This window comes from Pectobacterium brasiliense (genome assembly GCF_013449685.1).
Lineage (GTDB): Bacteria > Pseudomonadota > Gammaproteobacteria > Enterobacterales > Enterobacteriaceae > Pectobacterium > Pectobacterium brasiliense_A.
This window is the reverse complement of sequence record NZ_JACDSF010000041.1, coordinates 1-40,456: the sequence shown is the minus strand read 5'-3', so window position 1 is coordinate 40,456 and position 40,456 is coordinate 1. Positions and strand designations below refer to the sequence as shown.

At 52.9% G+C, this 40,456-nt stretch carries 40 protein-coding genes and 2 pseudogenes; 24 read left to right on the top strand and 18 right to left on the bottom strand.

The window, feature by feature from the left end; genetic code table 11:
- From H0248_RS16085 to H0248_RS16075, 3 genes are all read right to left on the bottom strand, one after another.
- Positions 1–456 (bottom strand): contractile injection system protein, VgrG/Pvc8 family (locus H0248_RS16085; RefSeq protein WP_308415667.1); only part of this gene is annotated, 456 nt, incomplete at its 3' end.
- Positions 457–1,020: 564 nt separating this feature from the next.
- On the bottom strand, positions 1,021–1,587 hold the full coding sequence (locus H0248_RS16080) for a DcrB family lipoprotein (protein WP_180786669.1): 567 nt from the start codon (positions 1,585–1,587) through the stop codon (positions 1,021–1,023).
- 187 nt (positions 1,588–1,774) lie between these two features.
- Positions 1,775–2,452 carry a 7-cyano-7-deazaguanine/7-aminomethyl-7-deazaguanine transporter gene (locus H0248_RS16075; RefSeq protein WP_180786668.1) on the bottom strand — a complete coding sequence of 226 codons (678 nt, stop codon included), beginning with the start codon at positions 2,450–2,452 and terminating at the stop codon, positions 1,775–1,777.
- Positions 2,453–2,685: 233 nt separating this feature from the next.
- Here H0248_RS16075 and tusA point away from each other — a divergent pair, with 233 nt between their 5' ends.
- Positions 2,686–2,931: a sulfurtransferase TusA gene (gene tusA, locus H0248_RS16070; protein WP_014698415.1), complete on the top strand. Its 246-nt coding sequence runs from the start codon at positions 2,686–2,688 to the stop codon at positions 2,929–2,931.
- Positions 2,932–3,038: 107 nt separating this feature from the next.
- Here the strand turns inward: tusA and H0248_RS16065 are convergent, their stop codons facing one another.
- Positions 3,039–5,402 (bottom strand): zinc/cadmium/mercury/lead-transporting ATPase, encoded by a 2,364-nt coding sequence (locus tag H0248_RS16065; RefSeq protein ID WP_180786667.1) that lies wholly within the window; start codon positions 5,400–5,402, stop codon positions 3,039–3,041.
- Between the two features lie 94 nt (positions 5,403–5,496).
- Complete coding sequence (locus H0248_RS16060) at positions 5,497–6,126, bottom strand: lysoplasmalogenase (RefSeq protein WP_180786666.1); 630 nt, start codon at positions 6,124–6,126, stop codon at positions 5,497–5,499.
- Positions 6,127–6,317: 191 nt separating this feature from the next.
- On the opposite strand from H0248_RS16060, the gene H0248_RS16055 reads away from it, so the two are divergent.
- Positions 6,318–6,638, top strand: a complete 321-nt coding sequence (locus tag H0248_RS16055; protein WP_180786665.1) for a DUF1820 family protein — start codon at positions 6,318–6,320, stop codon at positions 6,636–6,638.
- Positions 6,639–6,726: 88 nt separating this feature from the next.
- On the opposite strand, the gene H0248_RS16050 is transcribed toward H0248_RS16055, so the two are convergent.
- Both H0248_RS16050 and rsmD read right to left on the bottom strand, forming a co-directional pair.
- Positions 6,727–7,002 carry a DUF1145 family protein gene (locus H0248_RS16050; RefSeq protein WP_161530308.1) on the bottom strand — a complete coding sequence of 92 codons (276 nt, stop codon included), beginning with the start codon at positions 7,000–7,002 and terminating at the stop codon, positions 6,727–6,729.
- 29 nt (positions 7,003–7,031) lie between these two features.
- Positions 7,032–7,607: a 16S rRNA (guanine(966)-N(2))-methyltransferase gene (gene rsmD / locus H0248_RS16045; protein WP_102118120.1), complete on the bottom strand. Its 576-nt coding sequence runs from the start codon at positions 7,605–7,607 to the stop codon at positions 7,032–7,034.
- A 349-nt stretch (positions 7,608–7,956) separates the two neighbouring features.
- Here rsmD and ftsY point away from each other — a divergent pair, with 349 nt between their 5' ends.
- From ftsY to rpoH, 4 genes are all read left to right on the top strand, one after another.
- Positions 7,957–9,291, top strand: a complete 1,335-nt coding sequence (gene ftsY / locus H0248_RS16040) for a signal recognition particle-docking protein FtsY (protein ID WP_180786664.1) — start codon at positions 7,957–7,959, stop codon at positions 9,289–9,291.
- Between the two features lie 5 nt (positions 9,292–9,296).
- Positions 9,297–9,968 carry a cell division ATP-binding protein FtsE gene (gene ftsE / locus H0248_RS16035; protein WP_180786663.1) on the top strand — a complete coding sequence of 224 codons (672 nt, stop codon included), beginning with the start codon at positions 9,297–9,299 and terminating at the stop codon, positions 9,966–9,968.
- Entirely contained in the window at positions 9,958–10,926 is a 969-nt protein-coding gene (gene ftsX, locus H0248_RS16030; RefSeq protein WP_180786662.1) for a permease-like cell division protein FtsX, read from the top strand. The genes ftsE and ftsX overlap by 11 nt, the downstream gene beginning before the upstream one ends.
- Positions 10,927–11,302: 376 nt before the next feature.
- Complete coding sequence (gene rpoH, locus H0248_RS16025; protein WP_010681389.1) at positions 11,303–12,160, top strand: RNA polymerase sigma factor RpoH; 858 nt, start codon at positions 11,303–11,305, stop codon at positions 12,158–12,160.
- A 64-nt stretch (positions 12,161–12,224) separates the two neighbouring features.
- On the opposite strand, the gene panM is transcribed toward rpoH, so the two are convergent.
- Entirely contained in the window at positions 12,225–12,674 is a 450-nt protein-coding gene (gene panM, locus H0248_RS16020; protein ID WP_180786661.1) for an aspartate 1-decarboxylase autocleavage activator PanM, read from the bottom strand.
- 404 nt (positions 12,675–13,078) lie between these two features.
- Between panM and H0248_RS16015 the strand changes: the two genes are divergently transcribed.
- The 6 genes from H0248_RS16015 to H0248_RS15990 all read left to right on the top strand — a co-directional run bounded on the left by H0248_RS16015 (position 13,079) and on the right by H0248_RS15990 (position 19,240).
- Positions 13,079–14,191 carry a branched-chain amino acid ABC transporter substrate-binding protein gene (locus H0248_RS16015; protein ID WP_180786660.1) on the top strand — a complete coding sequence of 371 codons (1,113 nt, stop codon included), beginning with the start codon at positions 13,079–13,081 and terminating at the stop codon, positions 14,189–14,191.
- Between the two features lie 157 nt (positions 14,192–14,348).
- Entirely contained in the window at positions 14,349–15,275 is a 927-nt protein-coding gene (gene livH, locus H0248_RS16010) for a high-affinity branched-chain amino acid ABC transporter permease LivH (protein ID WP_180786659.1), read from the top strand.
- Positions 15,272–16,546, top strand: a complete 1,275-nt coding sequence (locus H0248_RS16005) for a high-affinity branched-chain amino acid ABC transporter permease LivM (protein ID WP_180786658.1) — start codon at positions 15,272–15,274, stop codon at positions 16,544–16,546. The genes livH and H0248_RS16005 overlap by 4 nt, the downstream gene beginning before the upstream one ends.
- Positions 16,543–17,313 (top strand): high-affinity branched-chain amino acid ABC transporter ATP-binding protein LivG, encoded by a 771-nt coding sequence (gene livG / locus H0248_RS16000; RefSeq protein ID WP_014917046.1) that lies wholly within the window; start codon positions 16,543–16,545, stop codon positions 17,311–17,313. Before H0248_RS16005 ends, livG begins: the two co-directional genes overlap by 4 nt.
- 5 nt (positions 17,314–17,318) lie before the next feature.
- Positions 17,319–18,020 carry a high-affinity branched-chain amino acid ABC transporter ATP-binding protein LivF gene (gene livF, locus H0248_RS15995; RefSeq protein ID WP_010306529.1) on the top strand — a complete coding sequence of 234 codons (702 nt, stop codon included), beginning with the start codon at positions 17,319–17,321 and terminating at the stop codon, positions 18,018–18,020.
- 29 nt (positions 18,021–18,049) lie between these two features.
- Positions 18,050–19,240, top strand: a complete 1,191-nt coding sequence (locus H0248_RS15990; RefSeq protein ID WP_180786657.1) for an aminotransferase-like domain-containing protein — start codon at positions 18,050–18,052, stop codon at positions 19,238–19,240.
- A 103-nt stretch (positions 19,241–19,343) separates the two neighbouring features.
- Here the strand turns inward: H0248_RS15990 and H0248_RS15985 are convergent, their stop codons facing one another.
- The 7 genes from H0248_RS15985 to ltnD form a co-directional block, all read right to left on the bottom strand.
- Positions 19,344–21,014: a methyl-accepting chemotaxis protein gene (locus tag H0248_RS15985; protein WP_180786656.1), complete on the bottom strand. Its 1,671-nt coding sequence runs from the start codon at positions 21,012–21,014 to the stop codon at positions 19,344–19,346.
- A 764-nt stretch (positions 21,015–21,778) separates the two neighbouring features.
- The gene (locus H0248_RS15980; protein WP_180786655.1) at positions 21,779–23,458 is read right to left on the bottom strand and encodes a methyl-accepting chemotaxis protein; all 1,680 of its coding nucleotides are present in this window, start codon (positions 23,456–23,458) and stop codon (positions 21,779–21,781) included.
- 332 nt (positions 23,459–23,790) lie between these two features.
- Complete coding sequence (locus H0248_RS15975; RefSeq protein WP_040032727.1) at positions 23,791–25,149, bottom strand: GntP family transporter; 1,359 nt, start codon at positions 25,147–25,149, stop codon at positions 23,791–23,793.
- 187 nt (positions 25,150–25,336) lie between these two features.
- Positions 25,337–26,125 (bottom strand): 2-oxo-tetronate isomerase, encoded by a 789-nt coding sequence (otnI, locus tag H0248_RS15970; protein WP_180786654.1) that lies wholly within the window; start codon positions 26,123–26,125, stop codon positions 25,337–25,339.
- A gap of 33 nt (positions 26,126–26,158) precedes the next feature.
- Positions 26,159–26,815 carry a 3-oxo-tetronate 4-phosphate decarboxylase gene (gene otnC, locus H0248_RS15965; RefSeq protein ID WP_010681379.1) on the bottom strand — a complete coding sequence of 219 codons (657 nt, stop codon included), beginning with the start codon at positions 26,813–26,815 and terminating at the stop codon, positions 26,159–26,161.
- Entirely contained in the window at positions 26,812–28,086 is a 1,275-nt protein-coding gene (otnK, locus tag H0248_RS15960; protein WP_180786653.1) for a 3-oxo-tetronate kinase, read from the bottom strand. The genes otnC and otnK overlap by 4 nt, the downstream gene beginning before the upstream one ends.
- On the bottom strand, positions 28,083–28,997 hold the full coding sequence (ltnD, locus tag H0248_RS15955) for an L-threonate dehydrogenase (RefSeq protein ID WP_180786652.1): 915 nt from the start codon (positions 28,995–28,997) through the stop codon (positions 28,083–28,085). The genes otnK and ltnD overlap by 4 nt, the downstream gene beginning before the upstream one ends.
- A 338-nt stretch (positions 28,998–29,335) precedes the next feature.
- Between ltnD and ygbI the strand changes: the two genes are divergently transcribed.
- Positions 29,336–30,094 carry a DNA-binding transcriptional repressor YgbI gene (gene ygbI / locus H0248_RS15950; RefSeq protein ID WP_180786651.1) on the top strand — a complete coding sequence of 253 codons (759 nt, stop codon included), beginning with the start codon at positions 29,336–29,338 and terminating at the stop codon, positions 30,092–30,094.
- Between the two features lie 23 nt (positions 30,095–30,117).
- On the opposite strand, the gene H0248_RS15945 is transcribed toward ygbI, so the two are convergent.
- Together H0248_RS15945 and H0248_RS15940 are read right to left on the bottom strand one after the other, a co-directional pair.
- On the bottom strand, positions 30,118–30,417 hold the full coding sequence (locus tag H0248_RS15945; RefSeq protein ID WP_240346061.1) for a helix-turn-helix domain-containing protein: 300 nt from the start codon (positions 30,415–30,417) through the stop codon (positions 30,118–30,120).
- A complete protein-coding gene (locus H0248_RS15940; RefSeq protein WP_180786649.1) occupies positions 30,398–30,823 on the bottom strand; it encodes a type II toxin-antitoxin system RelE/ParE family toxin in 426 nt (141 codons plus the stop codon). Before H0248_RS15940 ends, H0248_RS15945 begins: the two co-directional genes overlap by 20 nt.
- A 210-nt stretch (positions 30,824–31,033) precedes the next feature.
- Here H0248_RS15940 and H0248_RS22220 point away from each other — a divergent pair.
- The 11 genes and pseudogenes from H0248_RS22220 to H0248_RS15880 all read left to right on the top strand — a co-directional run.
- Positions 31,034–31,247 (top strand): annotated as a pseudogene (locus H0248_RS22220) (hypothetical protein); the annotation flags it as partial.
- Positions 31,248–31,307: 60 nt separating this feature from the next.
- On the top strand, positions 31,308–32,003 hold the full coding sequence (locus H0248_RS15930; RefSeq protein WP_180786647.1) for a hypothetical protein: 696 nt from the start codon (positions 31,308–31,310) through the stop codon (positions 32,001–32,003).
- Position 32,004: 1 nt separating this feature from the next.
- Positions 32,005–32,421 (top strand): hypothetical protein, encoded by a 417-nt coding sequence (locus H0248_RS15925; protein WP_180786670.1) that lies wholly within the window; start codon positions 32,005–32,007, stop codon positions 32,419–32,421.
- Between the two features lie 109 nt (positions 32,422–32,530).
- Positions 32,531–32,809 (top strand): type II toxin-antitoxin system TacA family antitoxin, encoded by a 279-nt coding sequence (locus H0248_RS15920; RefSeq protein ID WP_039521400.1) that lies wholly within the window; start codon positions 32,531–32,533, stop codon positions 32,807–32,809.
- 374 nt (positions 32,810–33,183) lie between these two features.
- Positions 33,184–33,465 (top strand): annotated as a pseudogene (locus H0248_RS15910) (GNAT family N-acetyltransferase); the annotation flags it as partial.
- A gap of 131 nt (positions 33,466–33,596) precedes the next feature.
- Entirely contained in the window at positions 33,597–34,931 is a 1,335-nt protein-coding gene (ugpB, locus tag H0248_RS15905; RefSeq protein ID WP_180786646.1) for a sn-glycerol-3-phosphate ABC transporter substrate-binding protein UgpB, read from the top strand.
- 72 nt (positions 34,932–35,003) lie between these two features.
- Positions 35,004–35,891, top strand: coding sequence for a sn-glycerol-3-phosphate ABC transporter permease UgpA (gene ugpA / locus H0248_RS15900; RefSeq protein ID WP_039502377.1), 888 nt, complete (start codon positions 35,004–35,006; stop codon positions 35,889–35,891).
- Between the two features lie 25 nt (positions 35,892–35,916).
- Positions 35,917–36,762: a sn-glycerol-3-phosphate ABC transporter permease UgpE gene (gene ugpE, locus H0248_RS15895; protein ID WP_039474832.1), complete on the top strand. Its 846-nt coding sequence runs from the start codon at positions 35,917–35,919 to the stop codon at positions 36,760–36,762.
- 25 nt (positions 36,763–36,787) lie between these two features.
- Entirely contained in the window at positions 36,788–37,861 is a 1,074-nt protein-coding gene (locus H0248_RS15890; RefSeq protein ID WP_104209594.1) for a sn-glycerol-3-phosphate import ATP-binding protein UgpC, read from the top strand.
- Positions 37,861–38,610 carry a glycerophosphodiester phosphodiesterase gene (gene ugpQ / locus H0248_RS15885; protein WP_180786645.1) on the top strand — a complete coding sequence of 250 codons (750 nt, stop codon included), beginning with the start codon at positions 37,861–37,863 and terminating at the stop codon, positions 38,608–38,610. Before H0248_RS15890 ends, ugpQ begins: the two co-directional genes overlap by 1 nt.
- Positions 38,611–38,803: 193 nt before the next feature.
- Complete coding sequence (locus tag H0248_RS15880) at positions 38,804–39,760, top strand: AEC family transporter (RefSeq protein ID WP_010303205.1); 957 nt, start codon at positions 38,804–38,806, stop codon at positions 39,758–39,760.
- Positions 39,761–40,090: 330 nt separating this feature from the next.
- Here the strand turns inward: H0248_RS15880 and H0248_RS15875 are convergent, their stop codons facing one another.
- Complete coding sequence (locus H0248_RS15875) at positions 40,091–40,387, bottom strand: hypothetical protein (protein ID WP_180786644.1); 297 nt, start codon at positions 40,385–40,387, stop codon at positions 40,091–40,093.
- Positions 40,388–40,456: the final 69 nt, after the last annotated feature.

The window sequence follows — 40,456 nt, the reverse complement described above, 5'->3', positions numbered from 1 at the left end:
TTCCCGATACTGCACGCAGTATTCTCGCACCGCATGCTCGTTACGCAGCGCAAAGGCGTAGTCGGTGATACCGGCTTCTTCCAGCAGCGCCCCGATAATCGCCTCCGGCTTCTGCGCCTGAAAGATGCGGGCGTTGGTGCGTAATTCCAGTCGCCACAGGGCCGGACGGACTTCTATCTGATAGCGCGTGCGCCGAAAACCGGTGTCACCCTGCGTAAAGCCGCTGATAATCCCGCTGACCCGACGTTTCAGTTCGCCTTCATACCAAATCATCAGCTCGCACGGCTGGTCCAGCACCGCGCCGAAATCGACATCCGGCAACGCGCTCGCCAGACTCAGTGACAGGCTGAAAGGCCGGTTCAGCCCTTCATCCAGCCTGAAATCCACCACCGCGAAAGTGCCTGCTTCCAGGGCACCGACCTTTACGGTGAACTGTAATCCTGTACTGTTTGCCACCCGTCCTCTCCTTCTTCCTTCGCCGTTGCCATGGCTACCGCACGCCTCGGGTTTTCCCGGAGCGGCACGTCACTATCCTGATTAAAATAAAAACCTGAGCTATGGTCTGAGTCTGCTCACACCACAGTGCATGTTGATAAAACACGACGCTGGCTAAACACCATGAAAGAGAAAACGCGGCTTTAGAGAAAAGCGCAGGAATTTAAGTTGAACAGCGATTCGGTGTGTTCACCACACGGTAAAAAGCAAACAGAGCGCAGGTTTTAGGCGGTAGGCAGAATACTAAAAACGTCCCCTGTCACATCCTTGGCGCAGGTCCTGTTGATAAATAACAGCGAGGGAAGGATAACAAGCGAAGTGAAAACCAATAGTATGAAGAAAGGACTGAAAACAGGTCAATCAATTGATTAATATTGAAATAATTTCATTTTTAAGTAAAAACATAGAGAGAGAGCGACTCTTTCTCCCACGTTGGTATAGGCAAGGTTCTCAGGTTAAATACTAAGCTGGCAGGAGCATAAATCCCCAGTGAACTGGGGATTTATTAAGAGACTGATGGGGGGATTATTTCAGCTTCAGGGTGTGGATGATGCCTTCTGCTTCGCTCTGTGCCTGCTGTTGATTGCTGGCTGGCAGTGTGATCTGCAAGGTCAGCAGTTGGTTTTCCACTTTGCCCAGCACGATAGAGGAATAAGCCTGCTGCCCGCTGCTGGTGATAATGCTGTCGAGTTGTTGCAGCTTCTTGCCGTCAACGTCGATGGTCTTGTTGGTGACAACCTGAAGGTTGGCGTCACGCGTGCGTTGATGATTTTCCAGCCGCTGCGCCAGCACGGCCAGCTCGTCCGTGGTGTTGTCGCCCAGAATCACGATGACCGCTTTCTGCCCATTGTCATTGGCGTAAACGTGCATGTTGTTCGCCTGCGTTCCCACTTTTCCACTCTGGTCACGCATATCGGCCGGCAGAGTAAACGCAATCTTGCCATCCATTAATTCAATATTCTGACCTGCGCTGGCTTCTGCGGCAGGTTTATCTTGCGCGCCCGCTTTTGCGGCGTCATCCGTTTTGCCATCACAGGCAGCAAGCAGGCCGACAAGCAAGCCGACACCGAGGTATTTTATGATATTCGACATGGGATCCCTTTCTCTCGTTTTTGAAACAGATAATCGTTTTAAACAGGTAATAACAGTATGGCACCCTATTCAGATAGCAAAAACAAGCATTTTGTTGTTGCAAACCGTTGTTAGTACCTGCGTTATTTTTACAAAACGATGAGTGACTTGATGAGAAAAGGCGGCGCAAATGGCCGCCTGACAGGCATTAATGGTGGCTGCTGACGGAGTGATAGTCGGGTGTGTCTTTCTGCTCGCTCAGACGTTTGAGCACCATGTTCAGCATGACACCGTACATCGGCAGGAAGAACGCCAGACTGATCAGCAGCTTGAAGGCATAATCCACCATCGCGATTTCAACCCAGTTTGCCGCCATGAAGGCATCGGTGCTGCGGTAAAACGCAATGAAGAAAAAGGCCAGCGTATCGCTGAAATTACCAAATACGGTCGACACAGTCGGCGCGATCCACCACGCGCGTTTCTGGCGCAGGCGGTTGAAGACGTGAACATCCAGAATCTGGCCGAGAACATAAGCCATGAAGCTGGCACAGGCGATACGTGCCACGACGATATTTATCTGATTGAATGCCTCGAACGACTGCCACGATCCCTGATAAAACAGGCTCGACACCAGATAGGAAATGACCAGAGCAGGCACCATTACGGTCAGAATGATACGACGCGCCAGCGGCGCACCGAAAACCCGTACCGTCAGGTCAGTTGCCAGAAAAATAAACGGGAAGGTAAACGCGCCCCAGGTGGTATGAAAACCGAAAATCAATACCGGGAGCTGAACCAGATAATTACTCGACGTAATGATCAGGACATGGAACAACGATAGCCAGATCAGCGCCGTAAGCCGCTGCTGGGGAGTAAAACGATACATAATGTGACCTTTTTGGTTATTGGGGTTAGGGAACCCAAGAGATAACGTGCAGATTTATGCTGCAACGCGGCGGCATAATACGCAATTGTTTCGCTAATGCAATTATTTCGCTACGGGTATGTGCTTTGCCAGGAAAAAATGGTTGTTTTCTGCGCAAACGTTGTCGTCGCTTGCGTCGGGAAATCCTCAGCGTAAACTAAGGCGGTTTTTTGATTCCTGTACTGAGAACGTTGATGACCGATCCCTTTACCAACCCGGATAAAACCCTTGATGCACAGGGGCTGCGCTGCCCTGAACCTGTAATGATGGTGCGTAAGACGGTACGCCAGATGGAAACCGGGCAAACGCTGCTGATTATTGCCGACGATCCGGCCACCACCCGCGATATTCCCGGTTTTTGCGTGTACATGGAGCATGAGCTTCTGGCGCAGGAGACCGAACAGCTTCCCTATCGGTATCTACTGCGCAAGGGTCACTGATACTCAGTGCGTTATTCTGTACGCTGAAGTTTGTTATTAGGAGAAACACGGGGATGAGGTTCCCGTAGGGAGGCCTCGCCCCGTGGTCGCTCCGTGTATCTCGACCGTCAGTTCTGTTTTCTCAAGAGCCGCAGCGCGTTAGCGGTGACCAGCGCGGTTGCGCCGGAATCCGCCAGCACGGCGAGCCACAACCCGGTAATGCCCAGAATACTGGTGACTAGGAATACGGCTTTCAGCCCCAGTGCGATGGCAATGTTCTGCCGAATATTGCGCTGCGTCGCCCGCGACAGGCTAATCATTGCCGCCAGCCCAGTCAGGCGGCTGTGCGTTAAGGCTGCATCGGCCGTCTCCAGCGCCACATCCGTACCGCTTCCCATTGCAATCCCGATCGTTGCGGCTTTCATCGCCGGTGCGTCGTTGATGCCGTCGCCGACCATCGCCACAGGATGCTGCTGACTCAATTCGCTGACCGCCGTGACCTTATCGGCGGGGAGCAGGCTGGCACGGTAATCAATCCCTAATGTCGCCGCAATCGCCGCCGCTGCGCGGGGATTATCGCCCGTGAGCATGACCCCACGAATCCCCAACTGCTGTAAGGCATCCAGCGCTTCACGCGCATCGTGACGTAGCGTATCGCTCAACGCCAGCACGCCGAGCAGGCTATCGTCCTCTTGCACCACCACGACGGTTTTTCCTTGGTTTTCCAGCGCCTCAACCCGCTGTAACCAGTCGGTATCAAGCAAGTCGGGTGCGACACGAGTCGGCGCGCTGACCTGAATCCGCTTGCCGCCAATCGTACCTTCCACGCCGACACCCGCCAGCGCTTTGCGGTTTTCCGCCATTGGCAGGAACGTGCTGCTGGATCGCGCATGCTGGACGATCGCTTTGGCAAGCGGATGGTGCGAACCGGACTCCACGGCGGCGGTGCGTGTCAGCAGCGCCGTTGCGCTCACGCCCGCGGCGGGCAATACGTCCGTTACCTGCGGCTTGCCTTCCGTCAGCGTACCCGTTTTATCGAACGCGATAGTCTTGATGTTGCCCAGCGACTCCAGCGCCGCGCCACCTTTAATCAGCGCTCCACGGCGCGTTGCGGCGGCTAGCCCGGACGTAATCGCCGCAGGTGTTGAGATCACCAGCGCACACGGACAGCCGATTAACAACAGCGTCAGGCCGCGATAAATCCACTCTTGCCACGGCTGCGCCAGCAGCAACGGCGGCACCAGAATCACCAGCAGCGACAGCAGCATGATGGCTGGCGTGTAATAGCGGCTGAATTTATCGAGGAAGCGTTCTATCGGCGCACGGCGCTCTTCCGCTTCTTCTATCAGTTGCAGAATGCGGTCGATCGCACTGTTGCCCGGCTGTGAAACCACGCGCAACTGCACAACCCGATCGACACACAGGCTGCCAGCAGCAATTTTTTCACCGGGTGTGCGCTCAACGGGTACCGATTCGCCGGTCAGGGCGCTTTCATCAAAGCTGGCGTCGCTGTTCAAAAGCTCCGCATCGGCGGGAAGACGTCCACCGGGCGCGACTTCAATCACATCGCCGGGAACCAGACTGGCGACAGGCACGAGACGCCGTTGCCCGTTGACGATCGCCGTGGCGTCTTCGGGAAGCAGCGCCATCAGTGCCGTTACGCCCCGTCGTGCGCGGTTGGCCGCGTAAGACTCCAGATATTCGCCCAGCATAAACAGCAGCAAAATGACCGTCGCTTCGGTGGTGGCACCAATCAAGAGTGCCCCGATGGAAGCCACGCTCATCAGCGTTTCAATCGCGAAGGGGGTGCCTGTGCGAATGAGTTGTATCGCTTTTTTCAGGATTGGCATCAATCCGACAATTGTGGTCGCGATAAACGCGATCTGCCCGCCACGCTCGCTGAGCAGGGAAAGCCCCCAGCTTGCAGCAGCCAGCAAAGTGAAAAGAAGTAAGAAACCATATTCGTGCACGAAACGACGCACGGTAGATGTATTCGGGGGAACGACGGGGAGTGCGGTGTCCTGCAAGGTAAAGCCCGCTTGCTGGACGGCATGTTGAACCTGAGGACGAATGTCGGTGTAGGCATCAACAACCAGTTTTTCGGTGGCGAACAGCACTTTGGCTTGTTCAATTCCGGTGAGATTTTTTACTGCATTTTCGATTTTACGTGCGCAGCTGGGACAATCCATCCCGCTGATTTTCCAGCTGAAACGCTGGTTGGATCGGGGCCTGTCGCCGTCTCCGCCGTCGGGGTCGTCTGAATCCGCGCTGCCGCCGCTGTCTGACGAGTGCTGCTCTGTGCCGCAGACGCTCTGTACTGCGGCGTCAGAGGTGTGTTTGGTTGAACAACAGCTGTGGTCGGCGTGGTTCGAATGCTGCGCGTGCTCGTTGCAGCAGCTTTTGGTGCTGTGTGCGGTGCTGCGTGGCGCGTGGTGAACGCCGTTATTGCAGCAGGCTGATTTCTCAGCGCTGTGGTGCTGATGAGAGTGCATGTCTTCCTCCTGGGTGATTAGTGATAGCCATTCTCATCAGGAACTTTACACCGCCGCTCAATGCTTAGCCAGATTTTCGTGAGCGGCGTCAACGTCAGAAATAGAGGGAGCGAACGATCAGGAAATGGCCGCCAAAATAGCCCGCAGCCACAATCGCCTGATGGGCACGGAATGGGAAACGGTAATGGTGAATCAGCCAGGCCGCATGGGCGATAAACAGCAGCACGGTGCCCGTCAGCAGGGAGAAATTCGCGTTTGTCCCCAGCGCAAAATACCGCTCGCCAGCAATCCAGACCATTAACGTCGTCATGATGATGAATGCGCAGGCGGGCCAACGCTGTGTTTCTAATCGTCCCCAGATAATGGCGATCAAGATCGCGGCCAGAATGATGAGCGTTAATGCCAGCGGCCAAAAGAACGTGAGTGAAATCTGTCCGGTAAAAAAGCTAATGGTGTACAGCAGATGGGAGAGGAAATAAGCACCAAACGCGTAAAGCAGGCGCTGAGTTGGCAGCAATAGCAGGGTGTCTGCGACCAGCGTTGCCAGCAGCCCCAGTACAATCAGATAGCCCGGCACGCCAAGCAGCGGCGTCTGCCAGGCCAGAGCCAGCAGCAGTAGCATTGTGACCGGTTTGAATAACCAACGTTGCCACGTTGGACCACGGTAGCTGGCGTCTACATACAACCAACCAGAAAAAAGCACAGCAATAAATGACCAAAGCATAGCGTGTCCTTTTTGTGTTTTTGTTTGTGTCAGGATAAAAATAAACCGTTCTTTATTCAGTGTAGGGGATTGTGGGGAAGTTAAACAACACGGGGCGAGACGGATGCGACTTCTGTGAGCTTCATGGTATGTTATCGCCTGTTTTTATTGTAGATGGGCGCCGTGAAGTCTAGAAGGGAGCATTGTGTTGAATGAGTAATGAATCCGCGCTTTATCGTATTCAATTTATAAATAACGGTAAGAATTACCAGCTTTACGTGCGTGAGTTGGTGCAGAGCAGCCTGTTCGGTTTTATTGAAATTGCCGACTTCGTGTTTGATAGCCAGTCTACGGTGCTGGTTGACCCGTCAACCGAGAAACTGAAAACGGAATTCTCCGGCGTTAGCCGCAGCTTCATTCCTCTACAGGCGATCATTCGCATTGATGCCGTGACGGAAAAAGGCAGCGCGCGCATTTCTGATTTAGGCGACAACGTTACCGCGTTCCCTTATCTTCCCAGCAAGAAACCCTGATTTTTCGGCGCGTGTCCTTTGAGCGAAAGGGCACACGCTTTATTCGCGTTGTGCCTCAATTCGGATTGTGCCCCAGCAGAGGGAGCGATTACGGTTTCGGTGGCTTAGGCTGCTTTTTCTGCCACGCCAGCAGTTCAAACACGCCAAAAAGGAAAATGCGAGCCTGAAGCGCGCGGGTCAGCGCGGGGCTGTCTTTCGGCTGGCTGGATTTTAACAGCAGCAGTTGAAAACCATGCATCAGGATCATAAACACCATCGCCACGGTCATAAAAATATTCAACGGCTTGGGGAACGGCTGAATCAGGTTAAGCAACAAAAATCCCCACACGCCCAGCATCAATAGCCTGCCAAGGTTAATCAAAATCATCTCTTACCCTTACGTTGCTGCGAAGATCATTGACGAATGTATAAACGGTAGGCGACCTGACCCGCGATTTTCTCACGGTGCAGTTGCCAATTTTCCGGAATAGTCAGTTGCGCATTTTCCGCCTCGGTTTCCACGTAAATCCACGCGTCGGGTGCCAGCCAACCCTGTTGTTCCAGCAGGGCAAGCGTGTTGTTCAGCAGTTCTTTGCGAAACGGTGGATCGAGAAACACGACGTCAAACGGCGTGCCCGGCTTCGCCAGCCAGCTCAGGGCATCCGTATTGATCACCTCGGCGTTTTCCGCCCGAAGCAGTGCCAGATTTTGCGTTAACTGCTGCGCGACTGCACGCTCCATCTCCAATAATGTGGCGTGTGCGGCATAACGGGATAAGGCTTCCAGCCCGAGCGCGCCGCTGCCGGCAAAGCAGTCCAGACAGCGTGCCTGTTGAATGACGGGAGCCAGCCAGTTAAACAGTGTTTCCCGCACGCGATCGGTGGTGGGACGTAAACCGGGGCTATCAGGAACCGGAAGTTTTCTGCCGCGCCATTGACCACCGATGATTCGGATTTGTCCGGCGGCTGACGATGCATTTTTTTTAGCCATAGCTCACAGGGTTATTGTTGTGCCGCATCATCGTGGTGTGGATACGGGCAGGAAATTTCTGGCGCTATTCTAGCGGCGGTTACGTGTAGAGGGAATGTTAAGATGGGTGTTAAAGCGCTTAACCCAACATTTTGTGCTATCTACGGGCTTTCGATAACGCGCAGCGTTTGACACACTTCGTTACGGACATTGCCTTTCGTTACGAAGATTGTCGGCCGCGCCGAGAATTGTCCGGCATTGCCCCCGTTGGCTGCGTGTTGCTGTTGGCTGGAAAGTGTTAAACTTATTGTTTAAATATGGTTTTCATTGATTGATTCGCTGCGGTGAGCAGCGTGGAGCGCGATCGCACATGTCAAAAGAAAAGAAGCGCGGTTTTTTTTCCTGGCTGGGATTAGGGAAACAGGAAGAAAAGCAACAGGAACAGCCGCAAGAGCAGCCTGTTTTTCAAGAGAAGCCGACTGTTCAAGAGAAGCTGACTGTTCAAGAGAAGATTGTTGAAGAACAGCCGTCAGCGGCTGACGAACCGACCGTCGCTGTCCCTGAACCAGCCGTATCGGCCCCCATTATCTCTGAAACAGACGATCATGACGTTCTCGATCGGGATGTCGTCGATCCGATCGTACAGACCGAGATCGCCGACAGCGCGACGGTGGCTAATGCTGAACCGGACGTTGCGCAGCAGGAAGAACAAGAATACGAAGAGCCAGAACCTGCACAGCCAGATGATGTGCCTGCTGTGGCGCAAGAGCAGGAACGTCCGACGAAAGAAGGTTTCTTTGCTCGCCTGAAACGCAGTCTGGTAAAAACGCGCCAGAACCTCGGTTCAGGATTTATCGGATTGTTTCGCGGTAAGAAAATCGACGACGATCTGTTTGATGAACTGGAAGAACAACTGCTGGTTGCGGATGTCGGGGTCGAGACGACCCGTAAGATCATCGGCAGCCTGACGGAGCACGCCAGCCGCCGCCAACTGAAAGATGCTGATACGCTTTTTGTGAAGCTGAAAGAAGAAATGGCGGAGATTCTTGCTAAGGTGGATGCCCCGCTGAATATCGAAGGCAAAACGCCGTATGTCATTCTGATGGTTGGCGTTAATGGCGTGGGTAAAACCACCACCATCGGGAAAATGGCACGTCAGTTCCAGGCGCAGGGCAAATCCGTGATGCTGGCAGCGGGGGATACCTTCCGTGCGGCGGCGGTCGAGCAGCTTCAGGTCTGGGGACAGCGCAATAACGTGGCGGTGGTCGCACAGCATACGGGTGCAGATTCGGCCTCGGTGATTTTCGATGCGATTCAGGCAGCGAAAGCGCGCGGCGTTGATGTCCTGATCGCGGACACCGCGGGTCGCTTGCAGAACAAAGCGCACCTGATGGAAGAGCTGAAAAAGATTGTGCGCGTGATGAAGAAGCTGGATGAAGACGCACCGCATGAAGTGATGCTGACGCTGGATGCGAGCACCGGGCAGAACGCAGTGAGTCAGGCCAAGCTGTTTAATGAAGCGGTTGGGCTGACGGGTATTACCTTAACTAAGCTGGACGGTACCGCGAAAGGCGGGGTGATTTTCGCCATTGCCGACCAGTTCGCTATTCCTATCCGCTATATTGGGGTAGGTGAAGGTATTGAAGATTTACGGCCATTCAAGGCCGACGATTTTATTGAGGCACTTTTTGCCCGAGAGGATTAAAACGGATGATTCGTTTTGAACAGGTCAGTAAAGCTTACCTCGGTGGGCGTCAGGCATTACAAGGGGTGGATTTCCATCTGCGCCCCGCGGAAATGGCGTTCCTGACCGGTCATTCCGGCGCAGGGAAAAGTACTCTGCTGAAACTGATTTGTGGCATTGAACGTCCCAGCGCGGGTCAGATTTTTTTTGGCGGCCACAATATCAGTCGCCTGAAAAAACGCGAAGTTCCGTTCCTGCGGCGCCAGATCGGCATGATCTTTCAGGATCACCATCTGTTGATGGAACACACGGTCTATGACAACGTCGCGATGCCGCTCATCATCGCGGGTGCCAGCAGTGAGGATATCCGTCGTCGGGTATCCGCCGCGCTGGACAAGGTTGGTCTGCTGGATAAAGCGAAAAACTATCCTATCCAGCTGTCCGGTGGTGAGCAGCAGCGCGTTGGCATTGCGCGCGCGGTGGTGAACAAACCCGCCGTATTGCTGGCGGATGAACCGACCGGCAACCTGGACGAAGCGCTGTCAGAAGGCATTTTGCGCCTGTTTGAAGAATTCAATCGCGTTGGTGTTACCGTTCTGATGGCGACGCATGACACTGGGCTGATCGCCCGCCGTAATTACCGTGTGCTGACGCTGTCGGATGGCCGCATGGTGGGGGGAAACCACAATGGCGAATAACGTCCGTAACGCGAAAAAGCCTGTCGCAAAAGCGAAAGCGCTGCGCGGCGGCTGGCAGGAACAGTGGCGCTATGCCTGGATGAATACGCTGGCTGATATGTTGCGCCAGCCGTTGGCGACTTTCCTGACCGTGATGGTCATCGCCATCTCATTGGCGTTGCCCAGCATCTGCTATCTGGTATGGAAAAACGTCAGTCAGGCGGCCACACAGTGGTATCCCTCGCCGCAACTGACGGTGTATCTGGATAAATCGCTGGATGACAACGCGGCGCAGGCGGTGATCACGCAGCTTCAATCTGAAGAGGGCGTTGATAAAGTCAATTACCTGTCGCGCAATGAAGCGATGGGCGAATTCCGCAACTGGTCCGGTTTCGGCGGCGCGCTCGATATGTTGGAAGAGAATCCGCTGCCAGCCGTAGCGATTATCACGCCGAAAATGAGTTTTCAGGATTCCACCACGTTGACGACGCTGCGTGACCGCGTGGCGGCGACGCAGGGCGTGGATGAAGTACGGATGGATGACAGCTGGTTTGCGCGGCTGGTGGCATTGACCAATCTGGTTGGGCAAATTTCCGTGACAATTGGCGTCCTGATGGTGGTTGCCGTCTTTTTGGTGATCGGCAACAGCGTGCGCCTGAGTATTTTCAGCCGCCGCGAAACCATCAACGTGATGAAGCTGATTGGCGCGACGGACGGCTTTATTCTGCGTCCGTTCCTGAATGGCGGGGCAGCAATGGGCGTAGGCGGCGCGGTGCTGTCGCTGATTTTATCGCAAGCGCTGGTTTGGAAGCTGGGTGCCGTGGTGGCGCAGGTGGCTTCCGTATTCGGTACGACGTTTGCCGTCAAAGGATTAAGCTGGGATGAATCCCTGCTGCTGCTGTTAATCGCTGGCATGATTGGCTGGTTGGCCGCCTGGCTGGCAACGGTGCAACATTTACGCCGTTTTACACCACAGTAAGCGTTTTCTGGTATAATCATCCCCTGTAATTCAGACCGTATTGCAGGGGAAATCTCCTCAGCGACATCTCTTCTTTGTTCTTCCCGCTGTGTTTTCCCCTTGGTCTCTCATGTGTGAGTGACGCGTTTTTCTCCTGCTTGATCTCTGGCATGAGGTGAATAAAATGAGAGGAACTTGCGAGCGAAATCACAGTCTGAAGAGACAGATTTTAGGATTTGATTAATCGGGTTTTAGGGTTTTTCATAAAACTTTTAGGGTTTTTCATAAAATAAGCGTTAAGGCGCCGTGTTTTGCCATCTTCGCGCAAAACGATGCGGTGAAGCAGTGCTAAGATAGTCAACTGCAATATGACGAGTAGAGCAACTGAGAGGGTTGAATGACCAAAGATATGCAAACTTTCACCTTAGTTCCCCAGGGCAGTCTGGAAGGGTATATTCGTGCCGCCAATGCCTATCCGATGCTGACGGCGGAGGAAGAGCGGGCGCTGGCTGAACGGCTGCATTATCAGGGCGATCTGGAGGCTGCTAAGCACCTGATTCTGTCACACCTGCGTTTTGTTATTCATGTTGCCCGTAACTATTCCGGCTACGGCCTGCCGCAGGCGGACCTGATTCAGGAAGGAAACATTGGCCTGATGAAAGCGGTACGTCGCTTTAACCCTGAAGTTGGCGTGCGTCTGGTTTCTTTCGCCGTGCATTGGATCAAAGCCGAAATTCATGAATACGTGCTGCGTAACTGGCGTATCGTGAAAGTCGCGACCACTAAAGCACAGCGTAAGCTGTTCTTTAACCTGCGTAAGTCTAAAACGCGTCTCGGCTGGTTTAATCAGGATGAAGTCGAGCTGGTTGCGCGTGAACTTGGCGTGACGAGCAAAGACGTGCGCGAGATGGAATCCCGCATGGCGGCGCAGGACATGACATTCGATCCGACGCCGGAAGAAGATTCACACGACGGCAAGGCGATGTCGCCGATGCTTTACCTACAGGATAAATCGTCTGACTTTGCCGATGGCATTGAAGAAGATAACTGGGAAACGCATGCGGCCGATAAGCTCACCTACGCGCTGGAAGGGCTGGACGAACGCAGCCAGCACATTATTCGCGCCCGCTGGTTGGATGATGACAACAAATCCACCTTGCAGGAGCTCGCCGATCAATACGGTGTTTCCGCAGAGCGTGTGCGTCAGTTAGAAAAGAATGCGATGAAAAAACTGCGAGCGGCGATAGAAGCCTAATCGCTCTCATCGTTTCTTTCTGTAGCGACCGGGTAATGCCCGGTCGTTTTGTTTTTGTCTGGGGTCAGTCCGGTTTATCTGGGTTGAGTTCGTTAAGAATTAGCGGCGTTTCTTTTCTACGAATGAAGCGCCAGCCGCCGGATACGGGTGAAAAGCCGCAAGACAACATAAATCGCGCCAGCACTTCCTCTTTGATCGCCGCATGATTGGCTGTTGCCAGCCACCACTCTTTCACTTCAGGAAGTTGACGACGTACTTCATCAATCAACAGTTTCCCTACGCCCCGCCTCCGCGTGACGTCTCTCACCATCAGATCGCTTAGCTCTGCATAGTCCCCTTCAATTTCGACCAGCACACCACCTAACAGCCGATCGTTAAAACGGGCAGCAAATAATCGCCAATCGAGTGAGAGGTCTTCTTCTAATAAATCAATGTTCTGATGTGGCCAGATTTTTGCCAGATCAATTTTATCTTGAGGGCTGAATTGGGTGAGGCATTCAACGGTTAGTTTCATTTTTATCGGCACTCCATCATATGAGTGAAGAATAATGTAGTTGTTTTGTAGTGGATCAGTTGTGTAATTTGAGCGTTATGGTTAATAGGGCAAATGTTTTTCTCATTCTTTGTTTTTCGAGTAATCCATCAACAATTAATGCACAAAGTAGAATATCTGACTATATATAAATTGAATGCTGGTCTTTGCATCTAGTGTTTTGTGCTGTTTGCTCCGCTTGTTTCTGACAGTCTGAGTTGATTTGCAGCATAAAATTCCTGTTTAATAATATGAAAAATAAAGCCTTATTAGAAAAGATTACTAATAATAACCTAAGCCTTTCTTACTTATAAGAAAATAGCAGGTTATGACAGAAGGCGGTCAGGTTTTCGGCAATATCCATAATGACAGATGGGGTAAAAAGAATGAAATTCAATAAAGGTAAAGTATTGCTGATGGGTTGTATGGCTGCGGCGTTGAGTCACGCGGTCAGCGCTGCCGATATTAAGGTTGCGGTTGTAGGGGCAATGTCTGGCCCAGTTGCGCAGTATGGCGATATGGAGTTCATTGGCGCGCGTCAGGCCATTGAAGATATTAACGCAAAAGGCGGCGTAAACGGTAACAAACTGGTTGGCGTTGAATATGATGACGCGTGCGACCCTAAGCAGGCCGTTGCCGTCGCGAACAAAGTCATCAATGACGGTATCCGCTATGTGATTGGTCATTTGTGTTCCTCCTCCACGCAGCCTGCGTCTGATATTTATGAAGAAGAAGGCGTGATCATGATTACGCCTGCGGCAACCAACGCCGACTTGACTACGCGCGGCTACAAAATGGTGCTGCGCACGACGGGGCTGGATTCCGATCAGGGGCCAACCTCAGCAAAATACATTGTCGAAACCATCAAACCGCAGCGTATTGCCGTGGTTCATGACAAACAGCAGTATGGTGAAGGCTTGGCCCGCTCTGTTCAGGATAGCCTGAAAAAAGCCGGTGCGAATGTTGTGTTGTTTGAAGGTGTGACGGCGGGTGATAAAGATTTCTCTACGCTGGTTGCGCGTCTGAAGAAAGAGAACGTCGATTTCGTCTATTTCGGCGGCTACTACCCGGAAATGGGGCAGATTCTGCGTCAGGCGCGCCAGGCTGGCATGACCACCAAATTCATGGGTCCAGAAGGCGTGGGTAACTCATCGCTGTCCAACATCGCAGGCGATGCGTCTGAAGGCATGCTGGTGACGCTGCCGAAGCGTTACGATCAGGTTCCTGCTAACCAGCCGATTGTCGATGCCCTGAAAGCCAAGAAACTGGATCCAACCGGTCCGTTCGTCTGGACAACCTACGCAGCACTGCAATCGCTGACCACCGCGATGGCACGTACCGGTAGCGATGAACCGGAAAAATTGGTCGCAAGTCTGAAAGCGAACTCCGTGGATACCGTAATGGGGCCATTAAGCTGGGATGCAAAAGGCGACCTGAAAGGGTTTGAATTTGGCGTATTTGAGTGGCACAAAGACGGTACTTCCAGCGCAGTGAAATAATCATCATGCCCGAGGCGGGGAGCGGTTGAAGATACCGCTGTCTGCTTCTTCGGCGTGGAGAGCATTCTCCGCCTGCTGCATGTGTACCACTACTAATCCCTCAATACCGAAGCCCCCGTTGCCGCAAGGCGCGGGGGCAGCATTTAAGGTTTAAGGTATGTCCGAGCAGTTCCTTTACTTTTTTCAGCAGATGTTCAACGGCCTGACGTTGGGCAGCACCTATGCGCTGATCGCCATTGGCTACACCATGGTTTACGGCATTATCGGCATGATTAACTTCGCACACGGCGAAGTGTATATGATCGGTAGCTACGTCTCCTTTATTGTGATTGCGGCTCTGATGATGATGGGCATCGATGCTGGCTGGCTCCTGATTGGTGTCGCCTTCATTGCCGCCGTGGTGGTTTCCAGCGCCTATGGCTGGAGTATCGAACGGGTGGCCTACCGACCGGTTCGAACGTCAAAGCGTCTGATTGCGCTGATTTCTGCCATCGGGATGTCAATTTTCCTGCAAAACTACGTCAGCCTGAATCAGGGCTCGCGTGATGTTGCGCTGCCGAGTCTGGTGACCGGTCAGTGGGTGCTGGGCGAAAGCAATGGCTTTGCCGCGACGATTAGCACCATGCAGTTGACCATCTGGATCGTGACGTTCCTCGCCATGCTGGCGCTGACGCTATTTATTCGCTATTCCCGCATGGGGCGCGCTTGTCGCGCCTGTGCAGAAGACCTGAAAATGGCAAGCCTGCTGGGTATCAGTACCGATCGCGTGATCTCTCTGACCTTCGTCATTGGCGCGCTCATGGCCGCTGTTGCTGGCGTGCTGTTGGGGCAATTCTACGGCGTCATCAACCCCTATATCGGTTTTATGGCCGGGATGAAAGCCTTTACGGCGGCGGTGCTGGGCGGAATTGGTAGTATTCCAGGTGCAATGATCGGTGGGCTGATTTTGGGCGTAGCCGAAGCGCTGACGTCTGCTTACCTGAGCACGGAATACAAAGATGCGGTGTCGTTTGCGCTGCTGATTGTGGTGCTGTTGGTGATGCCAACCGGTATTCTGGGTCGTCCGGAGGTTGAGAAAGTATGAAACAGCTCAACCTGTTTAATGCGTTGGTTTCCGCGCTCATGCTGCTGGTGCTGGCCTCGTTCTTAATGGGCATGCAGTTGGCGCTGGACGGTACCAAATTGGTGGTGCGCGGTGCTGATGAAGTCCGTTGGTACTGGATTGGCGCGGGCTGCATCGTGGTGTTTTTCTTCCAGTTGATTCGCCCGCTTTTCCAGCAAAGCATCAAGAAATTTTCTGCGCTTGCGCTTGTGCTGCCGAGCTTTGATGGCAGTACGCCACGGCAGAAGATAGTAGCGGTGGCATTGATTATCGCCGCTATCGCCTGGCCGTTTCTGGTGTCGCGCGGTACGGTAGATATCGCCACCCTCACGCTGATTTACGTGATGCTGGGTCTGGGCCTGAACGTCGTGGTTGGCCTGTCCGGTCTGCTGGTATTGGGCTATGGCGGGTTTTACGCCATTGGTGCGTATACCTATGCGCTGCTGAATCACTATTACGGATTGGGCTTCTGGGAAAGTCTGCCGCTGGCGGGCATGGCGGCGGCGCTGTCCGGCTTCCTGCTGGGGTTCCCGGTGCTGCGTTTGCGCGGCGATTATCTGGCGATTGTGACGCTCGGATTCGGCGAGATTGTCCGTATCCTGCTGCTGAATAACACTGAAATTACCGGTGGCCCGAACGGCATCAGCCAGATCCCTAAACCGACCTTCTTTGGTCTGGAATTTGGCCGCAGCGCGCGCGATGGCGGTTGGGATACGTTCCACAATTTCTTCGGTCTGCAATACGACCCGAGTGACCGTATTATCTTCCTGTATCTGGTCGCGCTGCTGCTGGTCGTGTTGACCCTGTTTGTGATTAATCGTCTGCTGCGGATGCCGTTAGGACGTGCCTGGGAAGCGCTGCGGGATGATGAAATCGCCTGTCGCTCTCTGGGGCTGAGCCCAACGCGCATTAAGTTGACTGCGTTTACCATCAGCGCCGCGTTCGCGGGTTTTGCCGGTACGCTGTTTGCCGCGCGTCAGGGCTTTGTCAGCCCGGAATCATTCACGTTCGCTGAGTCTGCCTTTGTACTGGCCATCGTCGTACTGGGCGGAATGGGCTCGCAGTTTGCGGTCATTCTTGCGGCAATCTTGCTGGTGGTGTCCCGCGAGCTGATGCGCGATCTGAATGAATACAGCATGCTGCTGCTGGGTGCGTTGATGGTTCTGATGATGATTTGGCGTCCGCAAGGCCTGCTGCCGATGAAGCGTCCTGAGATGAAGTTGAAAGTCGCGAAGAAGGAAGAGCAAGCATGAGCACGCAGCCACTACTATCAGTCAGAGGTCTGATGATGCGTTTTGGCGGCCTGCTGGCGGTCAACAACGTTGAAATGGATATTCATGCGGGCGAAATTGTCTCGCTGATCGGCCCGAATGGGGCGGGGAAGACGACAGTCTTTAACTGCCTGACCGGTTTTTATCGCCCAAGCGGCGGCACCATCATGCTGCGCGATCGTCATCTGGAAGGGTTACCCGGACAGGCTATTGCCCGTATGGGCGTGGTGCGCACATTCCAGCACGTTCGTCTGTTCCGTGAAATGACGGTGATCGAGAACCTGCTGGTCGCGCAACATCAGCACCTGAAAAGCGGCGTGTTTGCCGGGCTATTGAAAACGCCGGGCTTTCGTCGTGCGGAAGCCGATGCGCAAGAGCGCGCTGCGGTGTGGCTGGAGCGTATCGGTCTGTTAGATTTAGCGAACCGTCAGGCGGGGAATCTGGCTTACGGCCAGCAGCGCCGTCTGGAAATTGCCCGCTGCATGGTGACGCGCCCTGAGCTGCTGATGCTGGATGAGCCTGCGGCTGGCCTGAACCCGAAAGAAACTGACGAGTTAAATCAGCTGATTGCGGAACTGCGCGATAGCCATCAGGTGTCTGTGTTGTTGATTGAACATGATATGAAGCTGGTCATGGGCATTTCCGACCGGATTTATGTCGTCAATCAGGGAACGCCGCTGGCACAAGGCACCCCAGCTGAAATTCGTAACAACCCGGATGTCATCCGTGCGTATCTGGGTGAAGGATAACGTTTATGCTGTCATTACATCAGGTTTCTGCCCACTACGGAAAAATTCAGGCGCTGCATCAGGTGAGCCTGCATATTAATCAGGGCGAGATTGTTACGCTGATCGGCGCGAACGGTGCCGGTAAAACCACGCTGCTGGGCACGCTATGCGGTGACCCGCGCGCAACGGAAGGCACCATTACGTTTGACGGTAAGGACATCACAAACTGGCAGACTGCGCAGATTATGCGTGAAGCTATCGCGATTGTGCCGGAAGGGCGTCGCGTCTTTTCCCGCATGACGGTAGAAGAAAATCTGGCGATGGGCGGGTTCTTTGCCGAACGCGATCAGTATCAGGAACGCATTGCGCGCGTTTACGATCTGTTCCCGCGTCTGTATGAGCGACGCGCTCAGCGTTCCGGCACGATGTCCGGCGGTGAGCAGCAGATGCTGGCGATTGGCCGTGCGCTGATGAGCCAGCCGCGTTTACTGTTGCTGGACGAACCATCGCTGGGTCTGGCACCGATCATCATCCTGCAAATTTTCGACACGATCCAGCAACTACGCGAAGAGGGCATGACCATCTTCCTGGTGGAACAAAATGCCAATCAGGCGCTGAAATTGGCTGATCGGGGTTATGTACTTGAAAACGGTCATGTCGTGTTGGAAGATACCGGTGCGGCATTGTTAGCTAATGAAGCGGTACGTTCAGCCTATCTGGGCGGATAATTAAAGTTTCGTAGAAGGGTTAAGAAGAGATGGCCATTGAAGGGTTGTTAGCGCACCGCATCGCTCAGTTAAAAAGTTCCGCCATCCGTGAACTGCTGAAACACAGCAAGATGGAAAATATTATCTCGCTGGCTGGCGGGATTCCGTCAGATGCATTATTTGATTTCGAAGGGTTAAGTCAGGCCACGCAGTTAGCGATTACCGAACAGCCGAAAACGGCATTCCAGTATGGCTTGACCGAAGGCAGCGGCGTGCTGCGCGATCGCATTGCCGAGCTGTGTGCTGTGCGCGGCGTAAAAACGCGCGGTGACGATATTGTGGTGACGGCGGGTTCGCAGCAGGCGCTGGACTTGATCATGCGCTCGATCGTCGATCCGGGCGACGTGTTCGTCGTTGAACGTCCGACTTATTTGGCAGCGCTGCAAACGCTGGAGCTGGCGCAGGCGCAGGTGATGTCGGTGTCATCCGATGCCGACGGCATGGTCGTTGACGAGTTGGAAGAGCTGCTGACGAAACAGCGCATCAAAGGCGTTTATATCGTTCCGAACTTCGGTAACCCGAGCGGCGTGACGCTGAGCTATGAACGTCGCCTGAAATTGGTTCAACTGGCAGAACGCTACGGTTTTGTCATTATCGAAGACGATCCCTATGGCGAGCTGCGCTTCACCGAAGAGCGCAACCCGACGCTGTTCCAACTGGCGCAGGAGCAACTGGGTAGCACGGAATACGTGCTGTATACCTCTACGTTCTCGAAGGTGCTGGCTCCGGGATTACGTCTCGGCTGGGCGATTCTGCCGGATTGGCTGTTGCACAAAGTAGCGATTATCAAACAGGCCGCTGACCTGCATGCCAGCGCATTGTCGCAGACCGTCGCGGAATGCTATCTGGGGCTGGGACGTCTGGATACGCAGATCGAGAAAATTCGCCACGCGTATAAGCACAAAGGTGAACTGCTGGCACAGCTGGTCGAGAAGGAACTGGGTGATGTCATCACCTTCAACCAGCCGAAAGGTGGGATGTTCCTGTGGGCGAAGTTCCGTCAGGACGATTTCAATACGACGGAATGGCTGAAGAAGACGCTGGATCAGGGCGTGGTCTTCGTGCCGGGCGAGTTCTTCTTCCCAGACAATCTCGATTACTCAACGCTGCGTCTGTCCTTTGCGACAGCAACGGATGAGCAAATGCATGAAGCGGTGGCTCGCCTGCGTCGGGCGCTGTAATCGCCGATAATGAATCGCTCGTTAATGTAAAAAGCCGCTGAAGAGTCAGCGGCTTTATGTTGTGTGCTAAGTTGCCGAGGAATCCATCGCTTGGCCGCGTTCGTTAAAAGGTTTCCCAGTTATCACGGTTTGTGCTGCCTGACTGACCAGCCAGAGCTAGCCTCGGTGCAGCCGGCTGCTTCGTCTTTGACGTCAGCCGTGGTGCTGGCGTCTGAACGCCACTGATTTTAAACACGCCCATTAATTCCAGCAGCGTTCTGGCCTGCTCACTCAGGCTGTCGGCAGCGGAGGCGGATTCTTCAACCAGCGCGGCGTTCTGTTGCGTCACCTGATCGAGCTGATTCACCGCATCATTCACCTGAGAAACGCCCTGTTCCTGTTCGTGCGTGGTCAGGCCGATCTCATTGAGCAGGTTGGCAACCTGCTGAGATTTTTCGACAATGTCTTTAATGGTGATACCCGCATCGTTAACCTGCTTCTCACCCATTTCTACGTTAGCCACACTTACGCTAATCAGATCTTTGATTTCACGCGCGGCGGAAGCGGAACGCTGCGCCAGAGAACGCACTTCACCGGCAACCACGGCGAAGCCACGGCCTTGTTCACCGGCTCTGGCGGCTTCAACGGCAGCATTGAGCGCCAGAATGTTGGTCTGGAAGGCAATGCCGTCAATCACACCAATAATATCGCCAATCTTACGTGAACTGGCGATAATATCTTCCATGGTACGCACAACGTTATTGACCGCATCGCCGCCTTTTTGCGCCGTCGTGCTGGCGGAATGGGCTAACTCCGTTGCGGTGCGCACGGTCGCCGCATTTTGCTTCACTGTGGTATTCATTTGTTCCATTGAGGCCGCGGTTTCTTGAAGGTTCGCGGCCTGTTCTTCCGTGCGCTGGCTTAGATCGGTGTTGCCCATCGCAATCTGCGTTGCGCCCGTAGCGATAGATTCACTGCTCTGATGCACCTGACCGACGAGGTTGCTCAGGTTTTGACGCATCTCTTCCATTGCGGCCAGCACACTGGTGGTATCACCGTCGCGCAGTTCAATCGCGACAGCCAGATTCCCTTGCGCAACCTGACGCGTGACTTCCAACGTGTAGGCGGGTTCTCCCCCTAGCTGACGTTTAATGGTTCGGGTAATCCACCAAGAGATCATTGCGCCCAACACAACAGCAAGCAGGGCGATGATGATCATCAATGTACCTGCGCTGGTGGCATTCTTTAAAGACTGGTTGGCAGCATCAACCGTGATCTTCTCTTGCCAGCCAACCATCTCATTCAGAGAGTTGAAGACGATACCCTGCTTAGCCTGAACGTCGGTTAATAGTAGATCTTGAGCTTCTTTGTTCCTGTGTGCCATGGCCAGTGCGATGGCGTTTGCGATGCTGTCGTTATAGGTTGGTCGTACGCGATCCAGTGCTGCAATCAGTTCTTGTGAATGTTGATCGATAGCGCGGTCGCGTATTTTGGCAAGTAATGCGTTATTACGGGCGACCATTTCCTCGATGTGGGTTTTCTCTTCTTGAATTTTCCGGCTGTCTTCCAGCATCGTGAGGTTTCTAATGGCGATGGCATTGGTGTTTACGTTGTCTTTAAACTCCTTCATCATCATGAGGTTGGTAATGCGGAACTGCGACAGCAGTTGGATGTTTTCCCCAAGTTTGTCGAGCTGGATACGGCCAAATACCGCCACCAGAAATCCGATAGCGATGACCAGGGTAAAGCCAGTCCCTAGCATTTTACCCAGGCTACTATTTTTGATGAGATTCATTGTGTCCCTTATTATTTATAGGTTGAGAATGGATATGGTTGGCGTCGGCGTGCTTTAAATGTGAAATAGGCATTGCGCAAACGTATTTATTTTGCAAATACCATCACGCTGATACACCTCAAAATGTGAGTCGCAGTAAGAGGAATAAATAAGGGCTTGTAGGATGACGGGTCTATCCTTTCCCATCATCGTTGTCTGTTGCCCTTAGTGAATACCCCTGTTCTGTATTGACGTTATCCTGTTACACTTTTCGCAACGTCTGGTGAGTCTGCTGCAATAAAATCTATTCTGATAACAGGAAAATGATGGCGCTGGAGTATAAAAGGCGGCGGTAAAAGTCGCAATATCTCTATGGATTAGAGAGAAAATAAACGGATGTCAGGATGTAATGTTAAATTGACAGCCATGTTAATAAACACGGTGATGATGATTTTTGTTTGTTTATTCAGCTTTTAATAGCGATGCTATTTCTTATTTATTCTTTTTTTTCGAAAGATTTGGTATTTTTACCACTATATATTTGATGTTTTTATCATCGCAGATCGTCATTCCTCTTGTTTTTTATTGATTTTATTCCATCGTACTTAATATAAAACGCATTGTTCGTTTTTCTCTTTATTCATTGTTTTTTCCTATTGAAAATTTTTTGCTCGTTTCTTGATGTGTGGTGGAAGGGGGAAGCGTGGTAACGTGAGATGTTCTGGTCATAAAGGGATAAAAAACCGCCGATCGCTCAGCGGTTTTGGGGGACTTTGGGCTGGCTGTTAAAAAGTTTCCCAGTTTTGGCTATCGCTTCTCGTGCTGCTTTTAGGATTAGCGAGAGAGAGTTTGGCGCTGTCAGGCCGTTTCAACGGCGGTGTAATACGCTGTGACGATCCGCCTTCAACGACGAACACTTTCATCAGTTCGACCAGACGGGCAGCCTGATCGCTCAGGCTATCGGCGGCAGAAGCGGATTGCTCAACGAGTGCGGCGTTCTGCTGTGTGACCTGGTCAAGTTGGTTCACGGCATCATGAATCTGCGAGACGCCGGATTCTTGCTCCTGCGTGGTGACGCCAATTTCGTTAAGCAGACCCGCAACATTGTGTGCCTGACGTACCAGCTCTTCAATCGTCGCGCCAGCGCTGTCTACCATGGCGGAACCGGCTTCCACCTTCTCGACGCTGTGGCCGATCAGCTCTTTGATTTCTTTTGCCGCAGAAGCGGAGCGTTGTGCCAGAGAACGCACTTCACCCGCAACCACCGCAAAACCACGGCCTTGTTCGCCAGCCCGTGCGGCTTCCACCGCGGCGTTGAGCGCCAGAATGTTGGTCTGGAAGGCGATGCCGTCAATGACGCTAATGATATCGCCAATTTTACGCGAACTGTCGGTAATCTCTTTCATGGTGACAACGATATTGCCAACGGCTTTGCCTCCTTTGGCTGCGGTATCGCTGGTGGCCTGTGCCAGCTGTGTGGCATTACGCACCGTCTCGGTGTTTTGGCGCACGGTCTGGCTTATTTCTTCCATTGAGGCGGCGGTTTGTTGCAGATTGGCCGCCTGCTCTTCTGTGCGCTGGCTAAGATCGGTACTGCCTGCGGCAATCTCGCTGGCACCGGTTGCGATCGATTCGCTGCTCTCACGCACCTGTTCAACAATCCCACTCAGGCTTTTGCGCATACCGTTCATGGCGGCCAGCACGCTGTGGTTGTCGCCGGTGCGCAGATCGACGCTGACGGCCAGATTTCCCTGTGCAACCTCTTGCGCGATGTATGCGGCGTAAGCGACTTCGCCACCCAGCAGATTTTTTATCGTGCGGGTAATCAAGATGGAGATAAAAATCCCGACGAAGACTGCGAACGCAGCGAACAGCAGCAGCGTATTGCCATCGTCTCTGGCTTTATGCATGGCGTTGGTCGTCGTTTCCATCGTTTGTTTTTTCTGCAACGCCGTCAGCCCGTCTAGAGCCGCAAAAACTGACGCCTGTGCGGGGGGTAATTCATTGACCATAACTAACGCGGCCTGCACTTTTTCTTCCGGCACCCCAGAGAGGCTTAATGCAATAGCTTTATTCACCGCTTTCAGATAAACCGGCCGAGCCTGCGTAAGTTGTTCCAGCAAGGCACGCGCCTCCGGTTCGGCAAGCTGTTTATAGACTTTTTCCAGCGCTTCACTATTACGGGTAATTTGCTGATCTAAAATGCGTTTTTCTTCCTGGATACGCGCGCTGTCTTGTGACAGCCCGATATTACGGACAACACGGGCGACAACCTCAAAGCCACTCTTGGTATCCTGAATCAGAAGCAGGTTGGCCAGATTCTTTTCAGAGAGTGATTCAATATCTTTACCCAGATTGGCGAGATGGACGCGCCCCAGAATGGCAACCATCAGACCGATAATGATGACAGAAGCGAAACCTGCGCCAAGCATGGCACCAAGTTTCATTTTTGATAGAAAATTCATAATGTTCCTTTATTATTTTTCATTGATTGATGCAGGCTTTGCCTTATAGATTGGGCATCCTTTGCGACAGGTCAGGAATTGGGTGCACTTCTGATTAATTACATTAATGTGTGCGGTATGCCAATTTGCGAGAGTAGGCAGGAAAACGCGTTGTTTCTTACCTGAAGATATTATAAAGGCAGAATAAAAACGGGTAGATGTGGAATACGGGAGTAAAAAGGGCGCATTTTTCAGCATAAAGGAGGTATGTACATGCATTATTCAGTTGATACCAACGGGGAAGCCGCAGCCTCCCCATTGTGAAATTTCACGCTATTACAGCACCAGCGCTATTACAGCACCAGCCACAATGCCCAGGTGAAGAGGAACCCAGCCAGCCCGAGGATCGTCGTCAGCACCGTCCAGGTGCGCAGGCCGTCGGCGACGGACAGCCCCAGATATTTGGTGACAATCCAGAAGCCGGAGTCATTGACGTGCGACAGGCCCAGTCCGCCAAAGCAGGCAGAGAGCGTCACCAGCACCAGCTGCATCTGGTTCAGACCGCTGACAGCTTCGCTCAATAGGCCGCAGGTAGTGAGAATGGCGACGGTAGCCGAACCTTGCGAGGCACGCAGCGCCAGCGACAAAAGAAACGCGGCAGGCACCAGCGGCAGGTGAATGCTGGTCAGCGTATCCGCCAGCGCCTTACCGACACCGGATTCCACCAGCACTTTACCGAATACGCCGCCCGCACCGGTCACCATGATGACGACCGCCGCGGCAGGCATGGCATCGCCCATAATGTTGCCGGTCTTTTCAAGCGACCAGCCTCTACGCATAGCGATAAAGTAAAAGGCGAGTGCCAGGGCAATCAGTAGCGCAACCGCAGGGGAACCGACCAACGTGGTGATATTACGCAGCGGGTGGCCTGCTGGGAACAGCGTCGCCGCCACGGTGCCGAGCATAATAATGGCGATAGGGATGACAATCAGCGCCGTAACCAGACTGGCGGAAGGCGCATTCTTATGTGGCGTCACCTCATTTTTTTCTTCAGTTTTTGCTAATTGCAGTTGCTCCAGCACATCAACAGATAGCGCGTACTGCCGACGGTTAATATATTTTGCAACCCAGAAACCGATAATGCCGACAGGAATAGAAATCGCCAGCCCCAATATGGTTAACCAGCCCACATCGGCTTTTAACAAACTGGCTGCCGCAACCGGTCCAGGATGAGGGGGCAGGGCGACGTGAACCGTCAACATCACACCCGCGACGGGCAGACCGAATTTAAGTGGAGAGACCTTGGCGACTTTTGCGAATCCATAAATAATAGGTGCCAGAATAATAAAGCCGACATCAAAAAATACCGGAATGCCGAGAATAAATGCCGCCATGGTCAATGCGGCAATGACGCGTTTTTCTCCCAGTGTTTGCGTGAATTTCTTTGCCAAAGACTCAGCACCACCAGAAACCTCGATCATTCTGCCTAGCATGGCACCTAGCCCAATGATCATGGTGATCGAACCGAGTACCCCGCCCATTCCACTGGACATCACTTTCATTATTTCTTCTGTGGGTATTCCGGTTGCTAATGCAACCAATAGACTGACAACCAGCAGGGCGACAAAGGGCTGAATTTTAAATTTAATGACCATCAGCAGCAGGAGTAATACCCCGGCGATAGCGATGCAGAGTAAGAGCGAGGTGGCCATGTTCTTATCCTCATTGACCCATTTTTCAATTCAGAGGCTGAAAAGGTAGTGGGTATCTGTTTGTTATTTGAATAAAGGGATGCCTCGACTCCTGCAATATATACAGGAGTCTGACTTATTCTTTTTTATTTATTCGCGTCTAACGACTATGTTTCTGGTGTTGACATTATTATCCTGGATAAGTGAATTAGTGTTTTTTCTCCAGCCAAGGTTTAGCCCATCCCAATCCGTCTTCCGTTTTACCGCGTGGGTTATATTCACAGCCAACCCAGCCGGAATAATTCACGCGATCCAATTCGGCAAAGATGAACGGATAATTAATTTCCCCTTCATCGGGTTCATGTCGCGCAGGAACTGAAGCAATTTGAATATGTCCGATACGGTCAGCCAAATCGTGAATAATTTGCGTCAGATTGCCATCGACAATCTGCGCGTGGAAGAAATCCAACTGGATATACACATTCGGTCGGTCGATCAGATTGGCTAATTCCAGCGCCTGATACTGACTGGCGAACAGATAATTCGGTTTCACTTTCGCACTCAGCGCCTCAATCATGATATTGATGCCGTGCGGCGCAAATTTATCGGCGGCATAGCGCAGGTTATCGATAAAGGTTTGCTGATAGGCCGCGCGGTCTTCACCGGGCGGCACGACGCCCCCCATCACCAACACCGACGGGCAGTTGAGTGCTAGCGCATATTCCAGCGCGTTATCGATATCCCAGCGGGCATCTTCAATGCGGTCGGGCAGCGCAGAAACGCCCCATTCACCCGCAGCAATATTGCCGGGCGCGGTATTGAATAACACCTGCTTCAGGCCATTTTCCCGCAGCTTTTCCGCTAGCAGCGGTGCCGGATAGTCATAAGGAAACAGGTACTCAACCGAGGTGAAACCCTCATCGGCAGCGGCTTTAAAACGGTCGAGAAACGGCACATCGGTAAACAGCATAGAAAGATTGGCAGCAAACTTAGGCATGGTTAACTCCTTGGCTCAGCAAAAAATGGCTCATCAAGATAGCTCTGCAATATCGTCAGCGGTGAGGTAGCGAATTTTTCGATCGCCGAGAATAAAAATCAGCTTGGCGGTTTCTTCCAGCTCTTCCATGTTGTCCGCCGCCGCTCGCAGATCTTTACCAGTGACGACAGGGCCGTGGTTAGCCAATAAGAACGCCTTGTAGCGCGAGGCCAGCTTCGCCAGATCTTCACCGAGCCGGGCATCGCCGGGGCGGTAATAAGGCACGACGGGCACTTTACCGACGCGCATGACCACATAAGGTGTGAACGGCTTGATGGCATCCTGCGTGTCCAACCCTTCCAGACACGAGAGCGCCGTCAGGTAAGTGCTGTGCAGGTGGACAATCGCTTTGCAGTCAGGATCGTTACGGTAAATCGACAGATGAAAGCTAACCTCTTTCGACGGCTTATCCCCGGAGATCCACTCGCCGCTCAGGCTAACTTTGGACAGCCGCTCGGCATCCAGTTCGCCAAGGCAGGAGCCGGTCGGCGTTGCCAGCAGCGTGCCGTCATCCAGTAACAGTGAGAGGTTGCCTGCGGAACCGGTGGCATAGCCGCGCTGGAAAAAGGACGCGCCCAGCTTGACCATTTCCGCGCGTGCGCGTTGTTCGCTGTTTAGCGCCGCCTCGGTGCTGTGGTGTTTTTCACTCATGCAGCAAACTCCTTTTGGGCGCGGGCAAAGAAGTCTTCATCACCGAAATTGCCGGATTTCAACGCCAGCGAGAGTGGATGATTGGTCGAACGCACCCACGGCACGCCGGGAGAAATGGACGGCCCGATATGGAACGCGTGAATGCCCAGCGTTTGCACCACGATGCTGGAGGTTTCCCCGCCCGCGATGATGAAGCGCTGGAAGCCATCCTGCTGAAGCTGGCGGGCGACGGCGGCAAACAGTTTCTCCACCGCCTGACTGCTGGCTTCTGCGCCCCAGCGCTGCTGAATCTGCGCTAGTTCATCGGGTGATGAAGTGGCGTACAGCAGCGGTGCGAGCGCGTCCTCACGATGCGCCTTCACCCAGTCAGCCAATTCCTGCACGTAGGCTTGCTGAGCGTCATTGCTTTCTAAGCAGCGCGCGACATCAATCGCGCGGCCCGCTGCCTGTTTCAGGTAGTGAGCGACCTGCTTGTTGGTCATCACCGAACAGGAACCGGACAGTACAACGCCTGCGCCGGATTGTGGCTTACCTGCCTCGGTGGCGGAACCGGTTTGTTTTGTTGAGTCTGCCAGTTGGCGTGCCAGGCCAATCGCCAGGCCGGAACCCCCGGTGACCAGCTTCATATCGCGCAGCGCCTCGCCCTGCGTTAACAGATGCTGTTCGTTCAGCGTATCCAGCACCACATAGCGTATGCCTTGTTCTTTCAACTGCGTCAGCCGCTGCTTAACTGCCTCTGCACCCTGATCCATCACGGCATACGGCACCAGCCCGCAACGTCCGGCTGCCTGCTGTTCCATGACGCGCATCAGGTTGCTGTCCGTCATCGGCGTGACGGGATGGTGGCGCATTCCGGATTCAGATAACAGCTGATCCATCACGAATAAATGACCCTGATAGACGGTTCTGCCGTTCACCGGCAGCGCCGGAGAGATGATGGTTTGCGTTTCGCCGAGCTGCTCTAACAGCGCATCGGTCACCGGACCGATGTTGCCTTTCGCGGTGCTGTCGAAGGTGGAACAATATTTAAAGTAGAACTGCTGGCAGCCCTGCTGTTGCAGCCAAGCCAGCGCCTTGAGTGAATCCGCCACGGCCTGTTCCGCCGGGCAAGAACGTGACTTCAGACTAATCACCACGGCCTGCGTGTCGACCTTAAAATCGGACGGCGGTACGCCGTTGAGCTGCACGGTCGGCAGCCCGTTGTTCACCAGAAAGCTGGCGATATCTGTGGCGCCGGTAAAATCGTCGGCAATCACACCTAGCTTGATCATGGTGCCTCCTTCTTTTCCGGCAGCGTAATGCCGTTAAAAATCTTGATGACCGCGCTGTCGTCTTCTTTACCGAATCCGGCGTTGCTGGCGGCGGTAAACATGTTGAATGCCGTGGAGGCCAGCGGCAGCGGGAAATGGAGAGATTTGGCGGTGTCGGTGACCAGCCCCAGATCTTTCACGAAGATATCAACGGCGGATTTAGGCGTGTAGTCGCCGTCCACAACGTGGCGCATGCGGTTTTCAAACATCCAGGAATTCCCGGCAGCGTTGGTCACCACGTCGTACATAATATCCAACGGGATATCCGCACGCGCGGCCAGCGCCATCGCTTCTGCGCCGGCGGCGATGTGTACGCCTGCCAACAGCTGGTGGATAATTTTAACGGTCGCACCCAACCCGATCTCTTCACCGATGCGGTAGACCTTGCCGGCGACGGCGTCGAGCACGGGTTTCAGTTTCTCAAAAGCCAGATCGGAACCGGATGCCATCACCGTCATATCGCCTGCGGCGGCTTTCACCGCACCGCCGGATACCGGTGCATCCAGCATGATGAGCTGATGCTCAGCCAGACGCTGTTCAATGTTTTTGGCATCCTGCGCGGAGATCGTGGAGGACACCATGACCACGGTGCCGGGCTTGAGTTTCGCTGCGACCAGCGGCTCACCGAACAGAATCCCGTTAACCTGCGCGGCGTTCACCACCAGCAGCACGACGGCATCCAGCTTGTCAGCGAAGGCATCAATACGTGTGTCAGCCTGCGCCGCACCCGCCTGACGTAAGCGTTCCAGTGCCTGCGGATTGATATCGACACCGTATGTCGTCAGGCCAGCGTTGATGCAGGACGCCGCAGCGCCAAAGCCCATGGAACCCAGACCGATAACGGCGACAGCATAATCAGAAGTCTTTTTCATCGTGGTTGCCTTGTTAAAATTAGTGATTTTTTGTTCTCTGGTGTTAAATATAAGGACTACCAGAACAAATTGTGGTGATTTTTATCACATAAATTAACATTGAGATCGTGATGATTCAGTGTAGTTGAACCTCGCTGGGAAGGTGATTTCCATTATTATCTTTACATATCAGTATATTATTTCTATTTTGGCATTGAGTGATGAGAAAGGTTGTTATGTCTGGCGTGGTTTATGACGTGAATTTATGATAATTATCGTCATCAAACGGGGTGTTTCTCACAATATTTATCAGCCCCCCTATTTATCAGACCAGCACAATCAAACAGGGAACGGATAGCGTGATTCCAGTAGAACGTCATCAACAGATTCTGGCGCTGATCGCCGAGCGCGGTGCGGTAAGCATTAACGAACTGACCGAGCGACTGGGCGTGTCGCACATGACGGTACGGCGCGATGTGCAAAAGCTGGAGCAGGACGGCCTGCTGCTGAGTGTCTCCGGCGGTGTGCGCTCGCCTGAACGGCTGGCGATTGAGCCGTCGCATCAGGATAAATCAGTGATGTTCAGCCAGCAGAAAGAGGCAATTGGTAAACTGGCGGCGCAGCATATCCCGTTCAATAGCTGCATTTATCTGGATGCGGGCACTACCACGCTATCGCTGGCGCGCGAACTGGCCGATCGTGACGATCTGCTGATTGTCACCAACGACTTTGTGATTGCTGCCTTTCTGATTGAGTCCAGCCAGTGCCGCATGATCCACACGGGCGGCACGCTGTGTCGGGAAAACCGCTCCTGCATTGGCGAAGCGGTGGCACAGGCGCTGCGCAACCTGTTTATCGATATTGCGTTTATTTCCGCGTCTTCCTGGAGCCTGCGCGGGCTGTCCACGCCGAATGAAGACAAAGTGGTCGTGAAACGCGCGGCGGTAGACGCCAGCAGTAAATGCATCCTGCTATGCGACACCTCAAAATACGGCCGCATCGCCACCCATCTCGCCACGCCGCTCAGCGTCTTCGACAGCATCATCACCGACGACGGCCTGCCCGCCGCTGCTAAAGACGCCTTGAGCAAAATGGGGGTTGAGGTGCTTGTGGCGTGAAGGAGGGGGTTATGTCTGTTTGTCTAACTGGCAAAAATATCCAGACCTTTCTCGTTGATTATATTGAGAAGACGTAGTGCAGCCCCTGAGGGTTTCTTCTCATTTCGTTCCCATTTTGAGACGCTCTCAACGGACATATTGAGAGCATAAGCTAAAGAAGATTGCGACATTTTATAACGGGAACGCATGTTCTGAATGTCTGCTCCGCTCATTGCGTGAGCTTGCTCAATGCGTTCACGGAATTCCCTTGCTGCAACCCGATTATTGATGTGTTCCATCGTGGTATCAGTGATACCTCCATGTTCATGCAGGCTTTTCGCCATTTCCTGTAGCTCTTTCATCTTTGCAGCCATCGCATTCCACCTCTCGTAGTTCTTTCACTTTTACTAATTGAGCTAGTTGTTGAACGGTGAGTTGAAATAGGTCACCAGCAATGTCTTTATAAACAGCCAGCTCATCATCTTGAATTTCTTTAACGCCTTTCCTGACCTGATTTTTTTTCCATCCATCGGCAAAAAATAGATTAGAGCCCAGCTTGAAAAAGATGATTGTTCTGGCTCCTGCACTCTTTCCGGCATTCAATGCAATTCGTTTTTTAAGCACGCCACCGCCAAGGTCACCCTCAAAACGGCCATTCATCACCTCATGAGCAATCTTACAAAGATAACTATCAGAAAGTATTTCGCTTTTTAGTTTTTTATCGAAGAGCTTAGTTGTGTATACCGCCACGGTTAATCCTTAAACATGACTAGTAATAATAACTATAGTCTAAATTACGGGTTTTCTGCAATAGTGCAATCGTAGTGGCACGAAATAGTATGTTTAATCGGTGCTTTTATCTCTCCCTCTCTTTGCCATTTCCCCGTCATTTTCCAGTTGTTTTTTCTGTCATACGCGTATGCCATGCTTGTTTTCGCCCAAAAAACGCCGTGATGTTCAGCCAGCAGTAAGTGCGTACTGCTATGCGACACCTCAAAATACGGCCGCATCGCCACCCATCTCGCCACGCCGCTCAGCGTCTTCGACAGCATCATCACCGACGATGGCCTGCCCGCCGCCGCCAAAGAAACCTTGAGCAAAATGGGGGGAGGTGCAGGTGGCGGGCGTTTACCTGAGCGGATTCTTTAATGCCTTGAGTTTCATCTGTAAATAAACGTATTATCGCAATGTGATTAATTAAATAACCTCATGAAAAAACAAAGGAATGTAAATAATGAGCGTGCGTAGTGAAATCATTGATGGCCGACAAGCCTCGGGTGTGACATATGGCTTGATTTATACCGAGGTGCTAGGTTGGATTGATTTAGGCCATGCGAAAGGGGACGACATTAAGGATATTATTCAACAAATGTATGTCGGGGAGAATACTGAAGACGGAATGCCATACTACGATGTTACCTATAAACAAGGCATGATTGGACTCAGAAGAAGTGTCACTATCAACCGGTTTATTAAGTGGCGGATAAAAAAAGGAAGATCTCTTCAAGAAAGACATCGCATTGCTCTTGCTATGATGCTCACCGTAGCGAAACGGTTTGAATCTATGCAGGCTTCTTTTCCATTCAATTTAGTTACAGATAGTGGATTTAGTGGGGAAGATCTTGTTTCAGATTTATTAGGTTTTTACCGAGTGGTTTCTACTCCTAATCCTTTTTATTTATTACGGCCAGTGAGTAAAGAAGAAGCATTAAAACGATGGGATTTTTATGGCCCTATAGGAAATTTTAAAAACATAGGATTCCGCCCTATTTTATTTCCAGACCCTGAGAAGATGCCGCATGCTCAACCTCGATTGGGGTATCTCCCCTCTTTTATGCAAACAATACAACCCTATAATGATTTTAAGTCAGGAAACGTAGGTATTGCATCCTACGATGGCACTGAACTCACAACAAATTTCTTTAAATAACATGAAAAAAAAGATAATTATACCACTCGTCATATCGCTCCTCATTGCCTTGCCGCTTATCTATTATTGGCCTGCCATGGTTATTCTGACGGAGGGGAGTTCTCGCTACACGGAACAGGACACCCGACGATATGAAATGCTGACGGATGAGATCATTAAAAATTGCCCGCGTATTTCTTCTATCTATGATTTTGGCTATGCAACCGTTGATGGCCCTGCATTGGAAGTCAGTAATATTACGTTTCAAAACACCAATGACGCGACAAACATACGCGGCTATCTAGCGTCGCTTGGCTTTACGCTGAGCTACACAGACACAACGGGTGAGTATTGGAAGTCTACGGATTCAGATAAAACGATACATATAGGAATCATCAACGATCCTAAAACCGTTATCGTTGATGTCATTCGAAAATAGGCCTGAATAAAGCAGCAAGCGCATTTGAATGTATGGTGATGTTCCGGTGTGTAGCATTTTTGTACACATCATGTATAGTTGTATAGCGATTCACTACACGGGCATGATGATGAAACCTGAAACTAAAGAAGCGCCAATCAATATTCGGGCCAAAGCCTCCCAACGGGATTTGATCGATATGGCTGCAAACCTTGTGTCAAAATCGCGTACCGATTTTATGCTTGAAGCAGCCTGCCGCGAGGCGCAGGACATTTTGTTGGATCAACGTTTGTTTATTTTGGATAACGAACAGTTTGACGAATTTTTGGCCGAGTTGGATGCGCCTATCACCGCAGAGCGTCAGGCTCGCATTAACGATCTAATGAGCCGCAAATCGCCATGGGAATAACTGCGCCAGAGCCATTATCTTCCAGCCATAATCTTGCTGAATTTTGCAGCCAAGAACCGAGCTTGAATGAATGGCTAAAAAAGAAAGCGCTAAAAAATCATAGTGCAGGGATTTCTCGTGTATATGTGATTTGCGCTGAAGGCACACATCAGGTGATTGGATATTATTGTTTATCAACAGGTAGCGTTCAGAGAAATACCAGGGCGGGATTCCACTTTGCTTAAAACGCATACAATTCAAGAAATTTGATAATACCCATATATTAATAACCTTTTATCAATCGGTAATTATGTATCTGACGTGCATTCTTTGAACTGAAATCGTATCTATTTTGAGCATAATAACCACACAAAGTGAGTTAGATCTCGCCCTGGAGAAATACAGCGCCTGGTGCATATAGACGTAATGCCCCCGAATCACTACCAGTCATTGTCCTTGGGCGGCTTGCCATTGATCTGGCGTATTCTGGTAAAGGTTTGGGTGTGGCTTTATTAAAAGACGCGATATTTCGGACTGAGAATATTGCTTTGCAAGTGGGTGTGAGGGCATTAGTCGTTCACGCGCTGGATGAGAACGTGCGCAATTTCTACCTTAAATTCGCTTTTGAGCCCTCGCCAGTGCAGCCCCTGATGCTACTCTATCCAATTAAAATTTAGAGCTTTCCCTCCTTCCTTGTCACTTTCCCGTCATCTTCCAGTTATTTTTCTGTCATGCGCTCATGTCATGTTTACCTTCGCATAAAAAACGCCGTGATGATGGCGCATTTAATTGATTGCAGGAGACAGGCATGTTCAACAACACAATTCGTAAAACACATGCTATTCGCACCGCCGCGGCGTGTGTGGCATTAGCGCTGATGAGCGCCAGTGCGCAAGCCGCGACAGAAATTCCTTTCTGGCACTCCATGGAAGGCGAATTAGGGAAAGAAGTGAATTCTCTGGCTGACCGTTTTAACCAAGCGCACAGCGATGTAAAAATTGTTCCGGTCTATAAAGGCAACTACGAACAGAATCTGGCCGCCGGGATTGCGGCCTATCGTGCGGGGAATGCGCCCGCTATTTTGCAGGTCTATGAAGTCGGTACGGCGACCATGATGGCAAGTAAAGCCATCAAGCCTGTCTATGAAGTCTTCAAAGACGCAGGCATTAATTTCGATGAATCGGTGTTTGTACCGACTGTCTCCGGTTATTACACCGATGCGAAGAGCGGTCACCTGCTGTCGCAGCCGTTTAACAGCTCCACGCCGGTGCTGTACTACAACAAAGATGCCTTCAAGAAGGCCGGTTTAGATCCTGAGCAGCCGCCGAAAACCTGGCAGCAGATGGCTGAATACACCGCCAAACTGCGTGCAACTGGGATGAAGTGCGGCTACGCCAGCGGCTGGCAGGGCTGGATTCAGATTGAAAACTTCAGTGCCTGGCACGGTCTGCCCGTTGCGAGCAAAAATAACGGCTTTGACGGCACCGATGCCGTGTTGGAATTCAACAAACCAACGCAGGTTAAGCACATCCAGCTGTTGCAGGACATGAACAAGAAGGGTGACTTCACCTATTTTGGGCGTAAGGATGAGCCGACCGAGAAGTTCTATAACGGCGACTGCGCTATTACGACCGCCTCTTCCGGTTCGCTGGCGAACATTCGGGAACACGCCAAGTTCAATTACGGTGTTGGCATGATGCCGTATGACGCCGATGCGAAAGGTGCACCGCAGAACGCCATTATCGGTGGTGCCAGCCTGTGGGTGATGGGCGGTAAAGATGCCGCGACCTACAAAGGCGTCGCTGAGTTTATGAAGTTCCTGGCCGAGCCGGAAAATGCCGCTGAATGGCATCAGAAAACCGGTTACCTGCCAATCACTACTGCGGCGTACGAACTGACGCAGAAGCAGGGCTTCTACGAGAAAAACCCAGGTGCGGATATCGCCACGCGTCAGATGCTGAACAAGCCACCGTTGCCGTTCACCAAAGGTCTGCGTTTGGGCAACATGCCGCAAATTCGTACCGTTGTGGATGAAGAATTAGAAAGCGTATGGACCAATAAGAAGACGCCACAACAGGCGTTGGATAGCGCAGTAGAACGCGGTAACGCACTGCTGCGTCGCTTTGAACAATCGACGAAGTAATACGCTTCTGTTGAGCAATATCGGGCCGAAGGGAATCGGCCTGTTTCTTTTCTGTTTGCAATGAGTTACCGCATGACATCATCCCGCCCCGTTTTTCGCAGCAGTTGGTTGCCTTACGTGCTGGTGTTACCTCAACTGCTGATTACCGTGATTTTCTTTATCTGGCCTGCTGGTCAGGCGCTGTGGTATTCGGTGCAGAACCTGGATCCATTTGGGTTATCCAGCGAATTTGTCGGCATGGAAAACTTCAGGCAACTGCTTAATAACCCTTACTACCTTGATTCGTTTTACACCACGCTGATATTCAGCTTTCTGGTGGCAGGGTTTGGCATGCTGATTTCACTCTTTCTGGCCGCGCTGGTGGACTACGTGATCCGTGCCAGCCGCCTGTACCAGACGTTGATCATCCTGCCGTATGCCGTGGCACCGGCCGTTGCTGCCGTGCTGTGGATGTTCTTGTTTAACCCCGGTCTGGGGCTGATCACCCACTTTCTCGGGCTGCTGGGCTATACGTGGAACCACGCACAGAACAGCGGTCAGGCGATGTTTTTAGTCGTGCTGGCATCGGTCTGGAAACAGATTAGCTATAACTTCCTGTTCTTCCTTGCCGCGCTGCAATCGATCCCCCGTTCGCTGGTGGAAGCGGGCGCGATTGATGGTGCTGGCCCCGTGCGGCGCTTCTTCAATCTGGTGCTGCCGATGATTTCTCCGGTGAGCTTCTTCCTGCTGGTGGTCAATCTGGTGTACGCCTTTTTCGATACCTTCCCGATTATCGATGCCGCAACGGCCGGTGGGCCTGTGCAGTCGACGACCACGCTGATCTACAAAATTTATCGTGAAGGCTTCGCAGGGCTGGATCTGTCCAGTTCGGCAGCGCAGTCGGTGGTACTGATGATACTGGTTATCGGGCTGACCGTGATTCAGTTCCGTTTTGTTGAGCGGAAGGTGAATTACCAATGAAGATAAATCTACAAGGTCAATGCCAATGATTGAGAATCGTCGCGGGTTAGATATTTTCAGCCACGTCATGCTGATCGTCGGCATTCTCGCCGTACTGTTTCCGCTGTACGTGGGGTTTGTGGCCGCCACGCTGGATAATCAGGAAGTCTTTCAGGCTCCGATGACGCTCATCCCCGGTTCTCACCTGTGGGAAAACCTGCGTTATATCTGGCTGCACGGTGCGGGCAACAACACCACGCCGTTCGGACTGATGCTGCTCAACAGCTTCGTGATGGCGCTGGCGATTACGATAGGAAAAATCACCGTATCGATCCTGTCCGCTTACGCCATCGTCTATTTCCGTTTTCCGCTGCGCAACCTGTTCTTCTGGATGATTTTTCTGACGCTGATGCTGCCGGTGGAAGTGCGTATTTTCCCGACGGTGGAAGTGATCGCGCGGCTGGACATGATGGACAGCTACACCGGTTTAACGCTGCCGCTGATGGCTTCGGCGACCGCGACCTTCCTGTTCCGTCAGTTCTTTATGACGCTGCCGGATGAATTGATGGAAGCGGCGCGTATCGACGGTGCCAGCCCGATGCGTTTCTTCTTCGACATGGTGTTACCGCTGTCGAAGACCAATCTGGCGGCGCTGTTCGTGATCACGTTCATCTACGGCTGGAACCAATACCTGTGGCCGCTGCTGATTGTCAGCGATGCCAGTCTGGGCACCGCAGTCGCTGGGATTAAAAGCATGATTGCCTCCGGCGATGGGGCCACGCAGTGGAATCAGGTGATGGCGGCCATGCTGCTGACCATGTTGCCGCCGCTGCTGGTCGTGCTACTGATGCAGCGCTGGTTCGTTCGCGGTCTGGTCGACAGCGAAAAATAAATCGAGACGAATTTCGGAAACGCTTATGGCATGTTTAAAACTTCAGGCCGTCACCAAGTCTTACGATGGCAAAACACAGATTATCCAACCTATCGATCTGGACGTTGCGGACGGCGAATTCGTGGTGATGGTCGGGCCGTCAGGCTGTGGCAAATCGACACTCCTACGCATGGTCGCAGGTCTCGAACGCACCACCAGTGGTGATATCTACATTGATAACCAGCGGGTCACCAATCTGGAACCGAAAGATCGCGGTATTGCGATGGTGTTCCAGAACTATGCGCTTTATCCCCATATGAACGTGTTCGACAATATGGCTTACGGCCTGAAAATTCGTGGCTTCGGCAAGGCGCAGATCCGCGAGCGCGTGGAAGATGCGGCGCGAATTCTGGAGCTGATGCCGCTGCTGCAACGCAAACCGCGTGAGCTATCGGGCGGCCAGCGTCAGCGCGTGGCGATGGGGCGGGCGATTGTACGTGAACCGGCGGTGTTCTTGTTCGACGAACCGTTGTCGAATCTGGATGCCAAATTGCGCGTACAGATGCGGCTCGAGTTACAGCAACTGCACCAGCGCCTGAAAACCACCAGCCTGTACGTCACGCACGATCAGGTTGAAGCGATGACGCTGGCACAGCGCGTTATCGTCATGAACAAAGGGATCGCCGAACAAATCGGTGCGCCGGCTGAGATTTATCGCCGCCCGGCATCGTTGTTTGTGGCCAGCTTTATTGGTTCACCGGCCATGAACCTGTGGTCAGGTCGCATTAGCGATGACGGCTGCCGCTTTGAAATCGATGGTGACATCGCGCTGGCGCTGCCTGAACCGAAGCCGCAATGGCGCGGTAAAGCATTGACGCTGGGGGTTCGACCAGAGCATATTCAGCTGGCGACGAGCGAAACCGGCGGTATCCCGTTGCAGATTTCAACACTCGAACTGCTGGGCGCAGACAATTTAGCGCACGGCAAGTGGGGTGGGCAGAACGTGATCGCGCGGCTCTCTTATGAGCACTGCCCCGCGATCGGCTCGACGCTTTGGTTACACTTACCGACGTCATCATGGCACCTGTTTGATTCGCAAAGCGGATTACGGATGGAATAATGGAAACAATCTGGCCTTACCCGAGCATTGTCGCCCATCGCGGCGGCGGTTCACTGGCACCGGAAAACACGCTGGCGGCGATTGATGTTGGTGCCAGCCTCGGTCACAAGATGATCGAATTTGATGCCAAGCTGTCGCAGGACGGCCAGATTTTCCTCCTACACGACGACACGCTTGAGCGCACCAGCAACGGCTGGGGCATTGCAGGTGAATTGCCGTGGGACAAGCTGGTCGGGCTGGATGTCGGCGGCTGGTACGGTCATAAATTTGTCGGTGAACGTCTGCCGCTGCTATCGGAAGTGGCAAAACGCTGCGTGCAGTACGGCATGGCGGCCAACATCGAAATTAAGCCCACCACCGGATATGAAACAGAAACCGGGCGGGTGATTGCGCTGGCGGCGCGCCAGCTGTGGGCCGATCATCCGGTCGCACCGCTGCTGTCATCGTTCTCTATCGAAGCCCTGGAAGCGGCGCAGCAGGCGGTGCCAGAACTGCCGCGTGGGCTGCTGCTGGATGAATGGGAAGAGGACTGGTTGGTGTTAACACAGCGTCTGGATTGTGTGTCCATCCACCTGAATCACAAACTGCTGACGGCAGAACGCGTTGCGGCGCTGAAAGCTGCAGGTTTGCGCATTCTGGTTTATACCGTCAACCAACCTGATCGCGCGCAAACTTTGCTGGATTGGGGCGTTGACTGTATCTGTACTGACCGGATAGATTTAATCGGGGCACACTTCGCGACCGGCTGAGGTCTGCCTTATACCCGTCATACTTCAAGCTGCTTGTGCGTTGGCTGCCTTTGCTCACCCCAGTCACTTACCTGAGTAAGCTCCTGGGGATTCTCGCAGTTGCCGCCTTCACGCAACTCGAATTATTTAGGGTATATCTCCGTAATAACGGATCCCCTTTCTGACTCGGTGCCGGTAATAAGGAAGTGGCGTCATGCCCGCATTTATTGTTTCGCTTTGGCACCAGATTTTTCTGTCGTTACCCCTCTTTGTTCTTATCGCCCTCGGCTATAGCCTGATTCGCTATGGTAAATGGCCGACCACCGTGACCGACGGCATGACGCGCTTTGTCTTCTCCGTCGCCATGCCCGCGATGCTGTTCCGCCTGATGTCGGATTTTTCCAAACGTCCGGTGGTGGATGCCCGGCTGCTGATCGCCTTTTTTGGCGGCTGCCTGCTGGTGTTTGTCTTAGGCCGCATCGTGGCGCGCAAGGTCTTTCATCTTGATGGCGTCTCTGGCTCGCTGTTTGCGCTGAGCGGTATCTTCTCCAACAACGTGATGCTGGGGCTGCCGATTGCCACGCTGATGCTGGGCGAAGAGGCGATTCCGTCTGTCGCGCTGGTCGTGGTGTTTAACGGGCTGATTTTGTGGACGCTGGTAACGGTGTCGGTGGAATGGGCGCGTAACGGGGCGCTGTCGCTACAGGGCTTTACCAAAACCGCGCTGGGCGTGCTGAAGAACCCGCTGATTATCGGCATTCTGTCCGGGACCTTATTCAGCCTGACGGGCCTGCCGCTGCCGTCGTATGTCGATCAGCCGCTTGCCATGCTGGGGCAGATTGCCGCACCGCTGTCGCTGGTGGCACTGGGAATGGGGCTGGCGGAATACCGCGTGCGTGACGGCTGGCAGATCAGTACGGCGATTTGCACGATCAAACTGCTGGTACAGCCGCTGGTGATCTGGGGGATTGCGATTGCACTCGGCCTGCCGGAAATGGAAACGCGTGCGGTCGTGCTGCTGGGGTCGATGGCGGTGGGCGTCAACGTCTATCTGATGTCGCGCCAGTTTGATGTATTGGGCGGCCCGGTGGCCTCCAGCCTGCTGCTATCAACGGCGATGGCGGCGTTAACCACGCCGTTGATTCTGACGCTGATGGGTGTGCGGTTATAGCCAGCCACGCTTGGCTGAGGAAGCCTGTGGTTAGGCACTCTGTTAGTGTTATGTCATGTTTCGTGCGCGTTTGCTCTCGTGGTTTTCTGTAACCGTTGTCGCATGCGCCCGACACGGTGCGGCTCAATCGCCGCCGCCCCGTGACCCCCGGCTTTTCGCGGGGAATCACGCCGCTTTGCGGTACCTTCGGTGTTCATGCCCGCTACCCGGACCGCCTGTGACGCGCTCCCGGCGCGGCANNTCCATGCCGCTCATCCGGCGGTCACGCCCACCTCAGCGTAATTCTTTACGCGCATAAGATAATAAAAATCAAAAGAGCAGACCCGTTGATCAGGGGTTCTGTTTAATCGGTGGCGGTGGTGTGGTTCTCTGTGAACGCTGTAAATCCTGCTGTAGCTGCTGCTGGCGCTGTTGCTGCAACTGCTGATTACGCTGTTGCAACTGCTGATTCAACTGCTGTTGCTGTAATTTTTGGTTCTGCTGCATATTTTGCTGCAACTGTTTCTGGCTGCTGATACCACTCTCAAACTGCTGCTGAGGCGTGGGCGCTTGCGGCGTGTTAGCGCTTGCCAGAAGCGGCAGGCCGAGCAGGGCAGCACAGGCCAATAATGTCTTAGGGTGTTTCATTAAACCTCCACACAAGCCTTCGGCCTGTAGATAAGCCATTTGCGAAACGAAAACGGCAATAATGGGATA

Excerpts from the sequence above, each read along its gene's own strand:
- H0248_RS16080 (WP_180786669.1), bottom strand. The coding sequence starts at position 1,587 with ATGTCGAATATCATAAAATACCTCGGTGTCGGCTTGCTTGTCGGCCTG.
- H0248_RS16075 (WP_180786668.1), bottom strand. The coding sequence starts at position 2,452 with ATGTATCGTTTTACTCCCCAGCAGCGGCTTACGGCGCTGATCTGGCTA.
- tusA (WP_014698415.1), top strand. The coding sequence starts at position 2,686 with ATGACCGATCCCTTTACCAACCCGGATAAAACCCTTGATGCACAGGGG.
- H0248_RS16065 (WP_180786667.1), bottom strand. The coding sequence starts at position 5,402 with ATGCACTCTCATCAGCACCACAGCGCTGAGAAATCAGCCTGCTGCAAT.
- H0248_RS16060 (WP_180786666.1), bottom strand. The coding sequence starts at position 6,126 with ATGCTTTGGTCATTTATTGCTGTGCTTTTTTCTGGTTGGTTGTATGTA.
- H0248_RS16055 (WP_180786665.1), top strand. The coding sequence starts at position 6,318 with ATGAGTAATGAATCCGCGCTTTATCGTATTCAATTTATAAATAACGGT.
- rsmD (WP_102118120.1), bottom strand. The coding sequence starts at position 7,607 with ATGGCTAAAAAAAATGCATCGTCAGCCGCCGGACAAATCCGAATCATC.
- ftsY (WP_180786664.1), top strand. The coding sequence starts at position 7,957 with ATGTCAAAAGAAAAGAAGCGCGGTTTTTTTTCCTGGCTGGGATTAGGG.
- ftsE (WP_180786663.1), top strand. The coding sequence starts at position 9,297 with ATGATTCGTTTTGAACAGGTCAGTAAAGCTTACCTCGGTGGGCGTCAG.
- ftsX (WP_180786662.1), top strand. The coding sequence starts at position 9,958 with ATGGCGAATAACGTCCGTAACGCGAAAAAGCCTGTCGCAAAAGCGAAA.
- rpoH (WP_010681389.1), top strand. The coding sequence starts at position 11,303 with ATGACCAAAGATATGCAAACTTTCACCTTAGTTCCCCAGGGCAGTCTG.
- panM (WP_180786661.1), bottom strand. The coding sequence starts at position 12,674 with ATGAAACTAACCGTTGAATGCCTCACCCAATTCAGCCCTCAAGATAAA.
- H0248_RS16015 (WP_180786660.1), top strand. The coding sequence starts at position 13,079 with ATGAAATTCAATAAAGGTAAAGTATTGCTGATGGGTTGTATGGCTGCG.
- livH (WP_180786659.1), top strand. The coding sequence starts at position 14,349 with ATGTCCGAGCAGTTCCTTTACTTTTTTCAGCAGATGTTCAACGGCCTG.
- H0248_RS16005 (WP_180786658.1), top strand. The coding sequence starts at position 15,272 with ATGAAACAGCTCAACCTGTTTAATGCGTTGGTTTCCGCGCTCATGCTG.
- livG (WP_014917046.1), top strand. The coding sequence starts at position 16,543 with ATGAGCACGCAGCCACTACTATCAGTCAGAGGTCTGATGATGCGTTTT.
- livF (WP_010306529.1), top strand. The coding sequence starts at position 17,319 with ATGCTGTCATTACATCAGGTTTCTGCCCACTACGGAAAAATTCAGGCG.
- H0248_RS15990 (WP_180786657.1), top strand. The coding sequence starts at position 18,050 with ATGGCCATTGAAGGGTTGTTAGCGCACCGCATCGCTCAGTTAAAAAGT.
- H0248_RS15985 (WP_180786656.1), bottom strand. The coding sequence starts at position 21,014 with ATGAATCTCATCAAAAATAGTAGCCTGGGTAAAATGCTAGGGACTGGC.
- H0248_RS15980 (WP_180786655.1), bottom strand. The coding sequence starts at position 23,458 with ATGAATTTTCTATCAAAAATGAAACTTGGTGCCATGCTTGGCGCAGGT.
- H0248_RS15975 (WP_040032727.1), bottom strand. The coding sequence starts at position 25,149 with ATGGCCACCTCGCTCTTACTCTGCATCGCTATCGCCGGGGTATTACTC.
- otnI (WP_180786654.1), bottom strand. The coding sequence starts at position 26,125 with ATGCCTAAGTTTGCTGCCAATCTTTCTATGCTGTTTACCGATGTGCCG.
- otnC (WP_010681379.1), bottom strand. The coding sequence starts at position 26,815 with ATGAGTGAAAAACACCACAGCACCGAGGCGGCGCTAAACAGCGAACAA.
- otnK (WP_180786653.1), bottom strand. The coding sequence starts at position 28,086 with ATGATCAAGCTAGGTGTGATTGCCGACGATTTTACCGGCGCCACAGAT.
- ltnD (WP_180786652.1), bottom strand. The coding sequence starts at position 28,997 with ATGAAAAAGACTTCTGATTATGCTGTCGCCGTTATCGGTCTGGGTTCC.
- H0248_RS15945 (WP_240346061.1), bottom strand. The coding sequence starts at position 30,417 with ATGGCGAAAAGCCTGCATGAACATGGAGGTATCACTGATACCACGATG.
- H0248_RS15930 (WP_180786647.1), top strand. The coding sequence starts at position 31,308 with ATGAGCGTGCGTAGTGAAATCATTGATGGCCGACAAGCCTCGGGTGTG.
- H0248_RS15925 (WP_180786670.1), top strand. The coding sequence starts at position 32,005 with ATGAAAAAAAAGATAATTATACCACTCGTCATATCGCTCCTCATTGCC.
- H0248_RS15920 (WP_039521400.1), top strand. The coding sequence starts at position 32,531 with ATGAAACCTGAAACTAAAGAAGCGCCAATCAATATTCGGGCCAAAGCC.
- ugpB (WP_180786646.1), top strand. The coding sequence starts at position 33,597 with ATGTTCAACAACACAATTCGTAAAACACATGCTATTCGCACCGCCGCG.
- ugpA (WP_039502377.1), top strand. The coding sequence starts at position 35,004 with ATGACATCATCCCGCCCCGTTTTTCGCAGCAGTTGGTTGCCTTACGTG.
- ugpE (WP_039474832.1), top strand. The coding sequence starts at position 35,917 with ATGATTGAGAATCGTCGCGGGTTAGATATTTTCAGCCACGTCATGCTG.
- H0248_RS15890 (WP_104209594.1), top strand. The coding sequence starts at position 36,788 with ATGGCATGTTTAAAACTTCAGGCCGTCACCAAGTCTTACGATGGCAAA.
- ugpQ (WP_180786645.1), top strand. The coding sequence starts at position 37,861 with ATGGAAACAATCTGGCCTTACCCGAGCATTGTCGCCCATCGCGGCGGC.
- H0248_RS15880 (WP_010303205.1), top strand. The coding sequence starts at position 38,804 with ATGCCCGCATTTATTGTTTCGCTTTGGCACCAGATTTTTCTGTCGTTA.
- H0248_RS15875 (WP_180786644.1), bottom strand. The coding sequence starts at position 40,387 with ATGAAACACCCTAAGACATTATTGGCCTGTGCTGCCCTGCTCGGCCTG.